The organism is Acidovorax sp. Root267, assembly GCF_001429215.1.
In the GTDB taxonomy this organism is placed as follows: Bacteria; Pseudomonadota; Gammaproteobacteria; order Burkholderiales; family Burkholderiaceae_C; genus Acidovorax; species Acidovorax radicis.
In genome coordinates, this window is sequence record NZ_LMJC01000001.1 from 65,172 (window position 1) to 122,842 (window position 57,671).

General features: G+C 65.6%; 44 protein-coding genes (1 of these 44 only partly in view). 19 read left to right on the forward strand and 25 right to left on the reverse strand.

What is annotated here, in order from left to right; translation table 11 throughout:
• Window positions 1–823, reverse strand: partial view of a phosphoenolpyruvate synthase gene (gene ppsA / locus ASE39_RS00280; RefSeq protein ID WP_057227076.1) — the 5' end (the start) only. The gene continues 1,568 nt to the left of window position 1, outside the view; the window shows 823 of its 2,391 coding nt (coding positions 1–823); it begins with the start codon at window positions 821–823; its stop codon lies off the left edge, out of view.
• 264 nt (window positions 824–1,087) lie between these two features.
• On the opposite strand from ppsA, the gene ASE39_RS00285 reads away from it, so the two are divergent.
• Entirely contained in the window at window positions 1,088–1,909 is an 822-nt protein-coding gene (locus ASE39_RS00285) for a pyruvate, water dikinase regulatory protein (RefSeq protein ID WP_010464085.1), read from the forward strand.
• A 588-nt stretch (window positions 1,910–2,497) separates the two neighbouring features.
• A complete protein-coding gene (locus ASE39_RS00290) occupies window positions 2,498–2,719 on the forward strand; it encodes a hypothetical protein (RefSeq protein ID WP_241777007.1) in 222 nt (73 codons plus the stop codon).
• Between the two features lie 135 nt (window positions 2,720–2,854).
• Here the strand turns inward: ASE39_RS00290 and ASE39_RS00295 are convergent, their stop codons facing one another.
• From ASE39_RS00295 to ASE39_RS00370, 16 genes are all read right to left on the reverse strand, one after another.
• Window positions 2,855–6,067, reverse strand: a complete 3,213-nt coding sequence (locus ASE39_RS00295; RefSeq protein ID WP_057269847.1) for a hypothetical protein — start codon at window positions 6,065–6,067, stop codon at window positions 2,855–2,857.
• Between the two features lie 522 nt (window positions 6,068–6,589).
• Complete coding sequence (locus ASE39_RS00300; RefSeq protein ID WP_057269848.1) at window positions 6,590–6,988, reverse strand: hypothetical protein; 399 nt, start codon at window positions 6,986–6,988, stop codon at window positions 6,590–6,592.
• Window positions 6,989–7,035: 47 nt separating this feature from the next.
• On the reverse strand, window positions 7,036–10,155 hold the full coding sequence (locus ASE39_RS00305; RefSeq protein ID WP_057269849.1) for an efflux RND transporter permease subunit: 3,120 nt from the start codon (window positions 10,153–10,155) through the stop codon (window positions 7,036–7,038).
• 10 nt (window positions 10,156–10,165) lie between these two features.
• Window positions 10,166–11,287, reverse strand: coding sequence for an HlyD family efflux transporter periplasmic adaptor subunit (locus ASE39_RS00310; RefSeq protein ID WP_057269850.1), 1,122 nt, complete (start codon window positions 11,285–11,287; stop codon window positions 10,166–10,168).
• Window positions 11,284–11,841 carry a hypothetical protein gene (locus tag ASE39_RS00315; RefSeq protein ID WP_029414106.1) on the reverse strand — a complete coding sequence of 186 codons (558 nt, stop codon included), beginning with the start codon at window positions 11,839–11,841 and terminating at the stop codon, window positions 11,284–11,286. The genes ASE39_RS00310 and ASE39_RS00315 overlap by 4 nt, the downstream gene beginning before the upstream one ends.
• A gap of 42 nt (window positions 11,842–11,883) precedes the next feature.
• Window positions 11,884–13,098: a TolC family protein gene (locus ASE39_RS00320; protein WP_140426649.1), complete on the reverse strand. Its 1,215-nt coding sequence runs from the start codon at window positions 13,096–13,098 to the stop codon at window positions 11,884–11,886.
• 186 nt (window positions 13,099–13,284) lie between these two features.
• Entirely contained in the window at window positions 13,285–13,665 is a 381-nt protein-coding gene (locus ASE39_RS00325; protein ID WP_035198253.1) for a hypothetical protein, read from the reverse strand.
• Between the two features lie 112 nt (window positions 13,666–13,777).
• Entirely contained in the window at window positions 13,778–14,590 is an 813-nt protein-coding gene (locus ASE39_RS00330) for a heme ABC transporter ATP-binding protein (protein ID WP_057269852.1), read from the reverse strand.
• Entirely contained in the window at window positions 14,587–15,660 is a 1,074-nt protein-coding gene (locus tag ASE39_RS00335; protein ID WP_057269853.1) for an iron ABC transporter permease, read from the reverse strand. Before ASE39_RS00335 ends, ASE39_RS00330 begins: the two co-directional genes overlap by 4 nt.
• Window positions 15,661–15,665: 5 nt before the next feature.
• On the reverse strand, window positions 15,666–16,550 hold the full coding sequence (locus ASE39_RS00340; protein WP_057269854.1) for an ABC transporter substrate-binding protein: 885 nt from the start codon (window positions 16,548–16,550) through the stop codon (window positions 15,666–15,668).
• Window positions 16,540–17,685: a hemin-degrading factor gene (locus ASE39_RS00345; RefSeq protein ID WP_057269855.1), complete on the reverse strand. Its 1,146-nt coding sequence runs from the start codon at window positions 17,683–17,685 to the stop codon at window positions 16,540–16,542. The genes ASE39_RS00340 and ASE39_RS00345 overlap by 11 nt, the downstream gene beginning before the upstream one ends.
• Window positions 17,682–18,029 carry a hypothetical protein gene (locus tag ASE39_RS00350; protein WP_010464072.1) on the reverse strand — a complete coding sequence of 116 codons (348 nt, stop codon included), beginning with the start codon at window positions 18,027–18,029 and terminating at the stop codon, window positions 17,682–17,684. Before ASE39_RS00350 ends, ASE39_RS00345 begins: the two co-directional genes overlap by 4 nt.
• A 41-nt stretch (window positions 18,030–18,070) precedes the next feature.
• Window positions 18,071–20,317, reverse strand: coding sequence for a TonB-dependent hemoglobin/transferrin/lactoferrin family receptor (locus ASE39_RS00355; RefSeq protein ID WP_057270278.1), 2,247 nt, complete (start codon window positions 20,315–20,317; stop codon window positions 18,071–18,073).
• A gap of 233 nt (window positions 20,318–20,550) precedes the next feature.
• Window positions 20,551–21,735, reverse strand: a complete 1,185-nt coding sequence (locus ASE39_RS00360) for an acetyl-CoA C-acyltransferase (protein WP_057269856.1) — start codon at window positions 21,733–21,735, stop codon at window positions 20,551–20,553.
• A 49-nt stretch (window positions 21,736–21,784) separates the two neighbouring features.
• The gene (locus ASE39_RS00365) at window positions 21,785–22,669 is read right to left on the reverse strand and encodes an alpha/beta hydrolase (RefSeq protein ID WP_057269857.1); all 885 of its coding nucleotides are present in this window, start codon (window positions 22,667–22,669) and stop codon (window positions 21,785–21,787) included.
• Window positions 22,670–22,796: 127 nt separating this feature from the next.
• On the reverse strand, window positions 22,797–23,597 hold the full coding sequence (locus ASE39_RS00370; RefSeq protein ID WP_057269858.1) for an SDR family oxidoreductase: 801 nt from the start codon (window positions 23,595–23,597) through the stop codon (window positions 22,797–22,799).
• A gap of 105 nt (window positions 23,598–23,702) precedes the next feature.
• Between ASE39_RS00370 and ASE39_RS00375 the strand changes: the two genes are divergently transcribed.
• Entirely contained in the window at window positions 23,703–24,650 is a 948-nt protein-coding gene (locus tag ASE39_RS00375) for a GlxA family transcriptional regulator (RefSeq protein ID WP_057270279.1), read from the forward strand.
• Window positions 24,651–24,969: 319 nt separating this feature from the next.
• Here ASE39_RS00375 and ahpF read toward each other — a convergent pair whose 3' ends face one another.
• Both ahpF and ahpC read right to left on the reverse strand, forming a co-directional pair.
• Window positions 24,970–26,586 (reverse strand): alkyl hydroperoxide reductase subunit F, encoded by a 1,617-nt coding sequence (ahpF, locus tag ASE39_RS00380; protein ID WP_057269859.1) that lies wholly within the window; start codon window positions 26,584–26,586, stop codon window positions 24,970–24,972.
• Window positions 26,587–26,738: 152 nt separating this feature from the next.
• Window positions 26,739–27,314: an alkyl hydroperoxide reductase subunit C gene (ahpC, locus tag ASE39_RS00385; protein WP_057269860.1), complete on the reverse strand. Its 576-nt coding sequence runs from the start codon at window positions 27,312–27,314 to the stop codon at window positions 26,739–26,741.
• Between the two features lie 414 nt (window positions 27,315–27,728).
• Here ahpC and ASE39_RS00390 point away from each other — a divergent pair, with 414 nt between their 5' ends.
• The 7 genes from ASE39_RS00390 (at window position 27,729) to ASE39_RS00420 (ending at window position 36,749) form a co-directional block, all read left to right on the forward strand.
• Entirely contained in the window at window positions 27,729–28,529 is an 801-nt protein-coding gene (locus tag ASE39_RS00390) for an FTR1 family protein (protein ID WP_057269861.1), read from the forward strand.
• Window positions 28,530–28,800: 271 nt separating this feature from the next.
• Window positions 28,801–30,849: a carbohydrate-binding domain-containing protein gene (locus ASE39_RS00395; protein ID WP_158004226.1), complete on the forward strand. Its 2,049-nt coding sequence runs from the start codon at window positions 28,801–28,803 to the stop codon at window positions 30,847–30,849.
• Window positions 30,850–31,040: 191 nt separating this feature from the next.
• Window positions 31,041–31,517, forward strand: a complete 477-nt coding sequence (gene bfr, locus ASE39_RS00400; protein ID WP_057227055.1) for a bacterioferritin — start codon at window positions 31,041–31,043, stop codon at window positions 31,515–31,517.
• Window positions 31,518–31,960: 443 nt separating this feature from the next.
• On the forward strand, window positions 31,961–32,269 hold the full coding sequence (locus ASE39_RS00405) for a hypothetical protein (protein ID WP_029414101.1): 309 nt from the start codon (window positions 31,961–31,963) through the stop codon (window positions 32,267–32,269).
• Window positions 32,266–34,032 carry a PepSY-associated TM helix domain-containing protein gene (locus ASE39_RS00410; protein WP_057269863.1) on the forward strand — a complete coding sequence of 589 codons (1,767 nt, stop codon included), beginning with the start codon at window positions 32,266–32,268 and terminating at the stop codon, window positions 34,030–34,032. The genes ASE39_RS00405 and ASE39_RS00410 overlap by 4 nt, the downstream gene beginning before the upstream one ends.
• Window positions 34,033–34,035: 3 nt before the next feature.
• Window positions 34,036–34,368 carry a DUF3325 domain-containing protein gene (locus ASE39_RS00415; protein WP_010464057.1) on the forward strand — a complete coding sequence of 111 codons (333 nt, stop codon included), beginning with the start codon at window positions 34,036–34,038 and terminating at the stop codon, window positions 34,366–34,368.
• Between the two features lie 221 nt (window positions 34,369–34,589).
• Window positions 34,590–36,749, forward strand: a complete 2,160-nt coding sequence (locus tag ASE39_RS00420) for a TonB-dependent siderophore receptor (protein ID WP_057269864.1) — start codon at window positions 34,590–34,592, stop codon at window positions 36,747–36,749.
• Window positions 36,750–36,983: 234 nt separating this feature from the next.
• Here the strand turns inward: ASE39_RS00420 and ASE39_RS00425 are convergent, their stop codons facing one another.
• The 5 genes from ASE39_RS00425 to ASE39_RS00445 form a co-directional block, all read right to left on the reverse strand.
• Window positions 36,984–37,463, reverse strand: coding sequence for a helix-turn-helix domain-containing protein (locus ASE39_RS00425; RefSeq protein ID WP_010464055.1), 480 nt, complete (start codon window positions 37,461–37,463; stop codon window positions 36,984–36,986).
• On the reverse strand, window positions 37,438–37,722 hold the full coding sequence (locus ASE39_RS26715) for a hypothetical protein (protein WP_139019205.1): 285 nt from the start codon (window positions 37,720–37,722) through the stop codon (window positions 37,438–37,440). The genes ASE39_RS00425 and ASE39_RS26715 overlap by 26 nt, the downstream gene beginning before the upstream one ends.
• A gap of 191 nt (window positions 37,723–37,913) precedes the next feature.
• Window positions 37,914–38,480 carry a GNAT family N-acetyltransferase gene (locus tag ASE39_RS25530; protein WP_081474656.1) on the reverse strand — a complete coding sequence of 189 codons (567 nt, stop codon included), beginning with the start codon at window positions 38,478–38,480 and terminating at the stop codon, window positions 37,914–37,916.
• A 66-nt stretch (window positions 38,481–38,546) separates the two neighbouring features.
• Window positions 38,547–39,080 carry a GNAT family N-acetyltransferase gene (locus ASE39_RS00435; RefSeq protein WP_010464053.1) on the reverse strand — a complete coding sequence of 178 codons (534 nt, stop codon included), beginning with the start codon at window positions 39,078–39,080 and terminating at the stop codon, window positions 38,547–38,549.
• Window positions 39,081–39,908: 828 nt separating this feature from the next.
• The gene (locus ASE39_RS00445) at window positions 39,909–40,679 is read right to left on the reverse strand and encodes a hypothetical protein (RefSeq protein WP_139019204.1); all 771 of its coding nucleotides are present in this window, start codon (window positions 40,677–40,679) and stop codon (window positions 39,909–39,911) included.
• A gap of 638 nt (window positions 40,680–41,317) precedes the next feature.
• On the opposite strand from ASE39_RS00445, the gene ASE39_RS00450 reads away from it, so the two are divergent.
• The 9 genes from ASE39_RS00450 to ASE39_RS25540 all read left to right on the forward strand — a co-directional run bounded on the left by ASE39_RS00450 (window position 41,318) and on the right by ASE39_RS25540 (window position 53,250).
• The gene (locus ASE39_RS00450) at window positions 41,318–42,544 is read left to right on the forward strand and encodes a PepSY domain-containing protein (protein WP_242421354.1); all 1,227 of its coding nucleotides are present in this window, start codon (window positions 41,318–41,320) and stop codon (window positions 42,542–42,544) included.
• On the forward strand, window positions 42,541–42,795 hold the full coding sequence (locus tag ASE39_RS00455; protein ID WP_010464049.1) for a hypothetical protein: 255 nt from the start codon (window positions 42,541–42,543) through the stop codon (window positions 42,793–42,795). Before ASE39_RS00450 ends, ASE39_RS00455 begins: the two co-directional genes overlap by 4 nt.
• Before the next feature lie 25 nt (window positions 42,796–42,820).
• Window positions 42,821–45,043 carry a TonB-dependent receptor gene (locus ASE39_RS00460; RefSeq protein ID WP_140426651.1) on the forward strand — a complete coding sequence of 741 codons (2,223 nt, stop codon included), beginning with the start codon at window positions 42,821–42,823 and terminating at the stop codon, window positions 45,041–45,043.
• 191 nt (window positions 45,044–45,234) lie between these two features.
• On the forward strand, window positions 45,235–45,969 hold the full coding sequence (locus ASE39_RS00465; protein WP_010464047.1) for a TonB-dependent receptor: 735 nt from the start codon (window positions 45,235–45,237) through the stop codon (window positions 45,967–45,969).
• A 163-nt stretch (window positions 45,970–46,132) separates the two neighbouring features.
• Window positions 46,133–48,274, forward strand: a complete 2,142-nt coding sequence (locus ASE39_RS00470) for a TonB-dependent siderophore receptor (RefSeq protein WP_010464046.1) — start codon at window positions 46,133–46,135, stop codon at window positions 48,272–48,274.
• A gap of 124 nt (window positions 48,275–48,398) precedes the next feature.
• On the forward strand, window positions 48,399–50,576 hold the full coding sequence (locus ASE39_RS00475; RefSeq protein WP_010464045.1) for a TonB-dependent siderophore receptor: 2,178 nt from the start codon (window positions 48,399–48,401) through the stop codon (window positions 50,574–50,576).
• 210 nt (window positions 50,577–50,786) lie between these two features.
• Window positions 50,787–51,623: a glycosyltransferase family 2 protein gene (locus ASE39_RS00480; RefSeq protein WP_158004227.1), complete on the forward strand. Its 837-nt coding sequence runs from the start codon at window positions 50,787–50,789 to the stop codon at window positions 51,621–51,623.
• Window positions 51,623–52,036: an FdtA/QdtA family cupin domain-containing protein gene (locus tag ASE39_RS25535; RefSeq protein ID WP_158004228.1), complete on the forward strand. Its 414-nt coding sequence runs from the start codon at window positions 51,623–51,625 to the stop codon at window positions 52,034–52,036. The genes ASE39_RS00480 and ASE39_RS25535 overlap by 1 nt, the downstream gene beginning before the upstream one ends.
• Window positions 52,037–52,041: 5 nt before the next feature.
• The gene (locus tag ASE39_RS25540) at window positions 52,042–53,250 is read left to right on the forward strand and encodes an FAD-dependent oxidoreductase (RefSeq protein ID WP_082615275.1); all 1,209 of its coding nucleotides are present in this window, start codon (window positions 52,042–52,044) and stop codon (window positions 53,248–53,250) included.
• Window positions 53,251–53,462: 212 nt separating this feature from the next.
• Here the strand turns inward: ASE39_RS25540 and ASE39_RS00485 are convergent, their stop codons facing one another.
• Window positions 53,463–57,386, reverse strand: a complete 3,924-nt coding sequence (locus ASE39_RS00485) for an IPTL-CTERM sorting domain-containing protein (protein ID WP_057269867.1) — start codon at window positions 57,384–57,386, stop codon at window positions 53,463–53,465.
• Between the last annotated feature and the right edge of the window lie 285 nt (window positions 57,387–57,671).

Here is a 57,671-nt window from a genome sequence, read left to right on the forward strand (position 1 = left end):
TTTCTTCGGGCGTGGAGAACACCATCTGGATCAGCTTGCTACCCAGATTCCGGCGGATCAACGCCTTCTTGCCCGCCTGGAGCATGGGCTTGTGCACATAGAACTCGTCGGGGTTCACGGCGCCCTGCACCACCGTCTCGCCCAGGCCATAGCTGCTGGTGATGAAGACGACGTCTTCGAAGCCGGACTCGGTGTCGATGGTGAACATCACGCCCGCAGCGCCCAGGTCAGAGCGCACCATGCGCTGTACGCCGGCCGACAGGGCCACCACATCGTGTTCAAAACCCTTGTGCACGCGGTAGGAAATGGCGCGGTCGTTGTACAGCGACGCGAACACTTCCTTCATCTTGTGCATGACTTCGTCGATGCCCACCACGTTCAGGAAAGTCTCCTGCTGGCCAGCGAACGATGCGTCAGGCAAATCCTCGGCCGTGGCGGACGAGCGCACGGCAAACGAGGCAGCGGGGTTGCCAGCGCTCAACTTGGCAAATTCGTCGGCAATGGCTTTTTGCAGGTCGGCCGGGAAAGGCTGGGCCTCGACCATGGCGCGGATTTCTGCGCCCACGGCGGCAAGCGCACGCACGTCTTCGGTGTCCAGGCTCTTGAGCTTGGCGCTGATCTTGTCAGCCAGGCCGTCGTAGGCCAGGAACTCGCGGAACGCGTGGGCGGTGGTGGCAAAGCCCGTAGGCACCCGAACGCCCTGCGGCAGTTGGGAGATCATCTCGCCGAGGCTGGCGTTTTTACCGCCTACGGCCTCGACATCGGTCATTCTCAGGTTTTCAAACGGTACGACCAGGGCGGTCGGGCTGAAAAGTGCAGACATGGGAAAGCTCCAGAAGTTGAAACCGGGTCTGCGCGCCCGCCCCCTTGGAGCGATGGGCGAGCGGCCATGCACAGGCTGCAGCTTTGTCGTTGTGGTTGTAGGCCGACGGTGTGCATGGTGAGAATTGGATAATTGTGACAATTGTAGGCCCGCGCATCTGGCAACGGGCTGACGCTTTCACGCGACTTACGCAAATGGGGCCATCACCACTTCTTTGTGGTGGCAACCCTGCTGGCGCAAGCCGCATCCAAAAAAAGGGGCTCCATGCACTCGCGCACCGTATTTTTTGTCTCTGACGGCACCGGCATCACTGCCGAAACCTTCGGCAACGCCATCCTGGCCCAGTTCGAAATGAAGCCGCGCCATGTGCGCCTGCCCTTCATCGACACCGTGGACAAGGCCCACCAGGCCGTCCGGCAGATCAACCACACCGGCGAGGTCGAGGGCAAAAAGCCCGTGGTCTTCACCACCCTGGTCAATATGGAGGTGCTCAAGGTCATCCAGGAAGGCTGCAAGGGCATGCTGCTGGACATGTTCGGCACCTTCGTCCACCCGCTGGAAGAAGAACTGGGCATCAAGTCCCACCACCGCGTGGGTCGCTTCAGCGACGTGAGCCGCAGCAAGGAATACACCGACCGCATCGAGGCCATCAACTTCAGCCTGGCCCACGACGACGGCCAGAGCAACCGCGACCTGGCCGGTGCCGACGTGATCCTGGTGGGGGTGAGCCGCAGCGGCAAGACGCCTACCAGCCTGTACCTGGCCATGCAATGTGGCCTGAAAGCCGCCAACTACCCGCTGATCCCCGAGGATTTCGAGCGCCGCCAGTTGCCGCCTGCGCTGGTGCCGTTCCGCAGCAAGATCTTTGGCCTGACCATCAGCCCCGACCGCCTGGCCGAAATCCGCGCCGAGCGCCGACCCAACTCCCGCTACGCCAGCCTGGAGAACTGCCGCATGGAAGTCTCCGAAGCAGAGGCCATGATGCGGCGGGCGGGCATCCGGTGGTTGTCCACCACCACCAAGTCCATCGAAGAGATCGCCACGACCATCCTCCAGGAGATCCGGCCGGAGCGGCTGGTGTATTGAGGGCGGTGACGGTCGGTGCCTGCAGCAAGGTGACCGGTATTTTCAGGGAAAATGGCACCTTGCGCTCTATCCACGAGCATTTATAGCTATCAATAGCAGAGCAAAATCACTCCGTATTCGCTGCGTCCAAGATGACTGATGAAGGGCGGAGGCTGACCGCCCGCAGTTCGTCATCATGGCCCCGAGCACAAGCCAAGGAAGCGCATGTGTGCTGCGTGGGCCGATTCGACACGCAGGTGGTCACCCCCAGGGGAACCATCGCCGGTGGCGCTCGCGACCTGCGGCCCGCGGCCCGCGGCGGGCGCCACAGCCGCCTGCCGGCGTTCCCCCATCGCCAGCCCTGGAAGCGTGGCAACCCCCAACACGTGCGACACTGCGGGCCCCGCAGGACCATGGACGTTTCTGGCCCATGGGGCTTTTCGCGGCCGAGCGAGTCTTTGAACAGGCTCCACCTCAGGCTCCCACCCGCACCTCGGCCGCGCCACATGGCGGCACGGCACACCCCCCTCTTTCATCGGGCCACCGCCCATCGCTCATCCCACCCGGAGTTTTCTTTTGAAAAAATCGCCAGCCCTCAAAGTTGTTTTAGTGACCTTGATAGCCGCCACGGTAGTGACCCTGTATGTCGGCAAGCGCTGGTATGACTATGTGAGCAAAGCGAAGTCGCCCTACGACGAGGTGGGCATCGAACTCAACTCCAGAGCACCGGAACCACTCAACCGCTGGGGCTGCGCCCAGTTGCAAGAACGCTTTGCCAACGCGGTACCGCCCTACGGGTGCGCTACCGGCAACGGCCGCCAGTGGAAATAGGGCAAAGTCGCAGCACGCACAGGCAGGTAAAAAAAGCCTGATCCAAAGACATTGAACCCCATCCGTGGCATGCCCGCGTATGGCCTCACCAAGACTTGCTTGGTGCGGCCCAGCGGGCCACAGCCTGCCCGCAGATCACCAGCGCAGCGGCGCGGCTTCGGCGTCCCAGAAGATCCAGCGGCGCAGCTCCACATAAGGCGAGTTGCCGATGGAATACCGATCCATCTCCGTCTCTGACCGCTGCAACAGCACCAGGTAGCCGCCGTAACTTCCCACGAGCAGCAGGCTGCCATCCGGCGATACCTCTACCGCGCTGATCGTGCTGCCGATGTGGTGGCGCCACAGCGCCTTGCCGGCGTCGTCGCGGGCATGCAGGTAGCCATGGGCATCGCCCACGATCACCATGCCCGGCAGGGTGGCCGATGCGTAGACGCGCCATTCTGAGTCGATCAGCGTGCCCTCGCTGTCCTGCGCATCGTCCACGCGGCTCGCCACGGTGCAGCCGTTGTAGAAATGGCAGGAGTTGGCCCACAGCAGCGCGCTGTCGTGCGAGAAGCGGGTGTGGTGCGGGTAGTCGTCGGTGAACAGCGCACGCAGCACCTTGCCCTGGGCGTCGAGCAGGATGTGCCTGCTGTCCTGGTCGCCCAGGGCAATGTGCCGTTCGTCGGGCGAGAGCGCCATGTGCAGCATGCACAGCGCCAGCTGGCGGGGGCCGGTGTTCTCCCTTTCGTCCTCGCCGCCGTCCCCATCGTCGTCTCCGTCCCCGTTCTCATCTTCGTTGTCGTCATCGTCGTCGCTCTCCCCCACCTCCTGCATCTGGTTCTTGGGCCAGCTGTAAGGGCCGTCCTCGTCGAACTCCTGCGGGTGGATGCGCTGCACGCCGGCGGGCGTGAGCAGGTACACCCCCGTGGGGTTGCGCAGCAGAGCGCGCTGGCCGTCGTTGAAGGGGATGACTTCATCGCAGCGCTGGCCCAGCTCGCCTGCGGCGAGGCCCAGCGATGCGGGCAGCCCTTCGTTGCCTTGCGGCAGCGGCAATTGCGCGATCTGTGGCCCGCCAAAGCCCTGGTGCGTGGTGATATGGGTGCCGTCGCTCAGCGCAAAACAGCGCCCGTCGTGCGAGCGGCCCAGGCCCTTGAGCGCGGGCAGCGGCGTGAGCGCCGGGCCCTGCAACCGCACCCAGCGCGCGTCATCGCTGTGTTCCGCTCCGATGCGCGCCACCACACCATCGCCATCGGGCAGCCAGAACACCGGGCCGATGGACGGCCCCTGGTCGGCCGCCAGGTGCACATAGGCATCGGGGGCAAAGGCAAAGCGCTGGCGAAACCGTTCGGTAAGGGCCTCGTCCGCATGGCGGTTCACCACCCGGGCCAGCTGCAGCACGGTGGCGGCGCTGGCCTTGCGCGGGTCGTCGGGCAGTGTGTCGTTCGGGCCGTTCCGCCCGGCGCCTTCATCGTTGTCCCAACCTGGTGCCTGGTAGCCAGCCGCTTCGGCTGCAGCGGCGGCTGCCTGCTCCGCGAGCTGGTAGGCGCGGATGGCCGCCACATAGGCTTGGCCGCCGGCCTGCCACTCCTCGGACAGTGCCAGCAATTCGGGCGGGAACACGGCCTCATCCGGCAAGCCATGGGCCAGTGGCTGCGTAGCCAGCAGGTGCACCGCAGCCTCTATGCGCCGGGCCTCGGCTTGCGCGGCGCGCTCCTGGGCCTGCTCGGCCAGTTGTTCGGCATACGCCTGCAGCAAGGGCGCCTCCACCATGCCATACAGGCGCAGCAATCGCGCAATGTGGTCGGCAGCGCCACACGGCAACGGCGGGCGGTTTTCGCTTTGCCGCTGGCTGTAGGTGAACTCCACCGGCTCCCGGCCCTCGCCCGGCCTGTCAATATCAATCTGGTAAGCGCCATGGGCGTCGTGCTCCGCGTCGCCGGGGGCATCCTCGCCGTTCTCCCAGCTCACATCGAGCGCGCGGCACCAGAACTCACCTTCATGCATGCCAGGCTGGCGCGCGCCCACCCACACGTCGTCAAACCAGGTGCCGCGCTTGTCGGCATCCCACCAGTCGTTGTACTCCTCCGTGAATACGGGCAGCTGGGTGAAGCGCTCAATGCGCTTTGTTGTGATCTCTGCCTTCAATCGCCGGTACAGCGGGTAGCCCGCGCGCGACTGGCCCACGGCCCGGCGCACATAGTCGATCACGCCGCGCCAGGCCTGGGTGCAGGCCTCGTGCGCCTCTGGATCGGCGGCTTCGTCCAGCCCCCTCCAGTCGCCGGCCACGCCATCGTCGTAGGGGCGGTACAGCACAGACAGTCGCTCGGCCACTGGCACCGCTGGCACCACTGGCGCGGGGCGCTGCAGCTTGCCAGCCACCCGCCCTGGCCGCCGGGTTGGGGGCGCAGGTTCTTGAACGACCCCCATGTAGAAGTCCCAGGTCTTCCACACCGTCATGTACACCCTGTCGTCGTGCGGGTTTCCATCCCCGTCCACGTGGCGGCGGCACAGTGAAAAATGGGTCTGCCCAAACCAATCGCGGACATGGTGTTCCTCGGGCGCCAGCGCGTCAGAGTTCACCGCAGCCAGGATGTTGGCCACGCTGATGGCCTCGTCCGCAAACAGATCGGAAGCCAGGGGCAGGTCGTTGTGGATGTCACTGCTGCTGCGCACAGGGCTCTCGCCGCTGCGCACGGCGGCCACCACACGATCACGATCGAACAGCTCGGCCAAGCCGCCCTCTCCATCGTCGATGCCGTTGAAGAACCCTGGCGCAAACACCAGGCCCGCAGCCTCGCTCGAAAACTCCACGAGGCTGGGCACACCCCGCACCTCATCGAGCAAAAACTCCACGTCTTCCCCGCCAGCAAGGTGCAAGGCATAGGCTTCGGTGAAAAGCGCCACACGCGCCGACAACCCACCGTTCACCCGCAACTCCCCCGGCTCGCCATCGCCCCATAGCAACCCGTGGACCTGCAACGCACCCTGCACGTGCAACAGCTGTCCCCCCACCACGGCGTGCGCCACCTGCACGCTGCCAAGCACGACGAGGTGGCTGGACCCGTGGGTGTCGCTGGAGGTCAGCGCACCATCGATCTGCAGGTTGCCCTCGATGAGGATCAGGCGCACCCCACCGGGGGGTGGTCCTTTTGCGCCGGAGGTGGCCTGCGCCAGGGCCCGCATGGCACCGCCGGCTTGCAAGGGGGTGTCCAGCGAAAGCTCGGACCAGTGCACGTCGCCCGTCACCCAGGCCACGGTGGCATCGGCCCAGGCATCTGGCTCCGAACTCAGGAGCTCGGCCATCGGACCGTCAACGGGAAGCAGATGGGCCACATCGGCCAAAGTGACAAAACGCAGGATGGGCATGGTGCAGAGAAGGCGTTGTGCGCCGAACAAACGTTGAACAGGCCTTCACGGGAGGAAGGCCTTCGTTGGCGCCAGGCGCTGATGAATGGATGGAGCCCACAGAGTTTTTGTCACCCGCAACCGCCCGCACAGGCCCGCGGACGGTTGTGTGGTCTCTGGGGCGAATGACCTGGCTTGGCTTAGCCTAACAGCGACCGTGTGTCTCACCTGTTGTTATTTCAGCGACCGATGCACACGGGGAGACTGCTCTCAGTCCGCCGTCCAGCGCTGGATCGTCCGGCGGTTGCTCCGACTGCGCACATCGACCGCCGAAGCCGCGTGGTAAAGCCCTGCAAGACGGTTGCCCTGCAGGCTCCTCTCAAAATAGCATTTGCTTCTATTTTGATAGCTATCAGCGCATTCCTGATAAGCGCTATGGCCGTATTTTTTCTAAAAATTCGAGGACTACGGTGCGAGGCGCCCAGCGCAGCAGCGAAAACAGACACACACCGCTGCTGGCAGGCCCCTTTTCATCCGTTCCGCTTACTTCACCACAAACCGCACGTTGGCCGCCTTCTTGCCCGGCAGCGCGACCAGCGCCACCACCTTCGTGCCCGCCGCCACCTTGAACGCGCCCTTGCCTTCCAGTTTTCCCTCGCCTGTGGACACCAGCATGGCTTCGGATTTTTCGATGCCGTTGAGCAAGGTGAGCTTGGCACTCACGCCTTCGGTCTTGGCCGGCTTTCCGTGGTCGCGCAGGTGCAGCGTGATCACGTCCGGCTTGGCCACCAGTTCGTAGTCCATGTCATTGGCTTCGACCACGATGCCGCCGTGCAGCGGCTTGTGTTCGTGGCCATGGGCGTGGTCGCCTGCGGCGAAGGCGGTGCTGGAAAGAGAAACCGTGAGCGCCAGGGCGGCGCAAAGACGGGTTGTGGTCTGCATGGTGAACCTTTCAAAGGGTGGATGGAAAACATGGAGGAATCGAAACATCAGAACGCCTCGGCGTTCTTCTCGTCGAGCAGTCGCTCGGCATCGCGGCGGCCGAACAGCCAGAACAGGGCCGGGGTCAGGAAGGTATCGAGCAGGGTCGAGCTGATCAGGCCCGAGAAGATCACCACCGCCACCGGGTGCAATATCTCGGTGCCGGGGCGCTCGGCCTCCAGCAGCAGCGGGGCCAGGGCGAAGGCCGTGACCAGGGCCGTCATGAGCACGGGGGAGAGGCGTTCGAGCGAGCCGCGCACGATCATGGCGTGGTCGAAGTTTTCGCCTTCCACGCGCATCAGGTTCAGGTAGTGGCTCACCTTCAGAATACCGTTGCGCACCGAGATGCCCGCCAGCGTGATGAAGCCGATCAGCGCCGCCACCGACAGCGGCTGGCCCGAGATCCACAGCCCCAGCACGGCCCCCACCAGCGCCAGCGGGATGTTGGCCATGATCAGCGCCGACAGCGTGGCAGAGCGGTAGCGCGTGTAGAGCACCACGAACATCAGCACCAGCGAGACGATGGCCAGCATGCCCACCAGGCGGCTGGCCTCCTCCTGCGCCTGGAACTGGCCGCCCAGGGTGATGAAGTAGCCGTCCGGCAGGCGCGTCTCGCCCACCACCTTGCGGATGTCGGCCACCACGTCGGACAGCGCCCTGCCCTGCGCGTTGGCAGACAGCACGATGCGGCGCTTGCCATCGTCGCGGCTGATCTGGTTGGGCCCGTCGCCGTCCTCGATGGTCGCCAGGCGCGACAGCGGCACCCGCCCGCGCGGGGTCTCGATCATGATCTGCGCCAGGCCCTCGATGGAGCGCGCGCTCTCGGGCAGGCGCACCACCAGCGCAAAGCGGCGGCTGCCCTCCACGATCTGCGTGACTTTCTCGCCCTCCACCAGGCCCTGCAGCGTGGCCAGCACCTGCGCGGCCGGCACGCCGTACTGGGCGGCTGCGGCATGGTCCACGCGCACGGTGATCTGCGGCGCCAGCACCTGCTTTTCGACCTCCAGGTCGGCCAGGCCGTCGATGCTGGCCAGGCGCGCGCGCAGCGCATCGGCCTGGCCGCGCAGGGTGTCGAGGTCTTCGCCGAAAAGCTTGATCGCGATCTGCGAGCGCACGCCCGACAGCATGTGGTCGATGCGGTGCGAGATGGGCTGGCCGATGGCAATGGCCGCCGGCATCTGCGCCAGCCGGCTGCGGATGTCGGCCTGCACCTCGGCCATGCTGCGTTTGAGCTCAGCCGCGGGCAGCAGGCCCACGTCGAGCTCGCTCACGTGCACGCCCTCGGCATGCTCGTCGAGCTCGGCGCGCCCGCTGCGCCGGCCCACGTGCGTGACCTCGGGCACCTGGCGCACCAGCACCTCGGCCTGGCTGGCCAGCGCGGCCGACTCGGCCAGCGTCACGCCCGGGTTCAGGCGCATGCCGATGAGCAGCGTGCCCTCGTTGAAGGGCGGCAAAAAGGTGGTTGGGAAAAACGGCACCGCCGCCACCGACAGCACCACCGCCACTGCGCTCACGGCCATGGCGATGCGCGGGTGTGCGAGCACGCCGGTGAGCCCGCTGCGGTAGCGCGCCTTGAGCCAGGCCACCACGCGTGTGTCGCCATGATCGAGGTTCTTCATCCGCGGCAGCAGGTAGAAGGCCAGCACCGGCGTGACCGTGACCGACACCAGCAGCGAGGCCACGGTGGAGACGATGAAGGCGATGCCCAGCGGCACGAACAGCCGCCCCTCGATGCCCGGCAGCGCAAACAGCGGCAGGAACACCAGCACGATGATGGCCGTGGCGTAGAGGATGCCCGAGCGCACCTCCATCGACGCGAGCTTGACCACCTCGATGGGGTGCAGCCGGTGGTTCGGGTGCTTGGCGCGGTCCATCTTCAGGCGGCGCAGCACGTTCTCCACGTCCACCACCGCGTCGTCCACCAAGCCGCCGATGGCGATCGCCAGGCCGCCCAGCGTCATGGTGTTGATGGACAGGCCGAAGTACTTGAACACCAGCGCCGTGATGAAGATCGACACCGGGATGGCCGTGAGCGCGATCACCGTGGGCCTGAGCGTGCCCAGGAACACGAACAAAATCACCGCCACGAACACCGAAGCGCCCATGAGCTTGCCCTGCAGCGTGGTGACCGAGGCCTCGATGAAGCTCGCCTGGCGGAAGGTGACGCGCGGCGCCTCCATGCCTTCGGGCAGCGACTTCTTCAAATCACCCAGCGCCGACTCAATGCTGCGTGTGAGCGCGATGGTGTCCGCCGTGGGCTGCTTCTGAATGCCCAGGATCACGGCCGGCTTGCCCTCGAAGCCCGCGTCCCCGCGCTTGAGTGCTGCGGCGAAGGTCACCTCGGCCACCTGCCGCAGCAGCACGGGCTGGCCGTTCTTCGCGGTGAGCGCCAGGTTCTGCAGGTCTTCCAGGCGCGAGGTGCGGCCCAGGTGGCGGATAAGGTACTCCCGCCCGTTGAGCTCCAGAAAACCGCCCGAAGTGTTGCTGGAGAAGCCCTTGAGCGCCCCCGTGAGCTGGTCGTGCGTGATGCCCAACTCCGCCATGCGCGCCGTGTGGGGCTGCACCTGGAACTGGCGCACCTCGCCGCCGATGGGGATCACCTGGGCCACGCCGGCAATCGCCAGCAGGCGCGGGCGCAGCACCCAGTCGGCGTACTCGCGCACAGCCATGGGCGTGGTGCGCTGCACGTCGATGGGGATCGCCACCTGCATGATCTCGCCCATGATGGAGCTGATGGGCCCCATGCGCGGCGTCACGCCCACGGGCAACCCTTCTTCCATGGACGACAGGCGCTCGGACACCATCTGGCGCGCGCGGAAGATGTCCGTGCTCCAGTCGAAGGTGACGTAGATGAAGGACAGGCCCGCGCTGGAGGTGGAACGCACGCTCTCCACGCCGGGCAGGCCGTTCATGGTCGTCTCCAGCGGGAAGGTGATGAGCTGCTCCACCTCCTCGGCGGCCATGCCGCCGGCCTCGGTCATCAGCGTGACCGTGGGCTTGTTGAGGTCGGGGAACACGTCCACCGGCGTGCGCGAGAGCGTGAAGGCGCCATAGGCCATGAGCACGCCGGCCGCGATGAGCACCAGCAGCCGGTTGGCCAGGCTGTTTTCGAGGAGCCACTTGAACATTGCGGCTCCCTCAGCGGACCTGGTTGATCAGCGTGGCGCCCTGCGTGGCCACGCGGTCACCGGCCTTCAGGCCCGAGGTCACGGCCACCGAGGCACCGTCGAGCGGCACATACGTGACCACGCGCGGCACAAAGCGCTCGGGCGACTCCTTGACCCAGACGATGGTCTGGTTGGCGGGGTTGCGCAGCAGCGAGGCCACCGGCACCTGCACGCCCGCGGCCTGCTCGGTGGATTGCACGAACACGCGCACCGGCTGGCCCAGGGCCAGGGTGCCAAGCACCGCCGAATCGCCGGCAAACTGCAGCGGCAGCGCCTGCTCGCGCAGGCTGCGCGCTGCCCCGAGGAAGCGCAGCGGCACGCGCTGCCCGCCCACGGCCAGCGCGGCACCGGCCACGCTGTGGGCCTGGGCCGTGTCGTAGGCCAGGGCCTCCACGCGCAGGCGCGCCGGGTCGACCACCTCGAACAGCAGCTCGCGCGCATCCACCACCTGGCCCGCCACGGCATTGGCCGAGGCGATCACACCCGAGACCGGTGCCACCAGCGCATCGCGCGTGGACAGGCCGGCACCCACCGCGCCCAGGCGCTGGGTGAAGCTATGCAGCTCGCTCTCGGCCGCCTCGATGTCCTTGCGCGGCACGGTGTCGGCCAGGTCCTTCAAACGCGCCACGCGCCGTGCCGCCAGGTCGCGCCCCGCGCGCAGCTCGGCCTGCTGGGCCAGTTGGTTGGAGCGCTCGATGGCACCCGCCGTCGGCACCACATAGGCCAGAACCTCGCCCTTGCGCACGGCCTGGCCCACGCCGGGCAGGCCTTTGGGGCCCGCCTCCAGCCGGCCGGCCAGCGCGGCCTGCACCTTGCCGCCGGCGTTGGGGTCCATCACCACCGTGCCAGCCAGCTCGAAGGCCTTGGGGTGCTGGCCTTCGGCGGCCACCAGCGTGCGCACGCCCAGCTGGCGCTGCGCGGGCTTGGGCAGGAACACGCTGCCATCGGGCTGGCGCTTGGGACCATTGCCGTCGGCAGCAGGTGGGGCATCGCCATGGTCATGGCCTTCGCCAGCGCGCGCCAGCAACGGGGCGCACAGCACAGCGGCCACCAACAGGGCTGCGACGGAATGGAGAGCGGTCAGCCGCTTCATGCTGCACCTCCCAGGCGCTGAGTGCGCGCGGTGCGGCCACGCCGCAAGCCCCATACCGCTGCCAGGGCCAGCAACACGACAGCCACGGCGCCGGCTACCAGCGCATTGCGCCGGCCCGTGGGCTCGGCGTGGGCATGCGCCGCAGCATGCACGTCGATCTCGCCGGCCAGCAGGTCGGTGTCGGTGCCGGCCACCACGGTGGCGGTGACGGGGCTTGCGCCCTCGGCCAGCGGAGCGGCCAACGCAGCCTGGAACTCGCCGTCCGCCACGCGGGTCACGGGCACGCGCGTGCCGGCAATGTCGAGCTCGAGCTGCGCCTCCTTCACCGGGCTGTTGTCGCCCGCATGGTCGAGGTAGAGCGCCAGCTTTTGCCCATCGAGCACTCCCACCAGCTCGAACAGGTCGGAGGTGGCGGCAAAGCGCGGCATCGCAGGGCCGGCTGCAGTGGCGGGGGCTTCGCCATGGTCATGCCCCGCATCGGCCAAGGCTGCCGGCGGCACGAGGCCCAGCACCAGGGCCAGGCCCAGTGTGGAAAAGAGAGAGAGGAGTTGCATGGTGATTACAAAAATGGGGGGGGGTGAATGGAGGCTTTGCGCTCACTGCGGCAACAGGCCCAGGGCCTGGCGCAGGGTGGAGACGGCGGCGGCGGCATCGATGCGGGCGCGTGCCCACTGGCGCTCGGCCTGCACGGCTTCGAGCTCCACGCGCAGGCGCGTGGGCCAGTCTGCCTCGCCCAGGCGGAAGGCCTTGTCGATGAAGTCGCGCGTGTCGCGCGCCAGGGCTGCATGGCGGGCCATGGCCTCGCGCTGGGCCTGGGTAGCCTTCACACGCGCCGCAGCGGCGGCCACGTCGGCCGCGAGGCGGTCCTGCTCGGCGCGGGCGCGCACCTCGGCATCGAGTGCGTCGGCTCGGGCCGCTGTCTCTTTGGTGCGCGCACGGTCGCCACCGCCCAGGGGCACGCGCACGCCGACGGTGAAGCTTTGCAGATAGCGGTCGCCGGCCTGCTCGCGCCCGCGCGTGGCGGCCACCGTCAGCTCGGGGTTGGCGCGCGTCTGCACGGCGGCCAGGTCGGCGGCGCGGCGCGCCACTGCGGCCTGGTCCTGCCAGTCGGCCACCGCCGGGTGGTCGGCGGGCAGGCCGGGCGCTGGCAGGGCTTCGGCCTCGGGGTCTGCGCCGTCGGCCAGCACCACGTTGCCGCCCCAGGCCGCCAGGGCTGCCTGCGCCACATCGCGCGCGCCCATGGCTTCGGCCACAGCGGCCTCGGCCTGGGCCACGGCGCCGTCGGCCTGGGTCTGGTCGGCACGGGACATGTCGCCCGCCTTGAAGCGGCGTGCCACATCGGCCGCCAGGCGCTGTGCGTTCTGCAGCCGGTCCTGCGCCAGGCCCAGTTCTGCCTGCGCGCGCTGCAAGGCCCACCAGGCTTCGCGCACAGTGGCGGCAAGCTGCAGCTGCGCGGCCAGGCGGCGGCTTTCCACGGCCTTGATCTCGGCGTCGCCCAGTGCGGCCTTGCGCGCTCGCTCTCCGGGCAGCCACAGCGGCAGGGCCACGCCCACCTCGTACTCGCGGCTGCCCTGGTTGCTGCCGGGGCGGTCGCTCTTGCGCGACAGTTCCAGCGCGGCGGGCTCGGCCGTCCAGGTGTCGGCACCGCTGCGTGCAGCCTGTGCGGACTCGCGTCGCAGGGCGGCCGACTGCGCCTCGGGCTGGCGCTCCCAGGCCCTGTCGAACAAGGCTTTGAGCGTGAGCGGCGGCGGCGGCGACCGGGCCAGCGCGGCACTGCCGGCCAGCGCCCATGCCAGGGCTATAGCGGCCATGCGCAGCCGCGGTGTGTGCTTGGTTCTTCTCTTTCGTTGCATCCGATTCCTCTGCAGTGGCCGGAGGCCACGGGGTTGAAATCGGCAAGGCACGACACCCGGCACGCATGCACGCGCGCACCGCTGCTGCCCGCCAGGGCAGCGTGGAATCGTCAGGAAGGGGCTACCCGCAGCCCGCCTCGCCGCTCAGGCGAGGACGGACCAGTTGGGGCGTTCGGGGCGGGAAAGCGGGGGATGCACCCAGGCCGGAGCCATTTGGGGCGCAGGACGGCTCACCGAGACCACGATGGCCTGGGCGCTCGCGCTCAAGGCCATGCCGCTGCCCACGCCGTGGCAGGCATGGCAGTCCATGTCCGCCGTGCCGGAGGTGGCGAGGCCCATGTGGTCCGGTGTCTCGCTCGCCAGGGAAGGCGCCGCATGCGCACCATCGGCCTGGTGCTCGTGCACGTGGTGGCCGAAGTGCGATGCCTGCGGCGCTGCCTCGTGCCCGCAGTACGGCGATGCCGCGGCCCAGATGGACTGGAGCGGCATGAACAGCAGCAGGAAGACGAGAAGCAGGCGGCGCATGGTGTGCGCGCATTCTAGTGACAAGATGGCGCGGCGCAGCATGCGCCACTGCGCATATCCCCATGCGCCCAAGGGCAAGGCTCCGGCAGATGACCGAATCGTCATCTGCGCTTCATCCAGCCGCCACCAGGAACTGCGGCGTGCCGTCGTTGGCGCACACCTCGGAGCATTGCACGCCCCATACGCGCGCGATGGCGGCAGCGTCCAGCGTCTGCCCCACAGGCCCCACGTCGCAGCGCCCTGCACCCATCAGCACCACGTCGTGCGCATAGCGCAGCGCCAGATTCAAATCGTGCAGCACGGCCACCACGCCAATGCCCTGCTCCACCGCCCAGCGGCGCACCAGGGCCATGGACTGGTGCTGGTGGGCCAGGTCGAGCGCGGCAGTCGGCTCATCGAGCAGCAGCCAGCGCGTGGCGCCGCCGGGCCGGGGTTCCCAGATCTGCGCCAACGCGCGCGCCAGGTGGGCGCGTGCGCGCTCGCCGCCCGACAAGGTGTTGACGCCGCGCCCCGCCAGGTGGGCCACGCCCGTGGCCTCCATGGCCTCGTGGGCAATGCGCGCCTCGTGCTGGCTGGGCGACTGGCGGTGGGGAAAACGCCCCATCTCCACCACCTCCTGCACGGTGAAATCGAAGGCCACCGCCGTCTCCTGCGGCAGCATGGCGCGCAGGCGCGCCAGTTCCGGCGCGGCAATGGCCGAGAGCGCCCTGCCCCCCAGGCTCACCACACCCGAGCGTGGCGCGCGCTGGCCCGAGAGCATGGACAGCAGCGTCGACTTGCCTGCGCCATTGGGCCCAAGGATGGCAGTGAAACGGCTAGGTGCCAGGCGTGTATGCACGGTGGCCAGCAAGGGGCGGCCCGGCAGTCCCACGCCCAATTGATCGCAGACGAGTTGGTCGCCGCGGGGACTGTCGAGCCCGCTCATACCTTGCTCCTGAATTGCCGCAGCATGGCCAGGAACAAGGGCACGCCGATAAAGGCCGTGAGCACGCCGAGCGGCAGTTCCGCCGGCTTGACGATGGTGCGCGCCACCACGTCGGCCGCCAGCACCAGCGCAGCGCCCAGCAGGGCCGAGCCAGGCAGCACCACGCGATGGTCCGGCCCGGCCACCAGGCGCACCCAGTGCGGCGCCACTAGGCCGATGAAGCCGATGATTCCCGTGGCCGCAGTCACAGAGCCCACGGCCAGCGCGGTGACCAGCACCGCCAGGCGCTTGGTGCGCTCCACCGGCACGCCCAGCAGCGCGGCCTGCGCCTCGCCTAGGGCAATGGCGTTGAGCGGGCGCGCCAGCGCCAGGCCCAGCCCGCAGGCCACGGCCACGATGGAGCCCACCAGCGCCACGGCGCTCCAGCGCGCACCGCCCAGGCTGCCCAGCAGCCACATCTGGATGTTGCGCAGCTGCTCGTCGGTGGAGATGAAGTTGAGGTAACCCAGCCCCGCCAGCGCCAGTGCATTGACGGCCACACCGGCCAGCAGCATCAGCCCCATGCGTGTGCCGCCATCGGCCTGTGCCAGCCCGTAGATGAGCGCCGTGACCAGCAGGCCGCCGCCAAACGCCATGCCCACCAGCGTCCAGCTGCCCAGCGTGCGCGGCAGGTCGGGCAGCCAATGGCTGCCCAGCACGATGGTGAGCGCAGCCGCCAGCGCGGCCCCGCTGCTGACCCCGATCAGGCCCGGGTCGGCCAGCGGATTGCGAAACAGCCCCTGCATCAGCGCACCGGCCAGGCCCAGGCCCGCCCCGGCGGCCACGCCCATCAGCAGGCGCGGCAGGCGGATGTTGATGAACACTAGGTATTCCGGCGCCTGGTCGGCCGACGGCGTCAGCCCCACGGCCTGCAGCAGCACCTGCCACAGCTGGGCGGGTTCGATGGCATACGCGCCCTGCGTGCTGGCCCAGACAAAGCTCAGCCCCACCAGCGCCGCACCGATGGCCAGCGCGGTGCGGGGCGACAGGCGCCCAACGTTCCAGCGCGGGCCGGGCTGCGCCAACGACATATCTGTCACGCCGTGATCGCCTGCGTGCGGGTGTGCAGCTCGCGCACGGCGCCGGGCAGTCGCGGGCCAAAGCCCAGCAGGTGGCTGGCCTCCATGGCGACCAGCGCCTTGCGGCGGAACGCGGGCGTGAGTGCAAGTTCAGGCCGCTGCCAGAAGGCTGCCTCACCACCCAGCGCTTCGATGCCCTGCGTGCTGTTGAGCAGCACGTCCGGCGCGGCGCTGGCCATGGCCTCGGCCGTCACGGGCCGGTAACCTGCAAACTGCGTGATGGCGTTGGTGGCGCCCGCAAAGCGGATCAGCGCATCCGCCGCCGTGCCAGTGCCGGCCACCATGGGGCTGCCGCTGTGCGACAGGATGAAGATGGCGCGCGGGCGCCGCGTGGTGGCTGCCACCAGCTTTTGCACCGCTGCCCACTGCGCATCCAGGTCCGCCTGCAGGGCCTGCGCCTCGCGTTCGCGGCCTGCCACGCGGCCCACGGTGGCCACCTTGCGCTGCACCTCGTCCCAGGTGTGGTCGGCTTTGACCAGCTCCACGCGCACACCGGCGCTGCGCACCTGGTCCAGCACCACGGGTGGGCCGGCCTCCGTCGTGCCCACCACGGCGTCGGGCTTGAGGGACAACAGCCCCTCGGCCGAGAGCTGGCGCATGTAGCCGACCTTGGCGGTCTTGAGCGCGGCCTCGGGGAACAGGCTGGTGGTGTCGGTGCCCACCAGTTGGCCCTGTGCGCCCAGCAAGTAGACCACCTCGGTCAATGCACCGCCCAGCGAGACGATGCGCGCCGGGCCGGCTGCCAGTGCGCGCTCGGCGCCCAGGGCAGACAGCAGCGGCAGTGCGGCCAGGCCGCGCAGCAGCTGCCTGCGCGCGGTGTCGGTCAGACCATCACGCAGCATGGGCCACCTCGTTCTGCTGCGCCTGCGGCAGCCGCGCCACCAGGTCGCGCCAGCCTTGCAGCTCGGGCTTGCCGGGCTTGCGCGCACCGAAGAACATGGCCATCAGCTCGCCTGCATGGTCGAAAGCCTCGACCGAGGTGACCACGCCATCGGCCGTGGGTTTTTCGACTACCCACACACTGGCGATCATGTCGGTGCGCAGGTGCAGGTTGAAGCCTTCATCCAGCACGTTGATCCACTGCGCGTGCGGCGTATCGAGCGGCTGGATGTTGCGCACCGGACCGGTGTGGATCTGGATGCACCCGCCGCTGCCCACGAACACCATGATGGGCAGGCCATCCACCGCAGCCTCGTCCAGCAGGCGCGGCACGGCCTGCGGCGTGGCACGCCAGGCGAACTGGCCTTCGACCAGGCGAAAGCTCTGCTGGCGCTCCACGCCGAACTTCTTGGTGATGCCGAAGAACTCGTGCGTGTCTTTCATGGCGCCCCAGGCCTCGCGCAGGCCGACGGCGTCGATGTCGGCATCGGGCCGCACTGCCTCCGGCGCGGGCGCCTTGCCGAACACGTAGCCCGCACTCGGCTGCGCAAAGCGGCTCACCACCGCGTCGAACGCGGCCAGGTCGGTGGCATCGCGCGTGAAGATCTTGTGCACCGCGCGGCCCTGCGCGTTGTAGAACTGCAGGCTGCGCGATGGCGGCTTGGCGGGGTCGTTGGCCAGCTCCGTCACCGCAAAGCCCGCATGCCACTGCGCAAAGAACAGGCGCAAGTCGATGTCTTCGCCCAGCGCAATGCCCACCGACCCGGTGGCCGACACGTGCGTGTAGACCCCGGTCTTCTCGTGCACCGTGCCTTCGTTGCGCGTCAGCGCCATCAGCGGGCCGCAGGCTGCGAGCGCCTGCAGAAGGTGCAGCCACGAGCCCTGCAGCGGTACCACCTTGAGCGGGTGCCCGTGCTCGCCCGCGTGGGCAGCCACCGCGGCGCCTTCCAAGAGCCCGATGCTCTCGGCCGCATCCTTGGAGCGCTTGCCCGTGGCACGTGCTGCGGCGAATTGCGCGCGGATGTCCGGCGCGGCGATCGGCGCAGCAGCAGCAGCAGCAGCCGCAGCGCCTTGTGCAGTCTTCACGGTGGCGGTCATTGCATGGCCTCCGGCGCGGTGTGCCACAGCACGCGGCGCTGCTCGGCAGCCACCATGGCGGCGCTGGCAGCGGTGTCCTGGCGGGCCTTGCACTGCTCTTCCCAACGGCCTTGCAGGCTCCAGACCACCGTGCGGAAGTGGGCGGTGAAGCCGTCGGCGTCGGCCAGCAGCTGCAGGTTGGCCGATATCTTGCGGCCCATGGCGTCGCGGTGGCTGTCGCAACAGGCCTGCACGTAGCCCGTCATCAGGGCGAGCGTGCCGGCCAGCAGCGCCTCGGCGCAGGGCAGGCTGTATTCCTCATCGGTGTGGCTGCCGGCATCGGGCCGGTCGGGAGCGTGGCTCATGGTGGTCTCCTGGGGTGGGTGCCTGGGGATGAAAGCGGAACTCAGAAATCGGCCACCAGCGACACCCGCACGGAGCGGCCGGGCTGGCTGTAGGCGTCGATGAAGTTGGCGTTGGCGGCCAGGCCGCGCACGTCGGCCCAGCGCCAGTGCTTCTTGTCGGTCAGGTTGTAGATGCCGAGGTTCAGGCGCAGGTCCTTGCGGATGCGCCACTGGCCCGACAGGTCGAGCACCGTGTACGACGGCGTGAGGTACTGCGTGCTGCCCGTGGCCAAAGCCACGTCGCTGGGCTTCTTGGCGGCAGCGTGGGTGGCATCCAGGCGCGCCATCCAGCTGCCGGTGTCGTAGCGCAGGCCGGCCGACAGGCGCGATGGGTCCACCGTGTTCACCGGCCTGCCGGTGGCGGTGTCGCGGCCGCGCGTCTGGCCGTAGCTGAACGGCGATGTCCATTGCCCACCAGCCCACTGGCCCCATCGCATGTCGCCCTTGACCTCGAAGCCGTTGAGCTTGACGCGGCCGATGTTGACCGACTGGAACACCAGCGGGTTGCCCGGCGCACCGGTGCCGCCGACCTGGCGCAGGTCTTCGATGAAGTCCTTGTAGCGGCCTGTGAACGCTGCAGCTTCGACCGACAGCGCATCCAGCCGGCCGCGCACGCCCAGCTCGAAGTTCTGGCTCTTTTCGGGCTTGAGGTTGGCGTTGGGCACGGTGCGGTAGTTGCTGACCGGGTTCTCGAAGAAGGCGTTGACCTGGCCCGCGTTGGGCGCACGAAAGCCCGCCGCGTAGTTGCCGAACACGCTCCACTGCTCGCTGGCGCGGTACAGCACGCCCAGCTTGGGCGAGGTGGCATTGCCCGACAGGGACACGGCCTGCGCACCGAAGCCCGCCTGGTCGGCCTTGATGCGGAAGGTTTCGAAGCGCACGCCGGGCGTGATGCTCCAGGGGCCGGTCACGAACTCGTCCTGCACGTACAGGGCGGCGCTGGTTTCGGTGGTGTCCGGAAAGCGCTTGAGCGGAAAGGTCTCTCCCACCGGCGGGGTCACGCCGGTCTGCAGGTTCTCGACCTTGGCGGACGTGTAGTCAAAACCGTAGGTGATCTTCTGAACCAAGCCACCAGGGCCTGCGCGCAGCACCTTGCTGCCCTGCAGGTTGGCCTGCCAGGTGCGCTCGTCGTAGGTCACGTCGCGCACGCGGTCGGCGGCGGTATTGCGGTCTTCGGTGACGTACTCGCGCGAATGCGAGTCCTGAAAGCTCAGCGTCGCCTTCACGTCGTCGGCCAACGCCGAGTTCACGCGCCACGAGCCCTCCCACGTCGCGCGGCTGCGCTGCATGTCGGTGAACGAGGTGGAGCCCAGCACGGACGTGGCGGCCAGCGGCGGCTTGGAGCGCGCAGTGAGCAACTCGTAGTCGGAGGTCTTGTCCACATGCTCCAGCGTGAACACATGGCGCTGGCCGCCGCCGGGCGTGAGGATGACCTTGCCCAGCAGCGCGCCGCTTTTATCCTTTTGCGGATTGGGACGGGTGCGGTCGGCATTGGCCGCGCTGTTGGTGCCCATGTTGTCGAGCTCGCTGGCGCGCGTGACGTTGCCGCCCAGCAGCCACTGCACCGTGTTGCCCGCCTTGCCCGCCACCGTGGCGCCCACGCGCTTGCCGTGGTCGTCGCCGTCATAGCCCAGGCTCACACGCCCGCCGATGCGCTTGTCGCCGTCGAGGAAGGCCGATGGCTCGGCAGTGATGAAGTTGACCAGGCCCGCCATGCCGTCCGACCCGTACAGCGCCGACGTGGCACCGCGCACGACCTCGATGCGCTGCAGCAGGCCGATGTCCAAGTAGTCGCGACCGAAGGCATTGGCGCTGAAGACATAGCTGCGCGGCATGCGGATGCCGTCCACCATCATCAGCACGCGGTTGCCGTCCAGGCCGCGGATGTTGAAGCCGGCGTTCTGCTCGCGGCCGGTGGAGCCGCTGGCCAGCGTGAAGCGTGCGGGCGAGCGCGTGACCGACACGTTGGGCAACTCGCGCGCCACATCGCGGATGTCGCGCACCTGGCCTTCTTCGATGGCCTGCGCGTTGATCACGTCGATGCTCATGGGCAGCTCGTCGCGGTCCTGCTCGCTGCGCGAGCCGCTGATGACGACCTCCTTGAGCGCCGGGCCTGCGGCCACGAGCTGAGCCACATCCTGAGCATGCCCCTGCGCATGCGCGCTGCCGATGGCAGCACATGCACAGGCCACCAGCCAGGCCAGCGGCCGCAGGTGGCTTTGCAGGGAAGGATTGGATGGCTGCGCCAGGGCGCGCCGGGAGGAAAACGGAGGGGAATGAAATGGCTGCGCCACGGACGGAGATCCTTCTCTGAAACGACAACGAATACAGAGCTGGCTCCATGCAAACGGCCCAGGCTTCTGCGGGGCAGAAGAACGGGCCGTTGTGGCTGGCTGATGCGCAAATTATATGAGAATAATTCTCAATACATAAACTGATGTACCAGGATCCAGGGAGTACTGGCCCATCGCCATACTTTCCATCAGAGCATTTCGAGCGCCAGCGCGATGCCCTGACCGCCGCCGATGCACAAGGTCACGATGCCTCGCCTCAGGCCGTCGCGCCGCATCGAATGCAGCAAGCGCGTGGTCAGCACGGCACCCGTTGCGCCGATGGCGTGGCCGTGGGCGATGGAGCCGCCCTCGACGTTGACGATGTCTTCCGGCAGGTCCATCTCACGCAGGCAGGCCAGCGTGATCGCGGCGAATGCCTCGTTGATCTCGATGCGCTGGATGTCCGTGTGCTTCCAGCCGGCGCGTTCCAGGGCCAGCTTGACCGCCGGCACCGGCCCGATGCCGAACATGCCCGGCTCCACCGCCGCGACGCCGTGCGAGACCAGGCGCGCCCAGGGCTGCAGCCCATGCTTCTCGGCAACACCTCGCTCTGCAACGATCATTGCCGCTGCGCCGCTGTTAAGCCCTGGCGCGTTACCGGCAGTGATGGTTCCGTCTTTTCGAAACGCCGGCTTGAGCTTGGCCAGTGATTCGACCGTGGTGTCGGGACGGTTGACTTCATCTCTGGAGAAACTCATCGGCCCCTTGCGGCTGGAGAGTTCGATGGCGACGATCTCTTGCGCGAACTTGCCGGCAGCCTGAGCCGCGCTGAACCGTTGCTGTGAACGCGCGGCCCAGCGATCCTGGTCCTCGCGCGTGATGCCGTACCGAGCGACGAGATCCTCGGTATGCCAGCCAGAGTGTTGACCGCTGAAAGCATCATGCAGACCGTCTCGCAGCATGCTGTCCAGCATCTGGGCGTCCCCCATGCGTTGCCCCCAGCGCGCGCCGGGCACCAGATAGGGGGCTTGGTCCATGTTCTCCATGCCGCCGGCAATCGCCGCCGAGGCATAACCCGCCGCGATCTCGAGTGCCGCCGTTGCAATGGCTTGTGCACCCGATCCGCACACCCGATTCACCGTCATTGCGGGCACCTGTACAGGCAGTCCGCCGCCGATGGAGGCTTGTCGTGCGGGATTCATCCGGGTGCCGGCCTGGATCACGTTTCCCATCACCACAGTGTCGACGGCTTGCGCGGCCAGACCGGAGCGATGAAGGGTCTCGCGAATCACCGCGGCACCCAGTGCGGACGCGGGCGTTTCCTTCAGTGTGCCGCCATAGCTTCCGATGGGGGTTCGGACCGGCGCGCAGAGAACGATGTCAGGGTTGGGCATGAGAGCACCTCGGGTTGTGGCGGACTAATCGAAAGATCACGCTATGGACTCACAGCGCGTTGTTCAGCACCTTGGCAGCCACGTCCGGCCGTTCAAGAACGATGAAGTGACCGGCGCCAGGCACCTGGACAAACTCGGCCGCGGGGAGGAGCTGCTTGTTGGCTTGCCGGTCCGAGGGCCGTGACCAATCCGTCTCTCCGTAGATGAGGTGGATTGGGGCCTTGACCTCGGGGTAGCGGGCGCGGGCCGCGATGAGGCTGGGCAGGTTGCCGTGCACCGCGCGGGCGACCACCGGATAGCCGGGGCGGCGTCCTACCTTCAACAGTTCATCGAGGTAGTCATCGCGCAGGGCGGACTTGTCGCCGAGGCCCCCTCGGAGCACGGCACCCACGATCGGCTTGGGTTGAACGCTCGCGATGGTCTCGCCGACAACCGGTGCAAGCGCGCCGGTCACGACGAACCGGGCCAGCAGGCTGGACCGCTTGATGCCGCCCGCGTAGTCATACGCATTGATCGCCACGACACGCCGCACTCTCTCGGGCAGATCGGCCGCGGTGGTGAGGGCGAGCGTAGCGCCCATTGACTCGCCAAGCAGCGTGACGTCGCGCAAGTCGAGTCGGGTGATGAGGCTCTTGACCGCCTCGCGCATGGCCGGCTCCTCGTAGGAAGCGCCCGGCACGATCTCCGAGTAACCCATTCCAGGGAGATCAAGGGCATACACCGTATACCGATCCTGAACCAGCGGGATGAGGTGGCGGAAGTGCTCGGCCTGGGTGCGCACGGTGTGCAGCAGGACCAACGCTGGCCCCGTTCCGCCCGAGAGATAGCGCAGTCGCCCCAAGCCGCCCTTCTTTGAGCTGAGCGGATCGAGAAAGTGTTCTTTGGTCCCGGGGATTTTGATGTCGGAGAGCGAATCTTTGTGGGTTGCTGGCACGGTGTGTTTCCTTGAATATTGAGGGGGTCGTGGCCCGGAGGCCATGGTGGATGGATGCTTGCTGGCGCACGCAATGCGGCTTCAGGCTGATGTCAGAGCGGGCGCAGGTCGGATGCGATGCAGCCGCTCAGTGCAAGGGCTGGTAGCGCGATGCCACTTCGTTGCTCGAAAGGTGGGGCGCCAGTGCCTTGCGCGCGCCCTCAAAGGCATCCCACAGGGCGCCGTCCTGCAGCGCAGGAAGGGTCACCAACTCGCCGCGCTCGAAGCCCTGCAAGGCGGCATCCACGAGGTCTTCGGCACGCATCACGATCTGCGCCGGCAGGTGCTCCACGGGAAGGCCACCGCGTGCCCAGAAATCGGTGGCCGTCGCACCCGGCAGCACGGCTTGCACCCGCACGCCTTTGCCGGCCAGCTCGTGCTGCAGCGATTGGCTGAAGGCCAACACGAAGGCCTTGCTGCCGCCATACACGCCATTCAAGGCTTCTGGCGAGACGGCCGCGACGGAGGCGATGTTGATCAACGCACCGTTGCCGCGTGCCACGAAGCCGGGCACCGCCGCGTAGCTCAACCGCGTGAGCGCCACGACGTTGAGGTCGATCATGCGCGCCATCTGGTCCACGTCGCTCTCCAGAAGCGGCGTGTGCGTGCCGATGCCGGCGTTGTTGACCAGCAGGGTGATGCTGGCATCGCGCTTGAGCTTGTTCTCCACGCTGCGCAGCGCCACCGGATCGTTCAGGTCGGCGGGGAAGACCTCCACTGCGCGTCCGTGGCGGCTGGTGATCTCCGCGGCCAACGGGTTCAAACGCTCGCGGTTGCGGGCAACGAGGATGAGGTCGTAGCCGCGCTGCGCCAGGCGGTCGGCGTAGAGGGCCCCGATGCCGGAGGATGCTCCGGTGATGAGGGCGGTGCCCAGGTTCGTCTGCGTCATGGGGTCATCCGTTTGTGGTTGCGATGGAGCGAATTTTGTGCCGTCTGACGCATGGCGTAAATGACGCTTATAGTCACGTTTTATGCCATCAGCTTCGGAGACAAAATGCACAAAATCGGCTACGTCCTGCCGGGCGGATTTCAGGTGATGGCGCTGGCCACCCAGGCGGTGTTCGAGTTCGCCAACGTTGTGGCCGGCGAACCCTTCTACGAGGTGGCTTGTCACTCGATGCCCGGCGGCAGCGTGAAGGCATCGCTGGGCATGGCCCTGCAGACGCGTCCCTTTACCGCACGCAGCACGGCCGACACCTGGATGGTGGTCGGCGTGCTCGACCCGTTGGCCACGCCCTCGCCGTCCGACCTGCTGCATGCGCTGCGAAAGTGCGGCGCGCGGGCGCGTCGGACCGTGGGGCTGTGCACCGGAGCCTTTGTGCTGGCCGAGGCGGGATTGCTAACAGGGCGACGCGCCACGACACACTGGGCTTATGCAGACGCACTGCAGCAGCGCCATCCCGATATCCAGGTCGAGCCGGACCGCATCTTCATCGCCGATGACCCGATCTGGACCTCGGCCGGCATGACGGCGGAGCTGGATCTGGCGCTCGGCCTCGTCGAGAAGGACCTGGGCGACGACGTGGCGCGGGCGGTGGCGCACCGGCTGGTCATGCACCAGCGCCGCTCGGGCGGCCAGTCGCAGCATTCGGAGATACTGAATCTCGCGCCACGCTCGGACCGCATCGCGCGGGCGCTGGAGCATGCCCGCAGCCATCTGGCGCAGTCGCTGAACGTGGAAGAACTCGCTGCGGCCGCAAACCTCAGCCCGCGCCAGTTCAGCCGTGTGTTCACGGCCGAGACCGGCCAGTCGCCAGCCAGGGCGGTAGAGCGTCTGCGCGTGGAGGCAGCGCGCTTGATGATCGAGCGCAGCCGCCATCCGCTGGAGGTGGTTGCACGCGAAACGGGCTTTCGCGATCGGCGCCATCTTCGCGAGGCGTTCATGCGGGGCTTCGGCAAGCCGCCTCAGTCACTCCGGCGCGACGCCCGCCCGGGGTCCTGAAGCGTGCCGAGATGACAGTGACAGTCTTGCCACGCGACGTCTGGATTGGCGTTGGACATGTGCGTTCTAGGAAGCGCGACACCTCAAGCGGTCGCGCGTTGGCCACGGGCCAAGGGCGACGGCTTCTCGCACGAATGAAGGACTGCGGAGTGCCCAGAACGGAGTCTCAACCGTCGAGCAAATCGCAATAGAGCACAAGCTCGGTGGCGCCCTACAGTCCAAACAAAAGCGACTGGCTGCACAAGACAACCAGTCGCTCTTATTTTGATAGCTACCAGCGCTTTACCATCAAGCGCCAGCAGTCATTTTTACCTAAAAATCAAGCAATTTCTGCCACAGGCTCGGCGGCCGGAGCCCCTGCCGGCGCAGCCACCACCACGGGCATGCGGATCAGATGGTCAAACGCGCTCAGCGCGGCCTTCGATCCGTCGCCCGCCGCGATCACGATCTGCTTGAACGGCACGGTAGTGCAGTCGCCCGCCGCGAACACGCCGGGGATGTTGGTGCGGCCGTGCGAGTCGACGATGACCTCGCCAAACTTGGACAGCTCCACCGTGCCCTTGAGCCATTCGGTGTTGGGCACGAGCCCGATCTGCACAAACACGCCTTCAAGCGGCACGAGGTGCTCCACGTTGGTGGCGCGGTCCTTGTACTTGAGGCCATTGACCTTGCCGTCGGCACCGGTGATCTCGGTGGTCTGGGCGTTGGTGTGGATGGTCACGTTGGGCAGGCTCTTGAGCTTGTTGACCAGCACGGCGTCGGCCTTGAGTTGGTCCGCAAACTCGACCAGCGTGACATGGGCCACCAGGCCAGCCAAGTCGATGGCCGCCTCGACACCCGAGTTGCCGCCGCCGATGACGGACACGCGCTTGCCCTTGAACAGCGGGCCGTCGCAGTGCGGGCAGTAGGCCACGCCCTTGTTCTTGTACTCGGCTTCGCCGGGCACGTTGACGTTGCGCCAGCGCGCGCCGGTGGACAGGATGACGGTCTTGGACTGCAGCGTGGCGCCGTTGGCCAGTTGCACCCCGATCAGGCCGCCGGGCTGGGCCGCGGGGATCAGCCGGTCGGCGCGCTGCAGGTTCATGATGTCCACGTCGTAGGCGCGGGTGTGGGCTTCGAGCGCGGCGGCGAACTTGGGGCCGTCGGTTTCGAGCACGGAGATGTAGTTCTCGATGGCCAGCGTGTCGTTGACCTGGCCGCCAAAGCGTTCGGCGGCCACGCCGGTGCGGATGCCCTTGCGGGCGGCGTACACGGCGGCTGCGGCGCCGGCAGGGCCACCGCCGACGATGAGCACGTCGTAAGGTGCCTTGGCCGACAGCTTGGCCGCGTCACGGGCGGCGGCGCCGGTATCGAGCTTGGCCACGATTTCTTCGATGGTCATGCGGCCCGAGCCGAAGACCTGCCCGTTCATGAACACCATGGGCACGGCCATGATTTCCCGGTCGGTCACCTCCTGCTGGAAGGCGCCACCTTCGATCACAGTGGTCTTGATGTGGGGGTTGACGATGGCCATGAGCGACAGCGCCTGCACCACGTCCGGGCAGTTGTGGCAGGTCAGGCTCATGTAGACCTCGAAGTTGAAGTCTCCGTCCAGCGCCTTGATCGAATCGATCACGTCCTGCTCGACCTTGGGCGGGTGGCCGCCGGTCCACAGCAGGGCCAGCACCAGCGAGGTGAACTCGTGGCCCAGGGGCAGGCCGGCAAAACGCAAGGAGTTGGTAGCGCCGACGCGCTGCAGGCTGAACGAAGGCTTGCGCGCATCGTTGCCATCGGTGCGCAGGGTGATCTTGTCGCTGCGCAGCGATTGAATGGTCGTCAGCAGCTCGCGCATGTCGCGCGCCGTCTCGCTGTCGTCCAGGGAAGCCACCAGCTCAAACGGCTGCTGCACGCGCTCCAGGTAGGCGGCGAGTTGGGTCTTGAGTTGTTCGTCGAGCATGGTGGTGTCCTTTGAATTTGGAGTTGTATGTGGGGAGCGTGATGGCAAGCGTGGTTTGGATCAAGCCTGCGAGTCAAACTCCGGGCGTAAAAAAGCCGGACGGCATGGCGCACAGGCGCCATGACGCTGTCCGGCTTTGGGGGAGCCGTCGATTAGATCTTGCCGACCAGGTCCAGCGAAGGCGTCAGCGTCTTGGCGCCTTCCTTCCACTTGGCGGGGCAGACTTGGCCAGGGTTGGCGGCGGTGAACTGGGCAGCCTTGAGCTTGCGCAGGGTTTCCGACACGTCGCGGGCGATTTCGTTGGAGTGGATTTCCAGGGTCTTGATCACGCCATCGGGGTTGATCACGAACGTGCCGCGCAGTGCCAGGCCTTCTTCAGCAATGTGCACGCCGAAAGCATTGGTCAGCTGGTGTGTTGGGTCGCCGACCAGGGGGAATTTGGCCTTGCCCACGGCGTCCGAGGTTTCGTGCCAGACCTTGTGCGAGAAGTGCGTGTCGGTGGTCACGATGTAGACCTCTGCACCGGCAGCCTGGAAAGCAGCGTAGTTGTCGGCAGCGTCTTCGATTTCGGTGGGGCAGTTGAAGGTGAAAGCTGCGGGCATGAAGATCAGCACGGACCACTTGCCCTTGAGGGACTGTTCGGTCACTTCGATGAATTCACCCTTGCCAGCGCGGTTGACGAAAGCGGTGGTCTTGAAGGGCTGAACTTGCGTATTGATCAGGGACATTGCTGTTTCCTTAGTGGTTGGTTGACTGAACAGGACTGAAGTCTAGGCCGTTCACGGCCATCAATCCAATTAATTGATTTGATTGAATCAATTGCCTGTGACTATACATTGACACCCTGCCCTCGGTCCGGGGATCGGCATTTTGCCCCTTTCAACCCCAGAAACCAGCGTTGGCAGCCTGCAAGGCAAGCACGCCGATACAGCCAACCCTTGTGGCATGTCAAACATTCAAATACAACTGATTCGTATTTAGTAATATCATCTGCCGCACTGCAGCAAAGCCGCTCGGGCGGCGCATTGCAGCGGGAAGGCCGTGCACTTACGCCATTCTCAAAATATTGGTCAAAAAGGCCTGTAGCGCTTTACAAATAAGCGCAAGCAGCTCATTAATTTATAGCAAGACCTGACTTCACCATGTTCCAAACACTGCTGATCTGTTTCCGCGAAGGGCTGGAAGCCCTGCTGGTGGTGGCGATTGCCACCCTGTACCTGCGCAAGACCGGGCGCTTGCACCTGCTGCTGCCGCTGCGCGCAGGCGTGGGCGTGGCCGCCCTGCTCTCGCTGGTGCTGGGCTGGGTGCTGTCGCAGGTGGGCGCGTTGTCGCCCGCAGCCGAGGGCGGCATGGCGCTGGTGGCGGCTGCCACCGTGGCCTGGTGTGTGGTGCACATGCGCAGCGCGGGAAAAGGCATGGGCCAGGAGATCGCCCAGCGCATGGACCACGCCAGCGTGCTGGAGGGCCCGCGCGCCTGGATGGCCGTGTTCTTGTTTGCCCTGTTCATGGTGGGCCGCGAAGGCGTGGAAACCGCCACCATGCTCGCCGCCCTGGCCCGCAGCGCGGAGCTGGCTTACATGGCCTGGGGCGGCCTGGCAGGCCTGGCGCTGGCCATTGCCATTGCCTGGGCCTGGACGCGCTACGGCCGCGCAGTGAACCTCTCGCGGTTCTTCCGCGTCACCTCATGGTTCATGGCGGTGTTTGCCGTGCAGCTGGTGGTCTACGCGTTCCATGAGTTCACGGAAGGCGGCGTACTGCCCGGCATCGACAACGCCTACTGGCATGCGGCCACGGAAGACCTGGCCGAAGGAACCATTGCCCAGGCCATCTCGCTGGCCCTGGTGCTGGTGCCCACCGTATGGCTGGGCGTGGCGCACTGGCGTGACCAGCAAACCATGACTGCCCACGCCGCCCAGCCAGGGGCATCGGCCAAGGCGCTGTAAAACCGAAATCCGCCGTGCGGCGCAGGCCGCAGTTTTTCCAGGCCCTGGGTAGCAATACCCAGGGCTTTCTTTTTTGTCGCCCGCTTTGTGCCCAGGGTGGGGCACCGCCAGCGGCCACGACCCCCCGCCAATCCACCATTGTGTTTCTGATTGAAACCAAATGAGCCGTGGGTGCCGCCCTTTCCGCTTTTTACAGAACCATGCCGGTAACCTGACCCACAGGCGTCGCCATGGCTGCAGATGTCATCAACTGAACGAGAGGGTAGTTTCCATGAGCACCAGATCTTTAACCCATGCGGTTGCCAGCGGGATGGCCGTACTGGCACTGACCGCCTGCGGGGGCGGAGGCAGTGAAACGGCGACCACAGCCGCCAGCAAAGAATCCACCAATACAAGCAAGGCCGACGCCGCGAACCTGGTGGTGCGTGCCCGCGCCAGCCTGTTGGCCAATGCGGGCGCGCTCATGCAGTTGCGCGTCAACGGCATTGCCGTGGCAGACACCGAGGTGCGCGAGACCAGCTACCAGAACTACAGTTTCTCGGTGCCTTCGATTGCGGGCGGCGACAAGGTGGACGTGGTGTTCACCAATGACGCCAACGCCAACGGCGAAGACCGCAACCTGTACGTGGAGTCCATCACCGTCAACGGTACCACCGTCGCCGCCACCGCCGAGGGCGTGACCCTGGACCGTGGCATCGGCGACAAGGCGTTTGACGGGCTGGACGTGATCCCCGGCCAGCGCTCCGTGCTGTGGAACGGCGCACTGCGCTTTACCGCCCCTGGCAGCACCGTGATCGCGTCCACCCTGAGCCCCGGTTGCAAGGCCTTTTACGAAGCGCGCCCCGGCTTTGCATTGAGCACCGCACGCACCCTGGTGACCGCGGCCACACTGGCCAAGCCTGCCAAGGGCGCCGTGCTGGCAGAACCCGACTACGGGACCTGCTTTACGCGCGCCACCAACCACGCGGCCGATGGCGTGGCGACCTTTGCGCGCAACGACTACGCGCGCCGCCAGGCCTTCAACGCAGACAGCACCCGCCACCTGATCTATGCGCTCGACGGCCACTGGCATCTGTACGACGCACACACGCACGCGCGGCTGAAGGTGCTGCCCTACCTGGCAGCCGATGCCGAGCCACAGTGGCACGCGAGCAACCCCGATCTGCTGTACTACCTGCCCACCAACGGTGTAGGCATGCAGATTCACGAGCTCAACACCGCCACCGGTGCCACGCGCGTGGTCACCAACCTGTCTGCGCGCCTGAAAACCCGCTGGCCCGGCGCCAACGCGGCATGGACCCGCTCTGAAGGCTCACCGTCCAAGGACGGCCGCTACTGGTGCCTGATGGTGGACGACGCCAACTGGAACAGCCTGGGCGTGATCACCTGGGACCGCGACACCGACACCATCGTCGGCACCAAGAACACCAACGGCGTGCGCCCCGACCACGTGAGCATGAGCCCGAGCGGCAACTACTGCGTGGTCTCGGGTGACGATGCCAGCGGCACCGTGGCGTACTCGCGCGACTTCAGCCAGTCCAAGAAGCTGCTGCACAAGTCCGAGCACTCGGACCTGGCGATCGATGCCAATGGCGACGATGTGTATGTGTCGGTGGACTACCAGGCCAACGTGGGCGACATCTTCCTGGTCAACCTGCGCACCGGCGTGCGCACCTTCCTGCTGCCCAGCTACCTGAACGGCTCGACCACGGCGCTGCACCTGTCGGGCAAGGGCTTCAACAAGCCGGGGTGGGTGCTGTTGAGCACCTACGCCGACACCGTGAACCGCCAGTGGTTCCACCGCAAGCTCATGGCCGTGGAGCTCAAGGCCAACCCGCAGGTCCACACCCTGGCGTTCACGCGCGTGACCTCCAACGAGTACTGGTCGGAACCACACGCATCCGTCAACCGCGACTTCACCAAGGTGCTGTTCAACTCCAACTGGAACACGGGCAGCGCGACCGACGTGGATGCGTACATGGTGCAGATCCCGGCAGGCGCGCTCAAGTCCACCGGCCTGCCCGGCACCCCGGGCACGCCCCCACCCGCCGAGCCCCTGACGGTTGCCGTGGGTTCGGTCACCCACGCCGGCTACAACGCCAGCTACGTGCTGACGACCAACCAGGCAGCGGCCTGCCGGGCATCGTGGAGCACGGGCAACAGCTACGGCGCGCTGTATGACGACATTGCGGCCAGCGCCAACGGCCTCACCCACACCAAATCGCTGTCGCTGGGCAGCACCGGTGCGCAGACGGTATATGCCGTGTGCAAGGCCACCGCCACCGGGGCCGAGAAGGAAGTCGCGATCCAGCTTCCCTGACGCGCGCTGACCGCGCACCAAAAAAGGGGCTGGCAGCCAATGGGCGGCCAGCCCCTTTTTTTGCAGGTCCAGATGCGAACACAACTCAGGATCACACGCAGACAGAGCGACTCAACAGGGGTTTGGCTTGCGGTGATTGATCGAGGTCACGACAATCGGGCCCGAATCCACAGAACAAACAAGGAGTCCCCATGAAAGGCGACGCACAAGTCATTGGCCATCTGCAGGCCCAGCTCAAGAACGAACTCACGGCCATCAACCAGTACTTCCTGCACTACCGCATGCTCAAGCACTGGGGCTTCGACAAGCTGGCCAAGAAGGAGTATTCGGAATCCATCGGCGAGATGAAGCATGCCGACTGGCTCATGGACCGCATCTTCACGCTCGACGGCCTGCCCAACCTGCAGGACCTGGCCAAGCTCCAGGTCGGCGAAGACGTGCCAGAGATCCTGGCCTGCGACCTGAGCTCCGAACAAGGTGCCCAGGCGACCATCAAGGAAGGCATTGCCCACTGCGAAACGGTGCGCGACTATGTCTCGCGAGATCTGCTGCAAAAGATCCTGGACGACACCGAAGAGCACATCGACTTCCTCGAAACCCAGATCGACCTGATCGACAAGGTCGGCCTGCAGAACTACCTGCAATCCCAGATGGGCGAGGCAGAGTGAACCCGCATTGATTTCTCAGAGCGCTCCACGAAAAAACCAAAGAAGAAAATCAGAAAAACGGGCTTCGGCCCGTTTTTTTGTGCCCGCGACGCCCCGCGCTGCTCGTCACAAGCTGTTGCAAATGCACATCAAAACAGCTCAAGTTGCACACCAATGAATGCGAATGCTTCTCAACAAAAGTAGAATGCATTCTTACGACCGGTGCCAACCCCTTTGCAGCCCTATTGGCGTTGCGCCCGATCCCGTGATTTTCTTCCACACCTAGCCAGCCAGTCAGCCGGGCCTCGCCGCCGCTGCAGCCAGCGTTTGTACGTTTGCCGTACGACAACCCTGCCTGGAGCCTCTCTGATGCTGCGCAGCACCGCCAGCCCCTGCATTGCGGGGTCTCTGTTCCTCTCGTTTTCTCACTGCTGCGCCGCCTCTCGCGCCGCCACAGCCCAGCCATGAAGGCAGTTCGCTTGGACTGGCGCTACCGCTTGGGCGTCACCTCCCGTTCCGTGGCGGCCATCGCGGGCGGCTATGCGCTGGCCGCCGGGTTCACGGCGGCTTTTTCGCTGGGCCTGGCGCAGTTCATGCCCCGTGTGGAGGCCGTGCTGACCGCCACCATGCTGGCCTGGCTGGCCTATGCCATCGCCGCTGGCTGGGCGTTTTATGCGCGCACGGCCTGGGGCGCCTGGGGTGGCACGCTGCTGCCCGCCCTGGCGCTGGGCGCCTGCGCCATGGCGCCGCAATGGATGGGAGCCACGCCATGACCGCCGCACACACCACCACCGCCCGCAAGAGCGCCGACCGCGAGGGCTTCCGCCAGGCGATGTCGTGGCTGCACACCTGGGCCGGGCTGATCCTGGGCTGGCTGCTGTTCGCGATCTTTCTCACCGGCACGCTGTCGTTCTTCAGGAACGAGTTCAACCTGTGGATGCGCCCCGAGATGCACGGCCTGCCAAGCATCGAAGTGGCGGATGCGCAGGTGGCCCAGAAGTCGCTGGACGCCCTGGTGCGCAAGTCGCCCGAGGTCACGCAGTGGATCCTGCACCTGCCCGACGAGCGCGACCCTGCTGTCAACCTGCTGTGGCGCGGCACCGGCAACGGCCGGTTTGAAACCCTACGCATGAACCCGCAGACCGGAGAGCCCATCGAGGCACGCCAGACCATGGGTGGCGACTTCTTCTACCGCTTTCACTTCGAGCTGCGTACCGCCCAGAAGGGCCGCTGGACCATCGAAGGCCGCTGGGTGGTGGGCGTGGCGACGATGCTGATGTTTGTGGCGCTGATCACCGGTGTGATCACGCACCGCCGCATCTTCAAGGACTTCTTTACCTTCCGCCCCACCAAGGGCGGGCAGCGCGCCTGGCTGGATGCGCACAACGTCACCGGCGTGCTGGTGCTGCCGTTCTATTTGATGATCACCTTCAGCGGGCTGATGATCTTCCACACGCTGTATATGCCCGCCGGCATCGCCACCACGTACAAGAATGAAAAAGGCGTGGACTCCAACGCGTACTTTGCCGACCTGCAGGGCGAGAAGGCCGAGAGCCGTCCCCGCCGCGGCGCAAACGACAAGGTGGAGCCCCTGCCCGCCATCGCGCTGGAGCCCATCCTGAACGAAGCACGCACCCGCTGGGACGGCGGGCGCATCGGCAGCCTACAGGCGCGCCGCGATGCCAAGGGCCGCGCCGTGGTCGAGGTCACGCGCCACGAAGGCGACCGCCTGCAGTACCGCCCGCCGCGCCTGCTGTTCGACGCGACCACCGGCCAATGGCTGGACCAGGCCGACCCCACCGGCCCGGCCGCCAAGACCTATGGCGTGCTGTACGGCCTGCACCTGGCGCGCTTTGCCGACGTAGGCATGCGCTGGGCCCTCTTCGGCTTTGGCGTGCTGGGCAGCTTGATGATCGCCACGGGCATGGTGCTGTGGACGGTCAAGCGCAGCGCCCTGTCGCAAACCAAAGCCGGCCGCCAGGGCGCTGCCGCCGCTGCAGCGCGCACCAAGGCGCCCTTTGGCGAGCGCCTGGTGGCCGCCATCAACATCGCCACGCTGGCGGGCCTGCCGCTGGCCTGTGGCGTGTATGTGGCCTCCAACCGCCTGATCCCGGTAGGCATCGAGGGCCGGGCCGACACTGAGCTGGGCTGGTTCTTCAGCGCTTGGGGCATCGCGCTGGTGTGGGCGCTGGCGTGTGCCGTGGTGTGCCCCAGCCGCATGGGCTGGTCGGTGCCGCTGGGCGCTGCGGGTGCGGTGTGGACGGCCCTGCCGCTGATCAATGCGCTGAACACCCCCACCCACCTGGGCGTCACGCTGCCGGCGGGCGAATGGATCTGGGCCAGCATGGACCTGTCGTTCCTGGCCACGGGTCTGCTGCTGTGCTGGCTGTCCTGGCGGCTGCGCCCGGGGCGCGTACCCAAGGGCAAGGCCGCGGTGTCCCAGGCGCTGCGCCACGCCGCCGCCAACGCATCCGCCCCCCAGCCCGCTGCCCCGGCGCTGTCGGCCACGCCCGACGTCTCCACTTCGGGAGCCTGATCCATGTCCGCTTTTCTGCTGTGTTTTGCCGCATGGTCGGCCATTGCGCTGGGCATGGACCGCCACCACGAAGACGCGCTGGGCCGCGAGGGCACGGCGCGGCGCCAGATGCACCTGCGCCGCGCCGGCTGGCTGGTGCTGGCGCTCTCGCTGTGGCTGGCGGCGCGGCCGTCGGGCGAGGTGCCCGCATCGCTGGGCGTGACGGCCTGGACGGTCGCCCTGTCGGTCGCGGCCTTGGCGGTGACGGCCATGGTGACCTGGCAGCCACGGCGCGCGCCGGTCGCGGCCGGCGTCGCGCTGGCTGCCGGCCTGCTGGCATGGGCTGGCGGCTGGTGATGGCGCCAAGCGCCGTGCTGGCGGCCTGAAGGGGCCGCGCCGTAACGGTAGCCCTGCGCACACCCGGGCCACACCGCCTCCTGTTCCCGTCCCGCCTTACCGCATTCGTTTCTCTTCACCGCTTCGCACACCTCCCAGCCAAGGCCGACCACCGGCCCCAGCCAGGCACGGGGCGCGAGCTTGTCTTCACCTGCGCTGCGCACACAACCAACGGAAAAATCATGCACGCATTTCAGCCATCTCTCACGCTCAGGCCCCTGTCGGCCGCCCTGCTCGCTGCGCTCTGCAGCGCTGCGTGGGCCCAGAGCGCGCCGCCCGCCGCCGCCGCGCAGACCCTGGGCGAGGTCACGGTGCAATCCACCACGGGCGACGACGGCTACTCCCCCGCCGCCAGCACCTCGGCCACCAAGGGCAGCGCGCCGCTGCGCGACGTGCCCCAGGCCGTGAACGTGGTGCCCGAGCAGCTCATGCGTGACCAGGGTGCGCGGTCGATGGAAGACGTGCTGCGCAACGTGCCCGGCGTGGCCATGAGCCACGGCGACGGCCAGCGCGACCAGGTGGTGATCCGCGGCTTCACGGCCATTGCCGACCAGTTTGTCGACGGCGTGCGCGACGATGCGCTGTACTTCCGCGACCTGGCCGACATCGAGCGGGTGGAAGTCCTCAAGGGCCCCGCCGCCGTGTTGTACGGGCGCGGCTCGTCGGGCGGCCTGATCAACCGCGTGACCAAGAAGCCCAAGTTCGGCGAGACCTCGGGCGAGGCCAGCTTGGGCCTGGGCAATTTCGACTACCGCCGCGCCACGGCCGATGTGAATGTGGGCATCAGCGACACCGCGGCCTTTCGCGTCAACGCCGCCGTGGAAGACTCGGGCAGCTACCGCGACCAGCAGTTCGTCAAGCGCCACAACTTCGCGCCGTCGCTTGCGCTCAAGCTCGCGGCGCAGACCGACCTGCTGCTGCAGTACACCAACGCCCGCGACCAGCGCCTGACGGACTTCGGCATTCCCGCGCTCAATGGCCGCCCCGTCAACGTGCCTGCCGGCACCTACTACGGCTCCAGCAACGCCGCGCAGGACGACACCACCACCAGCACCATGCAGTCGTTCGCGGCCACGCTGAACCACCGCTTCAACGACGATTGGTCGGTGCGCAACGTCACGCGTTTGTACGACTACGCGCTGGACCGCTACAACACCCTGCCCGGCGGCACCACCGACCCGGTCAACCTGACGGTGGGCCGCACGCGCTCGTTCATCCTGCGCGACGAAAAAGGCTTCTTCAACCAGACCGACGTCACCTGGCGCAACCAGCTGGGCGGCTTCCAGCAGGAATGGCTGATGGGCGTGGAGCTGGGCCAGCAAAAGAAGCGCGCCGAGTCCGTCTCGGGCGGCGCTGACCGGGTGCCGATCTTCAACCCCGGCAACCGCCCCGCCCCCGCCATCCCGGCCGCCAGCTTTGCGGTCGACGGCGCCATCCCCAGCCACACCACGCAGGACACCGCCGCGCTGTACTGGCAAAACCAGATCACGCTGGCGCCGCAATGGAAGGCACTGGTGGGTGCGCGCTACGACGTGTTCGGGCAGGAGACCACGTTCGACCGCAAGCTCGCGGGCCTGTCGCGCACCGACAAGAAGTTCAGCCCCCGCGCGGGCCTGGTGTGGCAGCCCAGCGATGCGCTGTCGTACTACGTGTCGTACAGCAAGTCGTTCCAGCCCTCGGCCGAGACCTTTGCACTGGCCGCCAACAACACCGGCGCCGAGCCCGAGATCACCGAGAACAAGGAAATCGGCGTGAAGCTCGACGTGCTGGACGGCCGCCTGAACTTCACCGGTGCGCTCTTCAACCTGGAGCGCACCAACATCAAGAACACCGACCCGACCAACCCGTCGCGCCAGATCAACGTGGGCACGCAGCGCACCAACGGCCTGGAGCTGACCGCCAATGGCCGCCTGCCCGACCGCTGGGACGTGAGCGCCGGCTACGCGTGGCTTGATGGCCGCATGACCAAGTCGCTGGCCACCACCGGCTCGCTGCAGCTGCCCACGGCGGCCATCGCGGCGCAGGGCAAGGTGGCTGCGCTCACGCCGCGCAACTCGGCCTTCCTGTGGGCCATGAAGGACCTGGGCCACGGCCTGCGCGTGGGCGGCGGCGTGAACTACGTGGGCGCGCGCTTCACCTCGCTGACCAACCTGGTGACCTTGCCCGGCTACACCACGCTCGATGCGGCGCTGCAGTACACACTGGGCCAGTGGAACCTGGACGTGAACATCAAGAACCTGGCCAACCGCAAGTACTACGTGTCCGCCCACGGCAGCAACGACAACCTGATCCTGCCGGGATCGCCGCGTGCGGTGCAGGTGACGCTGCGCACACGGTTCTGATGCAACGCATGCAGGCGCGGCGTACAGATTCATAGCCCCTCAGGCTGCTAGCGCTTTCTGGATAAGCGCTAGCAGCTACTGAAGTGATAGCAAAGATCATTTAACGCGTGGCTCACCATGGCCACGCGCCACGGCGAAACCGGTGCGCGCAGCCGCTGCGCACATGTGCGGTTGAAAATGGCACCGGATCGCGGGGCCGCTGTCACGCTGATCGCAAGAGGGCACGCGGGCTGTTCATGAGCAGCATCCAGAGCCCACCGTGGCTTTCAGCTCGCCTTGGCGCAGGTCGGCCAGGATGGTGCAATCCGGCGCAGGGCCACCAGCGCAGCCCGCGCTGCAAGCCTGGACAAAACGCGACAGGCTGCGGTCCAAGCGACGCAGCTCCGCCATCTTGGCCCGCACGGCGGTGAGGTGCGCCTGGGCTATTGCGCGCGCCTCCACGCAGTCGCGCTCGGCGCTGGTCGACAACGCGAGCAGCTCGCGCGTCTCATCAATCGAAAACCCCAGATCGCGGCAGTGCCGGATGAGGATGAGCACGTCTTGCACCGAATCTGGATAGACACGATGGCCGCTGTCGCGCCGCATCGCGGCGGGTATCAAGCCCACTTCTTCGTAGTACCTCAGGGCAGATACCGCAAAGCCAACCCGCTTGGCCAGGGCGCCAATGGAGAGGAACTCTGGTGTGGGGTCAGCGGGGTTGGTCTGCTTTTTCACAATAGTCCTTGCATCTCAAGTAACTTGAGATTTTAAAGTGGGCGTACGGGAATCGACCCGCATGGACCCACTGGAGAAAATTCGTGAAAAAACCTGTATTGGCCGCACTGGGCGTAGCGGGAGCCTGCGTGGCGTGCTGCACCATCCCCTTGGCGATCCCCTTGCTGGGTGGGGCTGCGGCGCTTGGAGTGAACTCCTGGCTGGTGGCGACACTCGGGATCAGTCTGGAACTGATGGTTCTGCTGAGGATCGCGTCCATCGCAGTGCTCGTGTGGAGCGCAAGAGCGTGGACACATCACCACCGCGCAAAGCCATGCGCCAGTGAGTCGTCCAGCGCAAGTAGCTGCGTTGTGACTGCTGAGGCGCAGGGGTGCGGCTGCGCGACAAGTTAGTTGGCATGGCGGGCGCGTACCGGTCCACAACGACGGTCCTGCAGGAGAAAACCGCCGCTCAGCTGACGCCGAAGGCGGTCGGATGCAGCGGCTTGTCATGCCGGTCTTTCACAAGCGTCATGTGAACGCCATTGTGATACTGGCCATCGAGGCACACTGCTTCAGACTCGACGCCGTACTCTACAAAGCCCATTGATTTGTAAAGCACGATGGCCGGTTCGTTGGGCACGTACACCTGCAGGTTCACACGATGCACACCGTTGTCGAAGGCGTGTTGAAGGGCGGTTTCCACGACCTGCCGGCTTAGTCCCCGGCGACGGTGCCGAGGGGACGTAAACACGCCCCACATCACCATTTTGTGGTGCGAGGACGGAAATTGGCCTGTGCGGCTGACGGCAGCTGTCGCGGCAAGCTCACCCTGAATAAAACAACCGAACACAGCGTTTGGAAGAGGTGCAGAGAGCTGCGCTCGAAAGCCTTCCAACGTGCGCGTGAGTTCTTCCTCGAACGTCAAACCCATGGGCACGGGGTCTGCTCGTGTGACCTCTCGTCGCAAAGCCGAAAACGCCGCAGCGTCATCGGCACCAAGACGGCGGACCTCCACTGGCTGTGCAATTTGGCTCATAGGGCAAAGCGTTCTACGGACAGGGTGGCCTGCGCTTTGGCGCAAGACCTTCCTTTGACGGCGGTGTCAGACGCCTGGAGGGACGAGGGAAAAGACATAGGCATCCGTAAAGCAGCCATGCACCTTGAGCCGATTTCGCGCGAGGCACTCTCGCACCGCGCCCGACCGCTCGGCCACGCCGAGACTGGGTGTGTTGTGTTGGGCCACGACGATTTCAACGCGGCCCAGCTTGAGCTCAGCAAAGGCGAACTGACTGAGTGCCTGAACGGCGGCGAGCGCTGCGCCTTGGCGCTGCCAGGACTGGCGGACCCAGTAGCCCAGGTTGCAGAAACCGTTGACCGGGTTGAATTGATTGAGGCCACAGCCACCCACAAGGGTATTGGACCCGGCGTCGAAAATCCCGAACTCGTAGCTGGAACCGCTCTCCCGCTCAGCCTCGCAATGCGCAAACCAGGATGCAGCATCGGCGGTTGTGTAGTTGGCATGGGCCCAGGGCATCCACTTCCCGACGGTGGCGGTGGACTCCAGAACGGCCTCGACGAAGGTAGGGAGATCGGGTTCAACGAAGGGGCGTAGCTGGAAGCGACCGGAAGCAAGCATAGGGCTGAAGCTGTAGGTGTCTATCGCGTCAATTAAGCCAAGCCGCGAAGTCGCTTCGGCTTGAAGGAGGGGAGAGGCGGCGCTTCTGGGCGACCCCTGGCCTTGAAGGGGAAAAGCCGCTCTTTACCGACAGATGGATTGTTGTGTGGCATTCACTTTTGGCTAGGAATGCGCGCGGACAACCCATGTGACTGCGGCAACCAATGCAATGAAAACAAGCGTAGAAACGGAATACCACAACACACGAAGCCCCGAGATCGAACGCTGTCTGGTTCTTTGCTCAACAAACTCGTTCCCATGGCGGATACCTGGCAAACGGGAGTAGGCAAGTCCTAGGAGCTCTCCGGCCGCGCTAAGCAGGAGATAGGCCGGTGGAGCAAACATTGCAAGGAGTAGCCAGCGGAGTAGACCCTCGGGATGCCCTAGCCACAGGAAAACTCCGGCACACACCGAGAGACCTAGCCAAAGAACGAGTAGTAAGCGTGGTTTCGACATTGATATGCGCTCAGACTGGATTGGTTGAGTGAGTCTCCCGCTCGGCCTTGCAATGCGCAAACCAGGATGCAGCATCGGCGGTTGTGTAGTCGGCATGGGCCCAGGACATCCACTTCCCGACGGTGGCGGTGGACTCCAGAACGGCCTCGACGAAGGCAGGGAGATCGGATTCAACGAAGGGGCGGAGCTGGAAGCGAGCGGAGGCAAGCATGGGAGCTGGAACTGTAGGTGTCTGACGTTGGCCATGAATGGGCTGCGGCAGCGCACTCGTCATTGAAGAGCCGCGATCATGCTGACCGCCATTGCGGGTCCGTATGACAAACCCGCTTCGCATCATGGCGGCGTACCGCCCTTCTTGTGCACCTTGAAACTGTCATCAAGGTAGACAGAAGAACTCGTCATGCCATAGCCTTCGCAGACAAACCCGTTCAAAGGCAGCACGCCCGGAGCATCGGTGATCCGGCCTCTAGCCTCCTTGTACTTCTTTCCAACACGCCGCGAATGAATGGCGGCGTTGGTCAGGTAGTTGAGGCTCACTCGGTAGGAGGAGTTGCTGGAGTAGTCTTCGTCGTCCTGCTGCTCGCCGATGTGTTCCAGGTCTTTGGTCTTGGCGTTGTAGCGGAACTGCAGCGTGAAGCCCGAGAACCGGGCGGCGTCTGCGTAGTAGACCGCCTGAACGAACAACGCGTTGTTTTTAATGTCCAGGTTGTAGAACTTGCTGGGGTGGCAGAACTCGCCGGACATCGAGAGCACCTGATAGCTGCCATCTGCCCTTCCGGTCAGGACGAACAGCCGCTCCTCTTTCGGGCCTTCTCCTTTGCGCCCCATCAGCAGCATAGCCCGGTCGGGAACGCCGTCGCCGTTCAAGTCGCCTTCTGCGGCGGCCAAGACAAAGTCGAGATGCCGAAACTCGGGGACTATTGCGAGCCTGGCCTTCTGCTCTGCAGATGTATTTCCGTCTGCGGCATATGCATTGCCCATACACAGAATGGCCAGAACAGCGAGCCCTGGCAAGGCAGCCATGTGCAGCGCTTGACGCAAGGCACCCATGCATACCGCAGATGCGTGCGCGACAGGCTCAACGGCGCGGGATATCGTGGACACGGAACTCTCCTGAAAGCGGCTCGCAGCCTGGCTTCGCAGCCAATGCACTGGTTCAATGCCCAGGCACAAAGATCCTGCAAAACCGGCACGCTGGGTCCAAGGGACTATAGCCTGCAAGCGGGCGCAGGTTGCGCGCTGGAGGGCCCACTTGCGGGCTGCCCGCCGGCCGAACGAATGGAACCGATACGGCCTGGGAATGCGATGGCCATCGCCGCCTGTGGCCCCATGCAGCGCCCGAATCTGCACACACGATACCGGCGGCCGCCACTGCCAAGGGCTTCTTCCACAAGCCCCCTGCCCTGAACCCTGCGCGTTCTCCGCGCGATGCCCGGCCCCAAAAAAGACCATTCCCCGCACCACGGGATCGGGCTTTTTCCCAACACACCCAGCCCCGCCACCATTACGAATACAAACAATTCCTATTTGCAATGTAAAATTAGGTATACGCAAGCCACAGCCTCCCCCTTAGACCTGCTCTAAGGCTGCAGCCAGCACCCACCGTCCTTCGATGTTTTCGGGTTGTCTGGCTTGAACCACCTTTTCACTCCTCCTGCTGCTGTCATCGCTGCCCCCGCGCTGTGGGCCGGCCGTGTGGATGTGTGCCAGCCCAGCCCCTGCCGCCCCACCCCCGGACCATGCTGAGCCCCACCGCCCTGCGCCGCTGGAGCTGGACCCACAAGTGGTCCAGCCTGGTGTGCACCGTCTTCATGCTGCTGTTGTGCCTCACGGGCCTGCCGCTGATCTTTCACCACGAAATAGGCCACCTGCTGGGTACCGAGGTCGAGGCGCCCGCCATGCCCGCCAGCACACCGCGCGCCAGCCTCGACAAGGTGCTGGCCACTGCGCACGCATTGCACCCCGAGCGCGTGGTGCAGTTCGCATCGCATGCGGAGGACGATGACAACGTCTGGTTCGTCACGCTCACACCCACACCGGCGCCCACCGATGATTTCCGATCCGTGGCGGTGGATGCGCGCACGGCCCAGGTGCTGGCGCAGCCGCGTTTTGACGAGGGCTTCATGTACGTGATGTTCAAGCTGCATGTGGACCTGTTCGCGGGCCTGCCGGGCAAGCTGTTTCTGGGCTTCATGGGCTTGCTGCTGCTGGTGGCCATCGTCACCGGGGTGGTGTTGTATGCGCCGTTCATGCGCAAGCTCGCGTTTGGCGAGGTGCGGCGTGACCGATCCACGCGCGTGAAGTGGCTGGACCTGCACAACCTGCTGGGCATCGTCACGCTGGTGTGGGCGTTTGTGGTGGGCGGCACGGGCATGATCAACACGTGGGCGGACCTGCTCATCAAGTACTGGCAGTACGACCAGCTCTCGGTGCTGCTCAAACCCTATGAAGGCCAGCCCATCGTGCCCGCCACAGAGCGCGGCCCGCTGCAGCAGGCGCTGGAGGCCGCACAGGCGCAGGCGCCGGGCACCAAGCTGTCGTTCATTGCGTTCCCGGGCACGGCGTTCTCCAGCCCGCACCACAACACGTTTTTCATGCGCGGCAACGAGCCGCTCACCTCCCGCCTGCTCAAGCCCGTGCTGATGGATGCGCGCACAGCGCAGGTCACCGCGTCGCCCCAGCTGCCGTGGTACCTGACGGCGCTGCTGGTGTCGCAGCCGCTGCACTTTGGCGACTACGGTGGCATGCCGATGAAGATCCTGTGGGCGCTGCTCGACATTGCCACCATCGTGGTGCTGGGCAGCGGGCTGTACCTGTGGCTGCGCAAGGGCGTGCAGGCGGGCAGCACCAGCAACGCCACTACCAGCACCACCACCGCGGCCGCCACCGTGCAAGGCCACACCAGCCTGCCGACAACAGCTGCAGCGCGCACCGGCAGCCCGCTGCCCCACACGGAGGGCCGCGCATGAAGCCGAGCCCGTTCTGGTCGCTGTGGGGCGGGCCCATCGTGATGGGCGTGCTCACCACCACGGGCCTGATCACCGCCCTCGTGTCCGACACCTGGGGCGACTGGTGGTCGTGGGTGGGCCTGGGCATTCCGGTGGCGGTGATGGGCTGGCACTGCTGGCCCCACACACAGCCTGCGGCCGCCGCCCAGGGAGCCCACGGCCAACCCCACACCGAAACAACCGAAACGGGCACCAGAGCCACGCCACCCTGAACACCGCCAGCACCTTCACCACGCCATGCGCAACACCCATTCCCCACGCCCCCCTGCCCTGACCCCGGCCGCCCTGGCCGCCGCGTTGCTCTTCGCACTGGCCGCGCCTGCCGCTTGGGCGCAAGCGGCGGCCAGTGGCACCGAGCCAGAGGGCAAGGCCCTGTCCACCGTCACGGTCAACGCCAGCGCCGATGCATCGGCGCAGGGCCTGTCGCCCGCCTACCCCGGTGGCCAGGTGGCGCGCGGTGGGCGTGCCGGCATCCTGGGCACCAAGGACGCGATGGACACGCCGTTTTCCATCACCAGCTACACCAACGAACTGATCCAGGACCGCCATGCCCGCAGCGTAGGCGATGTGCTGCAAAACGACCCCACGGTGCGCGTGGCACGCGGCTTTGGCAATTTTCAGGAAGCGTTCTTCATCCGGGGCTTCATCCTCGATTCGGACGACACGGCCTACAACGGCCTGTACAGCCTGCTGCCGCGCCAATACATTGCCACCGAGCTGTTCGAGCGCGTGGAGGTGCTGCGCGGCGCATCGGCCTTTTTGAACGGCGCCAGCCCCAATGGCGGCGGTCTGGGCGGCAGCATCAACCTGCTGCCCAAGCGGGCGCCCAACGAGCCCTTGAACCGCGTGACCTTTGGCGTGGCCAGCGGCGGCCAGACACAGATCGCGGCCGACATTGCCCGCCGCTTTGGGCCGGATGGCAACACCGGCATCCGCGTGAATGCGGCGGCCCGCAACGGCGGGACGGCGGTCGATGGCGAAGACGTCCAGCTCGGCCTGCTGGCCTTGGGCCTGGACTGGCGCAGCCGCGACGTGCGCCTGTCCGGCGACATAGGCTGGCAGGACCACAAGCTCAAGAACACCCGCACCAACGTCACGCTGGGCAGCGCTGTGACCACGGTGCCGAGCGTGCCCGACAACCAGACCAACTTTGCCCAGCCCTGGAGCTACTCCAACGAACGCGATGTGTTCGGCACGCTGCGTGGCGAGTGGGACCTGTCGCCCAGCACCACGGCCTGGGCTGCGGCGGGCGCGCGCCGTGGCGAAGAAGCCAATTCACTGGCCAACCTCACGGTGACCAACGCCGCCAGCGGCGCGGCCACCACCTACCGTTTTGACAACACCCGCAAGGACAGCGTGAACACTGGCGAGCTGGGCCTGCGTGGCAAGCTGCAGACCGGCAGCGTGGGCCACGAATGGGTGGCGGTGGCGTCGCACTTCAGCGCCGACAAGAAAAACGCCTATGCCATGGACTGGCGCAACACCCAGGCGACCAACCTCTACAACCCCGTGGCCACCGGCCTGCCGGCTTTTAGCGCCGACACCCTCTTCGGCGGCGACCTGGCCCACCCGCAACGCACGGGCAGCACCCGCCTGACCAGCTTTGCGCTGGGCGACACGGTGCAGCTGCTGGACAGCCGCCTGCTGCTCACGGCCGGCCTGCGCCACCAGAAAATCGAAATCGCCAACTACGCCTACGGCACCGCCGTGCAGACCGACCGCTATGACCAGAGCCGCACCAGCCCGCTGCTCGCGGCCATCTACAAGGTGGACAAGGGCCTGTCGGTGTATGCCAACTATGTGGAAGGCCTGAGCCAGGGCCAGACCGCGCCCAGCACGGCGGCCAACCGGGGCGAGATGCTGGCGCCCTATGTCTCCAAACAAAAGGAAGTGGGCGTGAAGTTTGACGCGGGCCGCGTGGGCGGCAGCGTGGCGCTGTTTTCCACCACCAAGCCCCGCGCGTTTTTGAGCGCGGCCAACCTCTTCAGCACCAGCGGCAAAGACCGCCACCAGGGCGTGGAATTGGCACTGCAGGGCGAGGCCACCAAGGGCCTGCGCGTGCTGGGCGGGCTGACTTGGCTGGACGCCAAGCAGCTGACCACCGGCGCTGCCGCCACCGACGGCCAGCGCGTCATCGGTGTGCCCAAGCTGCAGGCCAACCTGGGTGCAGAGTGGGACGTGCCCGGCGTGCCGGGCCTGGCCGTGGATGGCCGCTGGGTGCACACCGGCGCCAGCTATGCCAACGCCACGAACACCCTGCGCGTGCCTGGCTGGAACCGGCTTGACGTGGGTGCCCGCTACCTCACCGAAGTGCAGGGCCGCCTCGTCACGCTGCGCGCCCGCATCGACAACCTGACCAACCGCAACCACTGGGCCTCGGTGGGCGGCTACCCCGGCTCGGGCTATCTGGTGGTGGGTGCACCGCGCACGTTGTCGCTGAGCGTAGGCGTGGACTTCTAAAGCGGCACCGCCGCCACGCCGCCCAGGCCCTGTTCAGACCAAATTTAGGGTCAAAAAGCCACCCAGCGCTTATCCAACAAGCGCAGGCAGCTATCAAAAAATGAGTGTTTATCACCCCTGCATCGCAGGGGCGTGGTGCCCTGCGCTCCGCTGTTTTTGTTGTTACTGAAACCACCGAAAGGAAATCGTCCATGTCCTCGAACCAACGCCTCCAAGCCCCGCTGCTGGCCGCCCTGCTGGCCTGCGCCGCCCTCACTGCGGTGAGCACCGCCCATGCTCACCAGGTCTGGCTCGAAAACGCCGGGGGCCAGGCGCGCCTGCACTTTGGCGAGTTCAACGAGAACCTGCGCGAGACCTCGCCCGGCCGGCTGGACCAGTTCAAGGGCGTGCCCGCACTGGAACAACGCACGGGTAGCACGACCCAGCGCGCGGAAGGCCAGCTGGGCAAGGACGCTTTTGTCTACACCACCACCGGCACGCCAGACACGCTGTTCGCCGCCGCCACCTACCCGCTGATCGACCGCAGCAAGCGCAACCTGCCCGCGATGTTCTGGCAGCCCTCGGCCCGCTGGGTGGCCGGCCTGGCACAGCCCGTGGCGCCCACCGCCCCGCTCGACCTGGTGCCCACCGGCAAGCCCGGTCAGCTGAAGGTTGTCTACAAGGGTGCGCCGCTGCCCAAGGCCAAGGTGCAGTTGGCAGCACCCTCCGGCTGGACGCGCGAAGCCGAGGCGGGTGAAGACGGCACCGTGACCTTCGTCACCCCCTGGAAGGGCCAGTACGTGGCCGAGGTGAAGCACAGCGACAAGACCCCCGGCGAAGCCCAGGGCGGGCAGTACGGCGAAGCCAGCTACGTGACCACGCTGACCTTTGTGCTGGCCGATGGTATGGCGTCGCCCGCCCTGCCCGAGCCGCCCAAGGCCCACTGAGCCCCGGCTGACGCCACCGCCGATTCGCTAGCCGCACAAACCACCGCCCTCTCGCGGCGCGTGGTACTGCCTTGGCACACTCGGGCGGCTGGCATTCATATCACTAAAAATGGGCTGTAGCGCTTTATGTAAAAGCGCTGACAGCTACTAATCCGATAGCGCCATGATTCACCCCAATCTCTTGCGCACCGCTATAGCGCACGCCGCGCTGCTGGCTGTGTGCGGCACCGCGTTCGCGCAGAACAGCACAGCACCCGCACCGGCCCCCATACCCGCCGACGCTCCAACAGCCGCTCCCTCCCTGCGCCAGGTCGACGTCATCGACTCCACCGCAGGCGAGGCGGCCACGCCCGCGCGGCGCGCGCAAAGCAGTTCGCGCCTGGGCCTGTCGGTGCTGGAGACACCGCGCTCGGTCAGCGTGATCGACAACGCGCTGCTGGAGCAGCAGATGGCCACCACCGAGCGCGACGTGCTGCGCAATGCCTCGGGCGTGGCCACGCGCAGCGAGTACTACGGCTCGTACTCGCAGTTCTCCATCCGCGGGCTGTGGGCCAACAACACCTACAACTTCCTGCGCGACGGCGCCAAGTTCGTCCACCTGCTGGACCCACCGCTGTTCAACATCGAACGGGTCGAAGTCATCAAGGGCCCCGCCGCGCTGGAGTTCGGCCAGGTCGCGCCTGGCGGCCTGGTCAACTACGTGAGCAAGCGTCCCCAGGCCGACCCGCTGCGCACCATCAAGATCGGCGCCGGCAGCCACGGCTGGCGCAGCGCCGAGTTCGACCTGACCGGCCCGCTCAACGCCGATGGAACGCTGCGCTACCGGCTCGACGGCGGCGCCAGCCGGGGCGGCAGTTTTGTGGATGGCAACACCCCGCGCAAGCAAGGCATTGCAGGCAGCCTGGAGTGGCAGGTCACGCCCGACACCGTCTGGCGCGCGCAGGCGGAGACCCAAAGCATCGACGGCACCTCCACCTCCGGTCTGGCGGTGCCAGACCCCAAGAATCCACGCAGCGCCGACGTGCTGCCGGTGGGCGCGTTCTACGGCGAGCCCTGGTTGAAGACCGACGGCCATCTGCGCTTTTACTCCACCGAGCTGCAGCACCGTTTGACGGACCAGCTGGAAGCCCGCGTGCACCTGTCGCGCAACGAGACCTTTCGCAACGTGAACATCGTGTCGCCCATGGGCCCGGCGGCCAACGGCCGCGTGCCACGCACCTACTGGATGGCGCCGGGACAAAAATACACGTCGGACACCGCGCTGGCCGAACTGCGCGCGCAGCTGCAAACCGGCGCGGTAAAACACACGATGCTGGCGGGGTTGGACTGGCGCGCCATTGCGGGCTTCTACGGCGCGCGCACCACAGGCAACCTGGGCGCCATCGATCTCTACAACCCCGTCGCAGGCCTGGTGCCACCCGTGGCCTCCACCGGGGTGGGCAAGCTCTCCTCCGACGCCCGCAACACCGGCGTGTTCGTGCAGGACCGCATGGTGCTGGGCGACTTCGGCCTGCTGCTGGGCCTGCGCCATGACAAGTTCAAGGACGCCTACACCGCGCCCGTCACCGACCTGAGCCAGACCCAGCCCAGCGCCGCCCTGAGCTGGGAACTGCGCCCGGGCAGCATGGTGTACACCAGCTACGCACGCTCGTTCCAGGCCAACTCGGGCACGCTGATCTGGGGCGACCGCGCCGCGCCGCCCTCCGAAGGCAAGCAGCTGGAAGTGGGCTGGAAGCAGGAATGGCTGGACAAGCGCCTGATGACCACGGTGTCGGCCTTCGACCTGGAGCTGACCAACGCGCCCGCCACCGACCCGCAACACCCCGGCTACTCGGTGCTGACCGCGCGCCAGCGCATCAAGGGCGTGGAGCTGGAGCTGCAAGGCCGCATCACCCCTGGCTGGACGGTGACGGCCAATGCGAGCTTCCAAAACCCCAAGGTGCTGGCCGACACCACCGCCGGGGCCAACGTGGGCAACCGCGTCGCGCTGGCCACGCGCCGCAACGCATCGCTGTGGACGCAGTACCGCCTGCCGCAACTGCCCGGCCTGTGGGTGGGTGGCGGCCTGGTGCACCAGGGCGACAAGTTCATCGCCAACGACAACAAGTGGCGCCTGCCGGGCTACACCGTGGTCGACCTGGCCGTGGGCTACCAGTTTGCGGGTGGCGTGCGGCTGCAGGCCAACCTGAAGAACGCGGGCAACCGCCGCTACTACCTGGACGGAACGACCACCGCAGCGGGCTTTGGCTCCGTCGTGCCGGGCACGCCACGCAGCTTGCAGGTGTCGCTGGACTACACGTTCTGAGGGCCAAGCGCCTCCACCCCACAGCCTGACCACTTCAGTGGATAGCCCGAAGCGAGGTGCGCGATGACACGACCTGGCGCCTTCGGGACTGACACCCTTTTTCAATGATCAGAGAAACAGCACCATGACACCTGGCATCACCGTCTACCGCACCGCCATCGCACATGCGGCCTTGCTGGCCCTGTGTGGCGCCGCCCACGCGCAGCAGGCCACAGCCCCTGGCACCACCGAACCCACTGCGGAAAAGGCGCTCGCCCCTGTCACCGTCAATGCGGGCACTGAACAGAAAAACCCCACGGCGCCCGTCACGGGCTTTGTGGCAAAACGTGCGCTCAGCGCCACCAAGACCGACACGCCGCTCATCGAAACGCCGCAGGCCATCAGCGTGATCACCCGCGACCAAATGGAGGCCCAGGGTGTGCAAACGCTGCGCCAGGTGACGGCTTACACGGCAGGTGCCGTGTCCAACTACTTCGACAGCCGCCAGGACACCTTCAAGGCGCGCGGCGGCGACGTGACGCAGTACCTGGACGGCATGGTGCGCTTCATCGGCTACTGGAACGACACGCGGCCCGATCCATACACGCTGGAGCGCGTGGAGTTCTTGCGCGGCCCCTCGTCGGTGCTGTACGGCCAGGGCAGTGTGGGTGGCGTACTCAACCTCACCAGCAAACGCCCGCAGGCCGAGCCGCTGCGCGAGGTGCAGGTGCAGCTGGGCAACCATGCGCGCAAGCAGATCGCCGCAGACATGACTGGCAAACTCACCGAAGACGGCCAGTGGCTCTACCGCCTGGTGGCCGTGGGCCGCGACAGCGACACACAGGTGGACCACGTGCGCGATGACCGCCTGGTGATCGCCCCCACCGTGACCTGGAAGCCCAGCGCCGCCACCTCGCTCACGCTACAGTTCACGCACCAGAAGGACAAGAGCGGATCGCTGATCGGCTTCTTCCCCTGGCAGGGCACGCAGTTGCCCAACCGTTACGGCCAGATCCCCACCTCCACCTTCATCAGCGAGCCGGGCTGGGACCGCTACAACTCCGAAAGCACCTCCTGGGGCTACCTGTTCAGCCACCAAATCGACAGCGCCTGGACCGTGCGCCAGAACCTGCGCCGCAGCGTGAGCGAGGTGGACTACCGCACGCTGTACACCAGCTTTGCCGCCAACGCCGCGCTGGGCCGCCCCGCGCGCCCCGTGTTCAACGCGGACAACCGCACCGTGCTGCGCGACGCATCGTGGACACTGGGCACCGCACGCATGCTGCTGGTCGATACCCAGGTCGAAGGCAAGCTGCGCTGGGGTGACACCGAGCACACCGTGCTGGGCGGCCTGGACGTGCAGCGCAACCACTGGGGCCAGCAAAGCTGGAGGTCTGTGGCGCCCGCCATCGACGTGTACAACCCCGTCTACGGCAACTTCACGGCGCCATCGGCATCGGCCCTGGCACGCGTGCCCAGCGTGGAGCAGCGCCAGCTGGGCTTCTACGCCCAGGACCAGATCAAGTGGGGCCGCTTCACGGCCACGCTGGGCCTGCGCCACGACAACGCCAAGAGCGACACCGAAGGCCGCCCCGCAGCAGCGGCAGACGACAATGCCTGGACCAAGCGCGCTGGCGTGACCTACCAGATGGATGGCGGATGGGCACCCTATGCGGGCTATTCCGAATCCTTCCAGCCCCTGGGTGGCGCCAACCTTTTCGGCGTCCCCTTCAAGCCCCAGCGCGGCGAACAATGGGAGGCCGGCGTGAAATGGCAGCCCCCGGGCCAGGGCATCAGCGCCTTTGCCGCCGTCTACCAGTTGCGGGAGAAGAACCGCAAGACCACCGACCCGACCAACCCGCTCAACAGCCTGCAGATCGGCGAAGTGAAGGTCAAGGGCTTCGAGGCCGAGATGACCGCCAGCCTCGCCCGCAACTGGGACTGGACCGTGGGCTATGCCTTCACTGATGCCAAGATCAGCCGCAGCAACACCGGCGACCAGGGCCTGCCCGTGGCGAGCACCCCTCGCCACACGGCTTCGACCTGGCTGAGCCACCGCTTCGCCAGCGAAGGCCGCGGCGGCTGGACAGTGGGCGCCGGCGTGCGCTACACCGGCTCGCAGTGGAGCGGCACCAGCGCCATCAGCACCCCGGCCGCCACGCTAGCCGATGCCATGGTGGCGTACGACGCCGGCGACTGGCGCGTGGCCTTCAACGTAGTCAACCTGGCGGACAAGGTGCACATCACCCAGTGCCTGGCACGGGGCGATTGCTTCTACGGGCAGGCGCGGACGTATACGTTGACATCGACGTACCGGTTTTGATGGCCATGAAGGGGAGACCGCAAGCGACGGATGCAAGCGGTTTCCGGGAGGTATTCAGACTGTTGGCATATCGCGCTATATCCCGAATTTGCCCACCCGACTCCGCTGTGGCATGCACGCAAGCGGCCAGCGCGACGTGGGCTTGCCGACCCCTCAACGACCCCATCTAGGTCTACTACACTGGGAATTGGAGTTCACTTTACCAAGCCCATGCAACCTAGTCCAAAGCCCTCGAAAGTGGCCGCGCTTGTCCCGGCGTGGCAATCTGCGGCATTCATCCAAGCAACCCTCGACTGTCTCTCCGCGCAGACTTACCCTCACCTGGAAGTTGTCGTCTCTGTCGATAAATGCAGTGATTCAACTTATGAGATTTGCATGGCGCATGCTCAGAAAGACTCACGCTTCAGGGTGATCTTGCAACCGCATCGGCTAGGGTACGTGGGCAACTGCAACTTTTTGTTGGATCAGACCGACGCGGATTATGTACTGTTTGCGTTTCACGATGACATCCTAAAACCCGAATACATCAGGCTGCTGGCAGAAGTGCTGGACATGCGGCCAGAGGTTGTCATGAGTTATTCGGACGTGCATCTTACAAATACCAACGGAACTCAAGAGCACTGGGTATTCACTGAGCTTGAGGGTGTTCGTGACCCGGTCCAACGGGGTGCACTCATGATGAGTGGAAATAACAAATGGTGGGTGCCCAATCGAGGGCTATTTCGCCTCAAACAAGCGCGACAAATCAACGGTCTTAAAACCCATCGCGCAGGAGAATTTTCCGCAGATTGGCCTTGGCTGTTCCATATGAGCTTGCTGGGAGAATTCGCACGCGTTTCCCAAACTCTGTGTTATAAGTATTATAAGCCGGGCAGTTTATCCCGCGGCTGGGAATTTTCCAAACGCCAACTCTATGAAGTCTACGCCGCCATAATGCGCGAAATTTGGATTTCCGACCTCACTACTGAGCAAAAAATGACGCTCGCCAGCCCTTTGGCGAGATGGCTCTACCAAAACAATCCAGATCTGAAAAAAGAGGAAAAGTGATGAACACCATCGCTTCACCCCTCTGTTCCACCTGGTTTGAAGGGCGAGTCCGCTTCATTGATCTCCCCACCTACACTGATGAGCGAGGCAATCTGCTGCCGCTCGATTTTGATAGCCTACCCTTCAAGCCACGCCGAGCATTCACGGTGACAGACGCCCCAACCGGATCCATTCGGGGGGAGCATGGCCACCGCAGCGGGGAACAACTGCTCATTTGCTTGCATGGAAAGATCGGCCTCTTGCTAAGAAAGGGGCACGAAGAAGTTGATACTGTGCTAGCGGCGGCGGGACCAGGTCTTCTATTAGGTGCTGGCGTGTGGTGCCGCCAGACTTATTTGGTCTCGAATTCCGCGCTTTTGGTATTGGCCAGCGAACCTTATGATCCCGGATCATATGTCTCGACCTGGAATTAATACATATGCGAAATCCCCCCCGAATTGCCATCCTTGGCGCTGGAATCATGGGCTGCTCTGCAGCGCTTTTTTTTGCGCGCAAAGGGATCGAAGTATCCATCTTCGATATGGCGGAACAACCGTTCAGTGCGGCGAGTCGATGGAACGAAGGAAAAATCCACTTAGGATGCCTCTACAGCGCAGATCCGTCACTAAGCACGGCGGATCACGTCATTCCCGGCGGTCTCAGATTTCGTCCATTGATAGAGGAATTGATCGGCACGTCCCTCGCTCCAGCCATTACCTCCGAAGACGACCTGTTTTTTTGCCATCGCAAATCCGTGACTTCTGCATCGGAAATGAAGACGTACATGGAGAAAGTCGTTGAACGCGTGCGATCTCACCCGGATGCAGCGCGATATCTAGCAGATGCGTCTGAAAGTCGGGTTCACCAGCTGAGCTCTTCTGAACTGGCTGGCTTCACATCATCGCCAGACATTGTTGCAGGTTTCCGGGTTCCAGAAAGATCCGTGGATACCAATTGGGTCGCCGAGCGGTTTATACCCGCGATGGGCGCTGAAAAATTGATTCAACAATTTATGGGAACCCGTGTCGTGGCTGCACGGCCCGCAGAGATGGGCATCAACGGCACGTGGAAAATAGAGACTTCCGCAGGCATATTTGGCCCATACGATTACGTAATAAACTCGCTCTGGCAAGGCCGTTTGGCGATAGATCGAACTGCGGGACTAGAGCCGACAGGAGTTTGGTCGAACAGATACCGTCAATCGCTTTTCTTGCGCACTGCAGAACCGGTTCATACCCCTTGCGCTGTCATCGCCACCGGGCCATTCGGAGACATAAAAAACTACAACGGGCGTGATTTTTACCTCTCCTGGTATCCCGATGGTTTGCGTGTAGACAGCCCTGACATTTCACCACCGGAGCCTCATTTAGTTTCCCAAAATGCTGAGGACATATCGAGCTCCATTCTCAACCATCTTCAAGCCTTATTGCCATGGGTAGCGCAAATTCGCGAGCAAGCAGAGCGTTCCACCCTTGAAGGCGGATGGGTTTTTGCCGCCGGCCAAGGAGCACTTTCGGATCGAAAATCAACGCTGCACCGCCGTTCTGATTATGGAACCACAAAATTGGGAAACTATATTTCCATCGATACTGGAAAATACTCAACGGCGCCCGCCCTGGCTCAGACACTGGTAGAAAATATCATATGAACGTGGAATAACTATCACATTTCGGTGTGATTGATAGTTTCTCAAAATCTCCTTGATTGCTTACCACCGCAGGCAGCGAGCGGCGTCGAGCAAACGACAGCCGCTGCGAACGCTCCTCATCCGACAGCACCAGTTCAGTCTTCGGTCTGCCGGTCCTCATCGCGGTATCTCCGTTTCAAAGATACCTCACTGGTACGCGCGATAAGTACCAGCTATTTACGAGACGGGGCACCAGTCCACAGAACGGCTATTGCAGCCAGCATCAAGGACAACAACAGCACACCCCACTGGGAAAGCGTTGGAATCCCTGTAGAGGCCGCGGCCAATGCCACACCGCCCGGATCCGGGATAGCGCCATTCAGCACTAGATCATCATCCCCCAAGCCGCCGTCCGTAAGTACCAGCGTGACTGTGTTGCCGGTGATCGTCGCTGCGGGGAACGGGTACCAGTGGGGAGCGCCCTCGCTCGGAGTAGGGCCGTATTTCATGTACATGGCGCCGGATGGGAACGGCTGCGGATAGGTCAGCGTGATGGTCACGGCGGCACCATTGGGGCAACCTCCGACGATCACATGGAACAAGCCCTGGGGAAACACATACCCGGCCGTGCCCCCGGAAGGCGGCGAGCCCACGCCTCCGGTGCGAGGGATGAAATTCGCCTGGTCAAACCCGCAGCCCGCCGGCCCCGACAGGCTGGCATTCACCGTGCCGCCTCCGGTGGGGCTGATGCCCGTCGCCGTGGTGGGCCGCGAACGCGTCACGGTGACCGTGTAGTTTTTGGTGGAGCCGCTCTGGGCGGTCACTTGCACAGTGACCACGTTGTTGCCGACGTTCAGCGCAATGGGGGCCGACGCGTTGCCGCTGGGCGTGGCAACGCCGTTGACCATGACACTCGCACTGCCATCGGCCACGGTCGGGGTGACGGTGATGGAGCTGTCGGGCACGGTAGCGGTGTAGTTCTGCTGGGCCGCGCTGAATACCGGGCTCAGGGTGCCGCTCGACAACAACAATGCGCCCAGGTCGTTATTCGACGAGACCGCACGCGTCACGGTGACCGTGTAGGTTTTGGTGGTGCCATTTTGCGCAGTGACCACGACCGTGACGGTGTTCGCACCGGTGTTCATGGCGATGGCGCCGGAGGCATTGCCGCTGGCCACGGCAAAGCCGTTGACCGTCACCGCGGCGTTCGGCTCATTGACCGTCGGCGTGACGGCGATGCTGGTGGTCGCGGCCGCGATCGACATCGTGTAGCCCGTGGTGCTCGGCGCAAACGCCGGGCTGATGCTGCCGCCCGACAACGCCAGGGCCGACAGGTTGGCGTCGCCCGATCCCGCCCGCGTCACCGTCACGGTGTAGGTCTTGGTGGTGGTGCCGTCCTGCGCTGTCACGACGGTGGTAATGGTGTTGGCACCCACCGCCAGCGCAATCGCGCCCGAGGCATTTCCGCTGGTGGTGGCCACGCCGTTCACTGTGACGCTGGCAGTGGCATCGGCCACGGTGGGCGTCACGGTGAGTGAGGTGGTGCCGTTGCCGACACTGGCCGTGTAGCTGATGGTGCCAGCGGCAAAGGCAGGCGCCAAGGTGCCGTTGGACAGGGACAGCGCAGACAGATCAGCGTTACCCGAAGGCAGCGCGCGCGTGATGGTCACGGTGTAGCTTTTGGTCGCGCTGTTCTGGGCGGTGACGACGATGGTGACCGTGTTACTGCCCGGGTTCATCGCGATGGCACCCGAGGCGGCCCCGCTGGTGACAGCCACCCCGTTGACGGTGATGCTGGAGGTGCCCGCGGCCGCGGTGGGGGTGACGGTAAGGCTGGAGGTGCCGGCCGCGATGGAGGCGACATAGCCCGTCGTGCCCGACGCGAACACCGGGCTCAGGGTGCCGTTAGAGAGGCTCAGCGCAGACAAGTCAGCGTTGGACGACGCGGCACGGGTCACGGTGACGGTATACGTCTTGGTCGTGGTGCCATCCTGGGCCGTAACGACCGTGGTCAGGGTGTTGCTGCCCACATTCAGCGCAATCGCGCCCGAGGCATTGCCGCTGGTCGTGGCCACACCGTTCACGGTGACGCTAGCGGTACCGGCGGCCACGGTCGGGGTCACGGTGAGCGAGGTGGTGGCGTTGCTGACGCTGGCCGTGTAGCTGGTGGTGCCAGCTGCAAACACAGGCGCCAAGGTGCCGCTGGACAGCGACAGCGCAGACAAGTCGGCATTGGACGACCCGGCCCGGGTCACGGTCACGGTGTAGCTCAGCGGCGTGCCGTTCTGCGCGGTGACGGCGACGGTGATGGTGTTGCTGCCGACGTTCAGCGCAATCGCGCCCGAGGCGTTGCCGCTGGTGGTGGCCACGCTATTGACGGTAACGCTCGCAGTGGCGTCGGCCACGGTCGGAGTGACGGTCAGCGACGTGGTGGCATTGCCCACGCTGGCCGTGTAGCCGGTGGTGCCCGAGGCAAACACCGGGGCCAGGGTCCCGCTTGAAAGCGACAGCGCGCCCAGTTGGTTGTTGCCCGACGCGGCGGCGCGGGTGACCGTGGCGGTGTAGGTGCTGGTCGTGGTGCCGTCCTGGGCGGTCACGACGGTGGTAATCGTGTTGGAGCCCACTGCCAACGCAATGGCCCCCGACGCATTGCCGCTGGTGACAGCGACCCCGTTGACGGTGACGCTGGCAGTGGCGTCGGCCACGGTGGGCGTGGCGGTGAGCGACGTTGTAGTGAAGGGCACGCTGGCCGTGTAGGAGGTGGTGCCCGAGGCGAACACGGGGTTCAAAGTACCTGCCGAAAGCGCTAGGTTGCTCAGGTCGGCATTGCTCGAGGGTGGAGCGTCGCGCGTGACGGTGATGGTGTAGGTCTTGGTGGTGCTCCCGTCGAGGGCCGTGACGACGGTGGTGATGGTGTTGGAGCCGACGTTCAACGCGATCGCACCCGAAGCAGCGCCGCTGGTCACAGATACGCCGTTCACCGTGATGGTCGCGCCGGGCGTGTCTATGGTGGGCGTGACAGTGGTGCTGGTCACTGCGTTGGTGACCGCAAAGCCGTAGCTGGTTGTGGCGGCCAAGAATGAAAAGCCGCCGGACGACGCCGACAGGGCACTCAAGTCGGCGTTGCCGGTGGGCTCTGTGAACACGAAGTTGTTGAAACCTTCCTGCCACAACTTATTAGGCTGACTGGGGTGTCCGGTGCTTGTAATCCGGATTTCGTCCACATTCCTGAATGCCGGCGGCAGATTGACGGTGCTACTGATTCCGCCGGGATGAGCCATGAAGGGATGCGTAGCGCCCGTGCCCACACCGTCGATGTAGCCGGTCGCGGTATAGGTAGCTCCCATGACCTGCGCATCCTGAATGACGAAACTCGCAATGCCGAACAGACGTTGCAACTGGCTTTTGACAATCAGGCTTCCGACTGGGAGGAACGTGTCGAAGACCAGCATGGAATTGCTGCCGCTACCGGTCAGGTCGTAGTTTGTGACATCGCCAGTGCGTGTGTTGCCAACGTTAGCAAAGTAAATCTCGTATTCGATGTTGGGGAAATGGATCTGGGCTGACAGGTTGCTGTCGAGGAACTTGGGTACCGTGAAGGTGTTGTCCGCGAGGGTCGGATTGATCGACAAGGTGCCGGCTACGGCAGGCAGCACGTGGCGATAGGAGGGAAAGGCCAGCACCGCACTGCGCAGCGGACCAGTACGCCGCTCCAGCAGCCAGTCGCCGCCTTGCTCGGCATCCCCAGTGAAATTGGTAGACGCCGCCACCCGCGCACCGGTGGCATCGGCCAACATGGCTATGAACTCCTGGCCCTCAGCGCCATGGGCTACCTCACAACCGTACAACAGCAGATCGGTCCCGCTCCCAAAGGCCGCACGAATGCGCGCCAAGTCCGCTCCCCGCTCCCGCAGCGCCTGGCGGTCAAGCGTCAGGGAGCCCAAACCCAGTGCACCCTTGGTGCCGTGCGAAATCAAATGCACAGCTGCAAGATTCTTTCGCTCGGCCAACACATCGGCCATCTGGCGCAAGCCGTCAGCCTGGGCATCCAGCAACACAACCTCGAAATCCGCCCCGGCCTCCGCCATCAACTGCTGGTAGTCGGCCACATTGCTCTCGATGAACAAGATACCGGGGGGCTGGAAGGCGGGTGCCAAGGGAGCCCCAGCGAGGGCCGAGGAAGCCGCAGTGAGAAAAATCCACGCCAGGCCGATGCAACAAAGCGCCTGCAAAAAGGCGAATTTTCTGGTTAGTTTCTTCACTGCGCCCACTCCCTGATATTTATAAGTGCACGCAGTTAATCATGATTTTCAATAAACAACTATCTTTTAATTGATCGCTTCAATGAAAGCGAGTGGGTGCGATGCGCCGCTCTTTTTTTCCCGCGCTGCGGCACCACCAACCCGGGTGCGCTGTTTCGCTGCGAGGTCGGCTCAGGATTC

Bases quoted from the DNA above. Each gene is read 5' to 3' on its own strand.
- ASE39_RS00285 (WP_010464085.1), top strand. From the start codon at position 1,088: ATGCACTCGCGCACCGTATTTTTTGTCTCTGACGGCACCGGCATCACT.
- ASE39_RS00295 (WP_057269847.1), bottom strand. From the start codon at position 6,067: ATGCCCATCCTGCGTTTTGTCACTTTGGCCGATGTGGCCCATCTGCTT.
- ASE39_RS00300 (WP_057269848.1), bottom strand. From the start codon at position 6,988: ATGCAGACCACAACCCGTCTTTGCGCCGCCCTGGCGCTCACGGTTTCT.
- ASE39_RS00305 (WP_057269849.1), bottom strand. From the start codon at position 10,155: ATGTTCAAGTGGCTCCTCGAAAACAGCCTGGCCAACCGGCTGCTGGTG.
- ASE39_RS00310 (WP_057269850.1), bottom strand. From the start codon at position 11,287: ATGAAGCGGCTGACCGCTCTCCATTCCGTCGCAGCCCTGTTGGTGGCC.
- ASE39_RS00315 (WP_029414106.1), bottom strand. From the start codon at position 11,841: ATGCAACTCCTCTCTCTCTTTTCCACACTGGGCCTGGCCCTGGTGCTG.
- ASE39_RS00320 (WP_140426649.1), bottom strand. From the start codon at position 13,098: ATGGCCGCTATAGCCCTGGCATGGGCGCTGGCCGGCAGTGCCGCGCTG.
- ASE39_RS00325 (WP_035198253.1), bottom strand. From the start codon at position 13,665: ATGCGCCGCCTGCTTCTCGTCTTCCTGCTGCTGTTCATGCCGCTCCAG.
- ASE39_RS00330 (WP_057269852.1), bottom strand. From the start codon at position 14,590: ATGAGCGGGCTCGACAGTCCCCGCGGCGACCAACTCGTCTGCGATCAA.
- ASE39_RS00335 (WP_057269853.1), bottom strand. From the start codon at position 15,660: ATGTCGTTGGCGCAGCCCGGCCCGCGCTGGAACGTTGGGCGCCTGTCG.
- ASE39_RS00340 (WP_057269854.1), bottom strand. From the start codon at position 16,550: ATGCTGCGTGATGGTCTGACCGACACCGCGCGCAGGCAGCTGCTGCGC.
- ASE39_RS00345 (WP_057269855.1), bottom strand. From the start codon at position 17,685: ATGACCGCCACCGTGAAGACTGCACAAGGCGCTGCGGCTGCTGCTGCT.
- ASE39_RS00350 (WP_010464072.1), bottom strand. From the start codon at position 18,029: ATGAGCCACGCTCCCGACCGGCCCGATGCCGGCAGCCACACCGATGAG.
- ASE39_RS00360 (WP_057269856.1), bottom strand. From the start codon at position 21,735: ATGCCCAACCCTGACATCGTTCTCTGCGCGCCGGTCCGAACCCCCATC.
- ASE39_RS00370 (WP_057269858.1), bottom strand. From the start codon at position 23,597: ATGACGCAGACGAACCTGGGCACCGCCCTCATCACCGGAGCATCCTCC.
- ASE39_RS00375 (WP_057270279.1), top strand. From the start codon at position 23,703: ATGCACAAAATCGGCTACGTCCTGCCGGGCGGATTTCAGGTGATGGCG.
- ahpF (WP_057269859.1), bottom strand. From the start codon at position 26,586: ATGCTCGACGAACAACTCAAGACCCAACTCGCCGCCTACCTGGAGCGC.
- ahpC (WP_057269860.1), bottom strand. From the start codon at position 27,314: ATGTCCCTGATCAATACGCAAGTTCAGCCCTTCAAGACCACCGCTTTC.
- ASE39_RS00390 (WP_057269861.1), top strand. From the start codon at position 27,729: ATGTTCCAAACACTGCTGATCTGTTTCCGCGAAGGGCTGGAAGCCCTG.
- ASE39_RS00395 (WP_158004226.1), top strand. From the start codon at position 28,801: ATGAGCACCAGATCTTTAACCCATGCGGTTGCCAGCGGGATGGCCGTA.
- bfr (WP_057227055.1), top strand. From the start codon at position 31,041: ATGAAAGGCGACGCACAAGTCATTGGCCATCTGCAGGCCCAGCTCAAG.
- ASE39_RS00405 (WP_029414101.1), top strand. From the start codon at position 31,961: ATGAAGGCAGTTCGCTTGGACTGGCGCTACCGCTTGGGCGTCACCTCC.
- ASE39_RS00410 (WP_057269863.1), top strand. From the start codon at position 32,266: ATGACCGCCGCACACACCACCACCGCCCGCAAGAGCGCCGACCGCGAG.
- ASE39_RS00415 (WP_010464057.1), top strand. From the start codon at position 34,036: ATGTCCGCTTTTCTGCTGTGTTTTGCCGCATGGTCGGCCATTGCGCTG.
- ASE39_RS00420 (WP_057269864.1), top strand. From the start codon at position 34,590: ATGCACGCATTTCAGCCATCTCTCACGCTCAGGCCCCTGTCGGCCGCC.
- ASE39_RS26715 (WP_139019205.1), bottom strand. From the start codon at position 37,722: ATGGACGCGATCCTCAGCAGAACCATCAGTTCCAGACTGATCCCGAGT.
- ASE39_RS25530 (WP_081474656.1), bottom strand. From the start codon at position 38,480: ATGAGCCAAATTGCACAGCCAGTGGAGGTCCGCCGTCTTGGTGCCGAT.
- ASE39_RS00435 (WP_010464053.1), bottom strand. From the start codon at position 39,080: ATGCTTGCTTCCGGTCGCTTCCAGCTACGCCCCTTCGTTGAACCCGAT.
- ASE39_RS00455 (WP_010464049.1), top strand. From the start codon at position 42,541: ATGAAGCCGAGCCCGTTCTGGTCGCTGTGGGGCGGGCCCATCGTGATG.
- ASE39_RS00460 (WP_140426651.1), top strand. From the start codon at position 42,821: ATGCGCAACACCCATTCCCCACGCCCCCCTGCCCTGACCCCGGCCGCC.
- ASE39_RS00465 (WP_010464047.1), top strand. From the start codon at position 45,235: ATGTCCTCGAACCAACGCCTCCAAGCCCCGCTGCTGGCCGCCCTGCTG.
- ASE39_RS00470 (WP_010464046.1), top strand. From the start codon at position 46,133: ATGATTCACCCCAATCTCTTGCGCACCGCTATAGCGCACGCCGCGCTG.
- ASE39_RS00475 (WP_010464045.1), top strand. From the start codon at position 48,399: ATGACACCTGGCATCACCGTCTACCGCACCGCCATCGCACATGCGGCC.
- ASE39_RS00480 (WP_158004227.1), top strand. From the start codon at position 50,787: ATGCAACCTAGTCCAAAGCCCTCGAAAGTGGCCGCGCTTGTCCCGGCG.
- ASE39_RS25535 (WP_158004228.1), top strand. From the start codon at position 51,623: ATGAACACCATCGCTTCACCCCTCTGTTCCACCTGGTTTGAAGGGCGA.
- ASE39_RS25540 (WP_082615275.1), top strand. From the start codon at position 52,042: ATGCGAAATCCCCCCCGAATTGCCATCCTTGGCGCTGGAATCATGGGC.